Here is a 56,861-nt window from a genome sequence, read left to right on the forward strand (position 1 = left end):
GCCCGGTCCGACGGGGTGGCGAAGCCCCATCCGAACGTCTTGTCCAGGAACGCCCACAGGAAGATCCAGCCGATCGCGATCCGGGCGGCTGCCCAGACGTAGCCGACCGGACGGCGTCCCTCAGTGATGGTCGCGCCCGCCTGCCCGGCGGACCTGTCGATCGTGGCGGCCATGACGGCCCCTTTCCTCGGTGGTGTGTCTCGCGTTCTCATCACACTGGGAAGGGCCCGTCCGAGGCAGTGCCGTACGACCGTCGTACGAAGGACCTTGGTCCTAGGCCGGTCACGCAGGAAGCACGCCGGCCTTCGGCTGCAGGAGATGGGGCCGGTGGCGGCGAGGCGGATGGTGATCCTCCGCGTCAACGCCGAGCGGCGATGGTGTCCAGCTCGGCCAGGTCCTCGGGTGAGAGGGAGAGGGCGGCGCCGGTGATGTTCTCGCGCAGGTGGGTCACCGATGAGGTGCCGGGGATCAGGAGGATGTTCGGGGAGCGCTGGAGGAGCCAGGCCAGGGCCACGGACATCGGGGTCGATTCCAGGCGGGCGGCGACGGCCGAGAGGGCTGAGGACTGGAGCGGGGTGAAGCCGCCCAAGGGGAAGAAGGGAACGTACGCGATGCCTTCCGCGGCCAGGCGGTCGATGAGCTTGTCGTCGTGGCGGTGGGCGAGGTTGTACAGGTTCTGCACGCACACGATCGGCGCGATGCTCTGCGCCTCGGCGACCTGCTCCTCGGTGGCGTTGCTGACCCCGAGGTGGCGGATCAGGCCCTCCTGCTGGAGTTCGACGAGCGTTCCGTACGCCTCCGCGAGCGAGCCGGGCTGGGGGCCTTCGGCGTCGCCGAGCCGGAGGTTGACCAGGTCGAGGATGTCGAGCCCCAGGGACTTGAGGTTGTCGTGGACCTGGCGGCGCAGGTCCTCGGGGCGCCGGGCGGGAGGCCAGCCGCCCTGCTCGTCGCGGGTCGCGCCCACCTTGGTCGCGATGTGCAGCGACTCGGGGTAGGGGCGCAGGGCCTCGCGGATCAGCTCGTTGGTGATGCGCGGGCCGTACGCGTCGCTGGTGTCGATGTGAGTGATGCCGTTGTCGACCGCTTCCCGCAGGACGGCCAGGGCGCCCTCGCGGTCGGCGGGCGGTCCCATGACCCACGGGCCGGCCAGTTGCATGGCGCCGTACCCGAATCGGGTGACGGTCAGGTCTCCCAGGGTCCAGGTGCCGCCGGGAAGGGATGTGCTCATTTGGGTACCTTTCGCTGTTGCTCTGCATCAGTATTGGGAAGCAACTTCCTTCCGGGAAGTAGGCACTCCGAAGTGCGTAGCCCACCCACAGGTGAGAGGTGTGAGCGGTGGCGACGATGAAGGCGGCCCAGCAGCGGGCTCAGGCCAAGGTCGAGTACAACGCGTTCCTGGCGGGGTGTCCCAGCCGGCAACTGCTCGACCGCATCTCGGACAAGTGGGTCGTCCTGATTCTGTGCGCGCTGGGCGGCGGTGAGGAGGGGCCGAGAGCGATGCGGTACTCGGAGATCTCCCGGATGCTGGCCGGGGTCAGCCAGAAGATGCTGACCCAGACGCTGCGGTCGCTGGAGCGTGACGGGTTGCTGACCCGTACCGTGACACCGACCGTCCCCGTCACCGTCTCCTACGAGCTGACCGGCCTCGGCCTCTCCCTCCACGACCTGACGCGCGGGCTCAGGAGCTGGGCGCAGACGCACATGAGCGAGGTCCTCGCGAACCGCGAGGACTACGACTCCAGGTGAGGGCCGCGAGCGCCGCCAGGGTGGCGGCCAGGATGAGGGCGGCCGTGAGCGACCGGGTGGCGAGCGGGCCCGCGATCGCCGCGCCCAGGGCGAAGCCGGTGATCTTCAGGCTGGCTCCGGTGGTGAAGATCTGGCTGCGCAGCCGCTCCGGGGCCTCGCGGTGGCGGATCGCGAACAGGGCGGTGAGCTGGGAGCCCTGTCCGATGCCGACCAGCAGCATGGCGGCGACGAGCATGGCCGCGTGATCGACGGCGGCCAGGGCGAAGGCGGCGGCCTGCAGCAGGGCGCTCGCCCGGACGATGGCGTCGGGGGAACGCGGACGCCGGGCGAGTACGGCGTTGGCGGCCAGGCCGCCGGCGGCCGCGCACGACAGCAGCAGCGCCCCACGGTCGGCGTCGCCCAGCACCCGTAGGCCGAGCAGGGGAAGGCAGCCCACCAGCAGGCCTTCGGCCGTGCAGCAGATGACCGAGACCAGGGTCGCCCGGAACAGGGGCCGGTTCGCGATCATGACCCGCGCTCCGGCGAGCAGGGAGCCCGCCTCCCGTGACGGTGGGCGGGCGGGCAGCCTCCACGCGCTGGGCACCGCGAAAACGATGAGCGCCACGGCGACCGCCACGGCCGCCGGCGCTCCCAGCAGCTCGGCCACTCCCCCGGCCAGCGCGGGACCGGCCAGGCTCGCCACGCTGAAGGTCATCGCGTCGAACGCGTTGGCCCTGGGCAGCCCGGCGGGCGGCACCACGCGGGGCAGCTGGGCCGTCCAGCCGCCCGACAGCGCAGGACCCAGCAGCCCGGTGAACAGCGCGATCACCACGCTGATCGCGATCGGCAGATGGCCGAGCCCCATGAGGATCATGCCGAGGCCCGCCGCGTACAGCGCCAGCGCGCCTGCCAGCAGCCGGCCCGGCCGCGCCGCCCGGTCGAGCAGCGCCCCGAGCAGCGGGCCGCCGACCGCCGCTGCCGCCGTGATCCCCGCGAGCAGCGACGTGGCATCGGTGGCCGAGCCGGTGACGGCGAATCCCGCCAGCAGCAGGGCGGGCCCTGACATCTCGTCGCCTGCGCGGGCGGCCACCGCCCCGGCCAGGTATGACCTGATGGAGTACACCCGCGCGACCCTAGCGGCGTAACGCAAAACATAGCAATATGCGTTACATTGCCAGGATGCCGCACACCGACGACTGGTCCACCCGGCATTCCGTGCTGACCATGGCCCGGCGCACCGCCGCCCTCGTCAACGCCCTCACCGACGACGCCTCCCCAGAGGGCATCGGCGAGGTGCTGCGCGCGTACGGCGAGCTGGACCCCATCGAGGTGACCGAGCAGGACGTCGCCGCCATGCGAACGGCCGCCGCCCTGCTACGGGACGTCTTCGCCGCCACCGACGCCGACGCCGCCGCCACGGCGCTGAACCGCCTCCTGCGCGAGCACACCGGCCCGCTGCGCCTGACCTCGCACGGCGGCACCACGCCCTGGCATCCGCACCTCGACCGCGACGACGACGGCCCCCTGGGCGAATGGTTCCTCACCTCGTCCTGCATGGCGCTGACCGTGCTCGTCTGGGACCGCCAGCGACCGCCCGGCAAGGTCTGCGCCGCGACCGGCTGCCGGAACGTGTTCATCGCCCAGGGCAGCGGCCAGGAACGCCACTACTGCTCCCGCCGCTGCGCCACCCGCGAACGGGTCAGGGCCCATCGGGCCGGACGCTAGGAGCGCCGCAGGTCGCAGGCGGCCCTGGCGTGCTCAGCCGCGACCTCGCCGTCCTCCAGGATCTCGATGCAGAACGCGGTGACGAGCGAGTTGCAGGCGTCGATCCTGGCCTGGGTCGTCGGGTAGCCGTGACTGTTGAGGTAGGCGAGGCAGTCCTGCGGCGACTGCGCCGAGGCGACGGCCGGCAGGGCGAAGATGGTCATGGCGAACAGCCCCACGACGAAGACGGCTTTCTGCAGAGCACGCATCACGGATCGGGCCCCTTTCTGCGAACGGAGACTCGTCCGATTCTCAAACGGCGGCAGCGGCCGGACCAGGGCGCCGGCCGGACATTCACCGGGCACGCTCAGGCGGGCAGGGCGTCTCCGGGGAAGCCGTGGCAGGCGCCCTCCACGGCCTGCTTCTCCCAGTGCAGGAGCGTCAGGCGGTAGGGCTTGGCGGTGGCGGCGAGGGCCTGGATCCGTTCGTCGGTCACGGTCATCTCCGTTCTCCAGACGTTCGGCCAGCGAGACGGTGATTCCTTCGGGCCCGCGCACGTAGGCCATCCGCCACATGCCCTCGTACGAGACTCCGGCCCCAGCAGCTAAAGTTTCCTGAGGGAACTCCAAACGCTAGACTGCCGCCATGCAGCGAACGCGGTTCAGCGAGATGGCGTGCTCCATCGCCCGCACCATGGACGTGATCGGCGAGCCCTGGTCGCCCCTGATCCTGCGCGACGTGTGGGCAGGGGTGCGCCGCTTCGACCACATCCAGGCCGACCTCGGCATCTCCCGCAAAGTCCTCACCGAGCGCCTCCACCACCTGGTCGAGCAGGGCGTCCTCGAACGCCGCCCCTACGACGCCCGCCCCCGCTACGAGTACCACCTCACCGACAAGGGCGCCGACCTCGTCGAGATGCTCATGGTGATGGCGCGCTGGGGCGACCGCTGGCTCGCCGGCGAGGCAGGGCCGCCCGTCCTCTACCGCCACCATGCCTGCGGGCAGATCGCCCACGTCGAGCCGGCGTGCAGCCACTGCGGCGAGCCGATGCACGCCGGCGACGTCGACCTCCTGCCGGGCCCCGGCTCGGCGGCCGGGTGAGCGCCGCGACATCGGCCGCATCGTCGGAGCCGATGACACGCTCACGCTCCTGTGCGGCGTGTCGGTGGGCTTCGAGCGGGAAGGCGTGCCGCCGTTGCGTACCGATCGTGCGGACCTGCCGGAGACGGTGACCTTCGTCGGAGCGTGACTCAGGGTTCGCGCAGCGCCGCGTCGAGGAGGGAGTCCAGGGCGTTCCGCGAGCTTCGGAGCTGCTCGATGGTCTTGGCGATGCGGGTGCGTTCGCGGCGCAGGTCATCGATGAAGGTCGGGCAGTGGGACGGCGTGATGAGCCCGTCGGAGCCGTCCACGCAGTCCAGGACGCGGGCGATGACGGCGGTGGGGAGCCCGGCGGCCAGCAGGGCGCGGATGTGGCGGACGGCGGCGACGTCCGACTCGCGGTACTCGCGGTAGCCGTTGCTCAGCCTGATGGGCCTGAGCAGGCCCTGTTCCTCGTAGTAGCGCAGCAGCCGCCTGCTGACCCCGGTCCTGTCGGCCAGGTCCCCGATCCGCATGCCTTGACCTTCACATCGATGTGAGCCCTTACCGTCTCGAGTATCGCCGAAGCAAGGAGGAGATCAGATGGCGGGGGTTGTGATCATCGGGGCGGGTCCGGGGATCGGGCAGGCGGTGGCGCGCAGGTTCGCCAGGGAGGGGATGCCGGTCGGGCTGATCGCCCGCAGCGAGCGTACGCTGCGGGGCGCGGCCGACGCGGTCGCCGGCGAGGTCGTTACGTGCCGGGCCGACAGCACCGACCAGGCCGGGCTGAACGCGGCGCTCGACGAGGTGGCACGCGCGCACGGCGTCCCCGATGCGCTGGTCTACAACGCCGCGATCATCCAGGCGGACGCGCCGGGCGAGCTGTCCGTACGCGGCCACATGGAGGCCTGGGCGGTGAACGTCGTCGGCGCGCTCAACGCCGCCGCCCACGTGGCGCCCGCCATGGCGGCACGCGGCCACGGCACGATCCTCATCACCGGCGGCATGCCCGAGCCCAAACCCCAGTACGTGAGCCTCTCCCTGGGCAAGGCCGGCGTCCGCACCCTGGTCACGCTGCTCGACCAGGAGTACGGCCCCGCCGGCGTCCACGTCGCGAGCGTCACCGTGGCAGGACCGGTCGCCCCTGGCACCGACTTCGACCCCGACGACATCGCCGAGCACTACTGGCGCCTGCACACGCAGCCCCGCGGCCGGTGGACCCACGAAGCCCTGCACGCGGCGCCGTAAAAACCGGAAACCGCTCCTGCGCGCCCGGACTCCTGCCTACGCTGATCCTGACCATCGGATGTGGAGGAATCGCGTCCCCATGGGCAGAGCTCGCCGCAGCAAGCGCACATCGGCCGGTCGTGACGTCGCGCCCGAGCGGCAGCAGGACGGTGAGGGCCGGCCGAAGGGGCAGGTGGGGTGGCTGGCGGGCATCGTCAGCGCCGTGATCCTGGCCGCGTTCGGCGTCGTGTTCACCGAGTGGTACAACACGCACGGCTCCGACACGGTCGAACGCGTACGCGGCACCGCCGCCATCACCGTCGGCCACGTCAAGGTCGACTACTCCGAGCGCGACACCGTCCTGCGCGAGCCCGTCACCGAGCCCGACGACCGGGCGGTCATGATCGCCACCCACGCCGACGAGCAGCGGCGGCAGGACGTCCTCGCCCGCCACCGCAGGGCGCTCATCGACCACATGGACGTCACCGTCGCCCTGACCGGCAATCGCAGCAGCGCGCGCATCGTGGACATCGAGCCGCGCGTCCTCGCCCGCAAGCCGGTGTCCAGGGGCGCCCGCCTCATCGCGATCACCGGCGGCGGTGAGACCGACACCGTCCAGCTGGCCGCCGACCTCGACCGTCCCGCTCCCCGGTTCACGACCGCCAAGGGCGCGGCGTACTTCAAGGAGAAGCAGATTGACCTGAAGCGGGACGAGCCGGTCACCTTCACCCTGCGCTTCACGGGGAAGAAGGCGTACTACGAGTTCGAGCTGCGGGTGACGGTGCTCGCAGACGGCCGTACGGAACAGGTGACGGTCAAGGCCCCGGACGGCGGGCCGTTCCGGCTGACCGGCAAGGCGTCCCGCTACCAGGCGTACTACCGCGAGCTGCCGCACGGAGGGTGGCGGCCGTGCGACGGGCGCCGTCCATGCTGATCGGCCGCGGGCTGCGGGCGCTGGCGGCGCTCGCGGTGACCGCCGCGCTCGCGGTCGCCGCCGACGGTCGGCCGCCTCGGGACCTCATCGGGTGGAAGGCGGCGTGGTCGGTGCCCGCCGACGACGTGATCACACTCAACGCGCTGTACGGCGAGCACCTGCTCATGGCGAGGCGGGACGGCGCGGTGACCGTACGCGACGCCGGCACCGGCGCGGTCTTGCGCACCATCGCCACCGGCGTCACCTCCCCCACCGACATCTCCGCCGAAGCCGGGCTCCTCTTCCTCACCTCCTCGGCGAAAGGCGTGACGGAGTGGATCGTGCACGCCCACGACCTCGCCTCCGGCCGCCCCTTATGGCGGTACGCGCTGCCCGCACGGGACAACGGCGGCCTTCCCCAGGTCCAAGTGATGGGGCCCCTCGTCGTCCTCCACCAGAACGGCAGCGGGCTGGTCGCGCTCGATGCGCGATCCGGCGCCCTACGGACGCGCACCGGCGACCCGCCGGGTTGCGACGGGTGGACCACCGGAGCCGCCCGATCCGTGATGCTGCTGGCCCGTTGCGAGCGCGGCGTCCAGCTGGCCTCCTACGACCCGCGCACGCTGCACAGGAACTGGACGCGGACGCTGCCCGCCGCCGCGGACCCCGACGCGCTGCTCGTGTCCGAGCAGGCGCCGGAGGGTTTCGTGGTCGTGAGGATAGGCGACGAACGCTTCCTCTTCGACGAGGACGGCACGCGGCTGCCCCTCTCCCGGTTGCCCGCCGATGAGGTCCTGCCGCTGTCGGTCGGTGAACACCCCGACGCCGAAGGCCGCCCCGGGTTCGACGTCAACGGCGCGTGGCCGCTGCCCGGCTTCCTCCTCTCACGCGAGGGGGGCACCGGCCGCTTGGTCGGGTACCCGCTGGACAGACCGCTCGTCCACGCCGCCAACCTGGTGGGGGCGACCTCGCGTTTCGCTTTCGTCCACCATGACGACCGGGTCACGGCGTTCCGTCCGGTCTATGGACGGCCCGAAGGCCCGGTCGCGCTCGGCGGCGTCCCCTTGCGCGACTGGCCGGACGCGTGCTCCTTGCTCACCTCGAAGGACCTCGGCGAGGACGTCCGCCGCGTCCCGGCCACCAAATCTCTGGGGCGGCTCACCTTGCCCGCGGCCTGCGACTACGTGCCGGATGACGGCGACGTCATCTCGCTCGCCGTGAGCTGGGTTTCCCAGGACGCCGGCGCCGTCTTCGCCGCGACGACCGGGCAGGTCAAGGGGCGCGAGAGCTTCGACTACGACCCCACGTCCGAAGCCGAGGGCATCTTCTCGTACACCTTCCACGGGGCCGGCGGCACCGGCAGCGCGACGCTCGTCAACGTGGGGCCGGTCATCGTGCATCTGACCTCGCGGTCCCGGCTGCTGCAGCGCCTGGCGGCGGGCCGGGTCCGCGACAACCTGATGGCCCGATACCGGCCAGGCGCGCGCGTCCCGCCCCATGAGCGGACGGGCGGCTGGACCCACCTCGCGGAGGCGGGCGTCCGCGCCGATCCCGTGGTGGACGGCGACGTCGTGTACGCCGGCGCCGACGACGGACTGTACGCCCTGGACGCCGTCACCGGGCGCTTCATCTGGAGGTCCGTTCCCGCCACGCCCGAACTGGTGGACGGCGTGCTCTACGGCGTGGGCAACGGCGTCGCGGCCATCGACCCCGCGACAGGACGAACCCGATGGCTGCGCGAGTTCGACGCCAGGAACGTCGTCATCCAGGACGGCGGCGTGTACGCAGGCGTCGGCTTCTCCCACGTCCTCGCGCTGGACGCCGCCGGCGGTAAGCGGCGGTGGCACGTCCGTGTCCCCGGCTCTCTGGGCGATGTGGCCGTCACCGCCGGCACCGTCTACGCGACCAGCCGCAAGGGCCCGAACGGCGACGAGCGAGGCGTGCTGTCCGCTTACGACGCCGCGACGGGCGCGCTGCGCTGGCGTTCATCCACGGGCACCGCCAACGCCGTCCCGACCGGGCACCTCATCGCGGCCGGCAAGACCGTCTTCGCGGTCTCCGACGGGCGGCTGACCGCGTTCGACCCCGCGACGGGGAGGGCGCGATGGCGGAGGGAATTCGGCCACATCGCCCTGAAGCCCGTCGTGATCGGCGACACCGTCTACGTCGGTCACTTCGGCGGGCTCACGTACGCGCTGGACGCCGCAACCGGCAAGGAACGCTGGCGGCTCACTCCCGAAGCCACCACCGGCTCATGGAGCGTCACCGAGTCACGGGGAACGCTCTACGTCGGCGGCCAGAAGCTGCACGCCCTGGACCCCGCGACCGGACGCGAACGCTGGAGCAGGCCGATCACCGCCACGGCGTCGGTCCACGGCGACACCGTCTTCGCCCAGGACGACGGCGGCACCCTGCACGCCCTGGACGCGGCCACCGGGGCGTCCCGCTGGAGCTTCCAGACCGGCAGCCACTTCCAGACCCGGCCCGCCGTGGCCCATGGGCTGGTGTACGTGGGCGGCTCGAACGGCAACCTCTACGCGCTGCGCGCCGAGGACGGGCTCCCCGGGCCGTACGTGGCCGGTCCCTGATCGGCGCGCGAGAGCGACTTTTCCCGAGATGTCATCAAATTTCGTGATCTTTGTGATATCCACCACGTGAGATCCAGCACTCCCAGAAGGGAAGCACTACGTGCGACTGATCACTCACGCGATCGCGCTGGCCATGACCCTGACGGCGTTATGCGCGGCCCCCACCACGGCCCCCACCACGGCCGCCGCCACGGCCGCCGCCACGGCCGCCACCACGGCCGCCGCCCCCGAACTCATCGTCAACGGCACCTTCACCAGCGGCACCGCACCCTGGTGGAGCTCGGCCAACACCACGATGGGCACCGACGACGGCAGGCTGCGGGTCGGCGTGACCGGCGGCACCGCCAACCCGTGGGACGCGATGGTGGCCCAGAACGACATCCCGCTGGCCCAGGGCAAGACGTACACGCTGTCCTTCACCGCCTCCGCCGGCAGCGCCGTGAGCGCCGTCGCCACCGTGCAGCTCGGCGACGCCCCCTACACCAACACCCTCACCGCGCCGATCTCCCTCACCACCAGCGGCAAGCGCTTCAGCCTTCCCTTCACCTCGTCCCTGAGCACGGCCGCCGGCCAGGTGACCTTCCAGCTCGGTGGCGGCGCCGCCCACACCTTCTTCCTCGACGACGTCTCCCTGACCGAGAACGGCCAGTCCTCCGGCGGGCCGCTCGACCTGACGAACGGCTTCTACGTCGATCCCGAGTCCAACCCGGCCACGTGGGTACGCGACAACCCCGGCGACCCCCGCGCCCCGCGCATCCAGTCGGCGATCGCGTCCAAGCCGATGGCCTTCTGGGTCGGCGGCTGGTTCGGCGACGTCAGCGCCACCGTGTCCTCCTACGTCGCCGCGGCCGACGCCGCCGACAGGCTGCCGGTCCTGGTGGCGTACAACATCCCCGGCCGCGACGCCTGCGGCGGCCACTCGGGTGGCGGCGCCGGGAGCGAGAGCGCGTACCGGACGTGGATCTCCTCCTTCGCCTCCGCCATCGGTGACCGTCCCGCCGTCGTCGTCATCGAGCCCGACTCCCTGGGCGACTTCGCCTGCATGGACGACGCGGACATCGCGGCGCGCAACCGCATGCTGACGTACGCGACCGAGCAGTTCCGCGACCACGCCCCCAACACGTGGGCCTACCTCGACGCGGGCAACGCCGGCTGGGTCGCCGCCGGCACCATGGCCCAGCGGCTGCAGGACGCGGGCGTGGGCAACGTCCGCGGCTTCGCCGTCAACGTCTCGAACTACTACACGACGGCGCAGTCGGCGGCGTACGCGTCGGACGTCAACGCCGCCCTGGGCGGCGGCACGAAATGGGTGATCGACACCAGCCGCAACGGCAAGGGCTCCAACGGCGAGTGGTGCAACCCCGCCGGCCGCCGGCTCGGCACGCCGGCGCAGGTCGGCGGCGACCGCGGCACGGAGCTGCTGCTGTGGGTGAAGGTTCCCGGCGACTCGGACGGCAACTGCGGCATCGCGCCCGGCACGCCGGCCGGGACGTTCAGCCCTGAGCTGGCCATCCGCCTCATCGACGGCTCATAGCCGGAAGGGGTCCGCCTGCCAGGCGTGGCGGCGGGGCAGGCGGACCCCGCTCAGGGGGACCACGCGATCCGGCGTGCCCAGCCACTTCCGGCATTCGCTGGACGGCGGCCGATCCAGGACGAGCGTGCTGTAACCCTCTCTCCGCAGCTAGTAGCAGAGCGCCTCGCCCAGCCGGGCGAGCTGCCGGGGGCGACGGGGCCTGGCCATGCGGAGGTAGCGCAGCTCGCAGGCGTCAGGAGCGGGATGTCCGAGCACGGCGCCGACGACGCCGATCAGCTCACTGTGATGATCCAGGCCGAGGACCACCAGGAGGCGCCGCTCCCCCTCCCCGGCGTCCTGGAAGATCTCCCTCCGCAGCTCGTCCACGCTGCGCGCGCCGGTCAGCGCGGTCACCAGCGGTTCGTCGTACGGCTCGCGGACGCGGTCCGCATGGCCCAGCCGCAGGTCGAGGTACGCGTCGTGCGTGCAGGGCATCATGAACCCGTGCCGGCGCGTGCATGGACCGCCGGCAGCCGCTCGCGCCGCTCGGCGGCCCGCAGGCAGGCCATGGTGGCGATCCTGTGCAGCCAGTGGTGCAGCGGTGCCCGGCCCTCGTAGCCGGCCAGCCCGCGCCAGGCCCGCAGCAGCGTCTCCTGCGTCGCGTCGTCGGCCTGGTCGATCGAGCCGAGCATGCGGTAACAGTGCAGGTGCAGGGCGCGCCGGTGCGGCGCCACCAAGGCGTCGAAGGCCGCGCGATCGCCGCCGCGGGCGGCGGCCAGCAGGTGCGCCTGGCCGGCGCCGGTGTCCTCGACCGTGCTCACGGTCGCGAGCCTAGCGAGCGGGTCCGACACGGAAGCGATGAGTACGCCGCCGCCCGGGTCTTCCACGCAGGGTTCGCGATCCGCTAGACGGTCTCCTCGGAGAGGCAGAGGCTCCCGGTCTCCGTGGTGGGGGCGGGAGACAGCCGGACGCGGACGATGGCGAGGCCCTCGACGGCGAGGACCTGCAGGCGCCAGCCGCCGGTGACGACGCTTTCCCCCGGAGCCGTGGGCACGTGGCCGAGCAGGGTCAGGGCGAGGCCGGCGACGGTGGTGTAGTCGCCCTCCGGGCGTTCCTCCAGGTGCACGTCGATGTCGGGCAGGTCGTGCACGGGGAAGGCGCCGGGCACCACCACGCTGCCGTCGCTCTCGCGGACGGCTTCGAGGACGTCCCGGTCGGTCTCGTCGTAGATCTCGCCGACCACCTCCTCCAGGAGGTCTTCGAGCGTGACGATGCCGTCGATCGAGCCGCGCTCGTCCACGACGAGGCCGAACTGCTGGCGTTCGGCCTTGAAGCGGCGCAGCGCCTCGGCCACCGGCAGGCTGTCGGGCAGCAGGAGCGGCGGCCTGGCCACGTCCGCGGCGGTGACGGCGTTCTCTTCGGTGAGCAGGTCGCGCAGGTTCACGATGCCGGTGACGTCGTCGAAGCCGCGGGCGCCCAGGACGGGGGCGCGGGAGTGGCCGGAGCCGGCCAGCAGGCGGCGGGCCTGCTCGACGGGGGTTCCGGCGTCGAGGGTGAAGACCTGGCGGCGGGAGACGAGCACCTCGCGCAGCACGCGTTCGCTGATCTCGACGGCTCCGGAGATGATCAGGCGCTGTTCCGGGGTGAATCCGCGGTGGGTGGCGACCAGGTCGCGGATCTCTTCTGGGCTGATCTCCTCCCGGTGCCGGCGCGGGTCGGCGCCCATCAGCCGTACGGCGAGGTCGGTGGACTTGCCCAGCGCCCACACCACCGGCCTGGACACGGTGGAGATCGCGCTGAGCGGCCGGGCCGCCAGCATGGCCCAGCTCTCGGCGCGCTGCATGGCCACCCGCTTGGGCGCCAGCTCGCCGAAGACCAGGGTGAGGAACGTCAGCACGATCGTCACCAGCACGATGGCCACCGGGCCCGCGGCGTCGCCGAGGAAGCCCAGCAGCGGCACCAGCGGCTCCGACAGCGTGACCGCCGCCGTGGCGGAGGCGAGAAAGCCGGACAGGGTGATGACGAGCTGGATCGTGGCCATGAACCGGTTGGGGTCCCGAGCCAGCCGGACGAGGATCCTCCCGCCCTGGCCGCGCTGCTCCAGCCGGCGCAGCTGGCCATCGCGCAGCGAGATCAGCGCCAGCTCGCTACCGGCGAAGATCGCGTTGACGATGATCAGTACCACGACCAGGCCCAGTTGAACCCAATAGCCGTCCACGGCAGACATACTCCTCGACATGGGCACCCGGCGGCGCGCCGGTGATGGGGGAAGCCGGCGAGCCGACACTGCGGGGCCGGCGTATGAGGCTGCGGGACGTCTCGTTCACGGCGATCGGGACGACCGTGCCTGGGCACGGCCCGCCCGCCGGATGGGCGCATGGGTGACGGGACGCCGGGCGGCGGCCCGGCCTGCTCCTGCACTCTTCCACTGAAGAGCCGTCACTCCATTCGTTCATGATCCGTTCACACAGCTATGTGGATGAACGCGACATAGCTTCACGAAGTTCCCCATGGCCACCGGTGAAAGCCGTGCTCGTTTGCGGGCGCACGCCATCGGGAAGCAACGCAATGCCGACGTGTCTCTGCGACCTGCCGCATCAATGTCAAGCAACCACCAGAAGGGCGGCGCAGCATGGAAGTCACCGGTATCATTTCGGCGCTCATCATCGGCCTGGTCATCGGCGTTCTCGGGCGCCTGGTGGTGCCCGGGCGGCAGAACATCCCGATCTGGCTCACCATCGTGATCGGCATCGTCGCCGCCCTCATCGGCACGGCCATCGCCGCGGCGGTCGGCGTCGCCGACACCCGGGGGATCGACTGGATCGAGCTGATCATCCAGGTCGTGCTGGCCGGGGTGGGCGTGGCGCTCGCCGCCGCCCTCTACGGCAAGCGCGGCACCACGTAGAAGACGAGCCGGGCCAGGCTCACGGGCGAGGGCCTGGCCCGACGATCGTCACCTCGCCACGGGCGCGGCCTGGAGGACGGTGACGGAGAACGGCCGGTGGGTCTCGATCTCGACGTGGTGCAGGATCGGCGTCATGCCGCTGATGTAGGTGTAGAGGCGTTCGGCCTCGGGCCAGGGGTGGACGAGGGTCAGCAGGCCGCCGGGGGCGACGAGCTCGGTCAGCCGGGCCGAGGCGAGGCGCAGGCGTTCGCCACGGCCCAGGTAGTAGAGGGTCTCCGCGCAGAAGACGAGGTCGAAGGCGCCGGGCGGGGTGTAGGAGATCAGGTCGGCGCAGGTGAACGTCACGGGTTCGCGGGCGGGGCGTGCGCGGGCCCGGTCGAGTGCGCGCTCGGAGACGTCCACGCCGGTGACCTCGGCGTCGGGGTACCTCGAGGCCAGCATGTGCGTGAAGACGCCCTCGCTGCAGCCGACGTCGAGGATGCGGTGATAGGGGCGGGCGGGCAGGAGACGTAACGTCGTGGCGTATTTGTGCTGCTCGTAGTCGTCGGTACGGAGCCGCCAGGGGTCGGGTGAGCGGTGCCACCAGTTGAAGTAGCGCCGCAGCAGCACCGCCTGTGATCGGGGCGGGAGCAGGGACACCGCCTTGAAGAGGGCTCGGTGGAGGAGGTCGGGAAGGGGCTGCCGGTCAGCCTCGGGCGGGCGCGGAAGCATGCTTCGAATCTAGGTGGACGCCCGCTGATCGTCATGAGTCTCAGGTCGGAGTTGCGGTCTCGTGCTCAGGAGGGAGGACCCCTGAGTATCAGGTTACAAAATTTGAAATCTGTCACCGATGGGCGTAGGTTCCGCCACGTGGAGCAGAAGCGAACCCCGCTGGACGCGGACACGATCCTGGCGGCCACCGAGGAGATCCTGCGCCGCCACGGACCGGACAAGGCGACGGTCGTGGACGTCGCCAGGGCGCTCGGGGTCAGCCACGCCGCCGTCTACAAGCACTTCGCCTCGAAGCAGGCGCTGCGCGAGGCCGTGACCCGGCGCTGGCTCGACCACAACCGCGACGCGCTCGCCGCCATCGCCGCCGATCAAGGGATGCCGCCGGCGCGCCGGCTGCGTATGTGGCTGCACGCCGTCCTGGCACTGAAGCAGACCAAGATCCGCGAGGACCCCGAGCTGTTCGCCGCGTACGGGAGCCTCGCCGCCGCCCACAGCACCGTCGCCACCGACCACGTCGCCGACCTCCTGGGCCAGCTGACGGCCATCATCGCCGACGGCGCCCGTGACGGCGGCTTCCAGACCGGTGACGAGGAGGCCACCGCCCGCGCGGTCTTCCACGCCACCGCCAAGTTCCACCACCTCGCCCATGCCGCCGAATGGCGGGAGCCCGGCATCGACACCGAGCTCGACGAGGTGTGCACCCTGCTACTCGAAGGCCTCCAGCCGTAAGGAGTGACGCATCACCATGGTGTACGCAATCGGAGCAACCCAGCTGGGCGGACCCGACACGCTCGTCGAGCTCGACCTGCCGCCGCAGCCCCTCGGCCCCGGCCAGGTCAGGATCCGGGTCACCAGCGCGGCGGTGAACCCGGCCGACATCATGATCCGGTCACGTCCGCGCCAGAACGACAAGGACACGGTACGCGTGCCGGGCATGGACGTCGCCGGCACGATCACCGAGGTCGGCCCCGACGTGGACCGGCCGCTGACGGTCGGGGACGCCGTCATGGGCATCGTGGTGCCCTCGGGCGAGCACGGCGGCTACCGGGCGGACCTGGTCCTGTCGGCACGGTCGGTGACGAAGATCCCGGCCGGGCTCTCGGACGCCGAGGCCGCCACCCTCCCCATGAACGGCCTCACCGCGCGGCACGCACTCGACACGCTGGCGCTCCCCGCCGGCGCGACGGTCGCCGTCACGGGCGCGGCCGGCATCCTCGGCGGCTACTTCATCCAGCTCGCCAAGGAGGCCGGGCTGGTCGTCGTGGCCGACGCCGCCCCGCAGGACGAGGACTTCGTCCGCGCGTGCGGGGCCGACGAGGTGGCGCCGCGCGGGGACGCGTTCGTGGCGGAGGTCCGCCGCCTCCACCCCGACGGCGTGGACGGGCTGCTCGACACCGCCGTCCTGGACGCCGCCGTGCTGCCGGCCGTCAAGGACGGCGGCACGCTGGTCACCGTACGCGGCTGGCAGGGCAACGGGACGGACCGCGTCCGCGTCGCCCCCGTCTTCGTCCTCACCTACGCCGAGGAGGCGGAGAAGCTGGACCGGGTCGCCGAACTCGCCGGCCAGGGACGCCTCACCCTCCGTGTCGCCGCCCAGCTGCCCGCCGCCCAGGCCGCCGAGGCCCACCGCGCACTCGAACGGCCCGGCGTGCGCGGCCGCTACGTCCTGACGTTCGCCTGACCTGGGTCACCAGCACCCTGTACGGCAAGTGGATCAACGGAGTCGGCAAGCCGATGTAAGCCCGCCGTCCGCCCTCTCCCGCCGGCGTGAGCGGGAGAGTGCGGACGGTCGTTCAGGCGGTCGCCGGGGCGGGGGCCGGTTCTTCGTCGGTGGTGTGCCACAGGCGGGTCGCCATCCACGCGACCCCGACCGCCGCCACCACCAGGCCGGTCAGGTAGACCGGGAGCGGCACCGCGTTCCGTAACGAACCGGGGATCATTCCCGCCGCGTACAGCACGACGCCGATCACCGGCAGCATCCCCGAACGCAGGGCGGCCACGCTGAAGGTCAGTACGCCGGCGAGCAGGACGATCGCTGTGATCATGAAGGCTTGTCCCGTGCTTCCCGCCAGCAGGCCGGCCACTGCGCCGCCGCTGAGGTGAGGGAAGACGAAGTGCAGGATGTACTCGATGGCGAAGGCTCCGGCCAGGCCGGCGCTGTTGAGCACGTACCCGATCAGGCCCAGCGTGCCCGACGCCGGACGGATGAGCAGGTAGAGGCCGGTGATCGCGAGCAGCCCCGCCAGCGCCGCGAACGGTGCGATGGCGTGCGTGAACGCCGTCTCCGGCACGATCCCGCCCCGCCGGGCGGAGTGACCACGAGCAACACGGCGCAGAGGAACCCCGCCGCCGCGGTGACCCGGTAGACGCGCATTTCGTCGGCCTTTCTCTCGACGACTGTGATGCTCGTCATGATGCGCGCCGCACCGGGCCGTGCGGAGAGGGCGGCGGGAGCCGTAAGCAGCCCGAAATAGGTTGTCGTCCGGGGCCTACGCCATTCGGTGTAGCCGGAGCGTCATCCACGGGCGGACGTCGTACGGGGGCGGAGTCGCGACGATGGGCGGTGAGTGCTGGAACCCTGAGATGAGGCGAGATGATGGCACCGCGCATGCGTAAGACCCTGTTGGTCGTTCACATCGTGGCCTCGGTGGCGCTGGTCGGTGAGGTGTGGGGGCTGGTGGCGCTGAACACGGCCGCCACTTTGACCGATGACCTCGCGCTGGCGCACGTGGCGTATCGGTTGATGCCGATCATGGTGTTCGCGGGCGGCATTCCGCTGAGCCTCATCGCCTTGGTCAGCGGCATCGCGCTCGGTCTCGGCACCCATTGGGGGCTGATCCGCTACTACTGGGTGGCGATCAAGCTGGGGCTGCTCGTGGCCGTCGTGTGCGTGGGGATGTTCCTGTTCGACCCTGAGGGCATGGCGGCCGCCACGGAGGGCGCCAGGCAGGCGGTGACGTCCCGTCAGTGGGCCCAGGTCTGGGTGCTGGGCGCCCAGATCGTCATGCTGCTGATCTCGACGGCGCTGTCGGTGTTCAAGCCTCGCTGGAGGCTCCGGTCGCGATAGGTCGGACGGGCGCGACGGCTGCCTCCCTGGTCGCGATTTTTCGGATATGTCGGGTGGCGAGGAGGGGGACCGAGACGCCGATCAGGTTGCAGTACGCCACCACGGTGTAGAAGCCGTCCGCGGTGCTCGTGGTCGTCGCACCCACCGCGACGATCAGGGCGAAGTAGATCGCGTTGAGGATGATCGCGCGGAAGCCGCCGCCGGTCTCCTCCATGACGGTGAGCGAGGCGAGCACGGGGCCCTGGACGGCGTACGTGAGGGCCACGGCGCCCAGGTAGGCGCCCGCCTCCGCGGCCACCCCCGGGTCGCCGCCCAGCAGGTCGGCCAAGACGTCGTGGAGCGACGACACCAGGACGGCGATGACCACGTAGACCATGACGGTGACCTCGATGCCGCCGCGCATCGACGTACGGATGCGCCGCCATTCCCCGGCGCCGCGTCGCTGGTTGATGATGATCGCCGTGGCGGTGCCCAGAGCCATGGCGGGCAGCAGCACGACGTTCTGCAGGGTCGAGACGACGGTGAAAGCGGCGACGGCGTTCTGTCCGTAGGCGCCCAGGACGGTGATGACGGCGAAGTTGTACGCGGAGATCACGAGGAAGGACAGGGCGATGGGCACGCCGATGCGGCGCAGGTCGGTGAGCACCTGGCCGCGCCAGATCCGTACGGCCCGCGGATGCCACAGCTCGGTGCGGCGCAGCAGGACCAGGCCCATGGCCAGGCCGGTCACGGCTGCCGCGGCCTCGGCGACGGGCACCGCCGCGATGCCGAGGCCGGGTCCGAGGGCGGCGACCAGGGCCACCCGCACGCTCGCCGTGCACACGACCAGCGCGGTGGCTCGGCGCACGTACCCGTAGCCGCGCAGGCTGGACGCGCACAGTTCCTCGCCGAGGATCAGCAGACCGGCGGCGCCGGTCCAGCGGAGGAACGAGGTGAGCGTGTCCCGCAGCCCGGCGTCCACGTGGAGGAGGCCGGGCAGGGAGGGCGCCGCGATCGTGAGGGCCAGGTAGAGGACCGCGCCGAGCCCGAGCCATACCCGGGCCAGGCCCGCGGCGTTCGCCATGACGTCCTGAGGACGCCCGGCTCCCCTGCTGATCGCGGCGGCGACCTGGTTGCAGACGGCGAAGCCCACGCTCAGGGCGAGGATGATGAGGCTGACGGGCTGATACAGAGAACGCACATAAATGGCCTCGCCGCCCATTCGCCCGAGAATGGCGACGATGCCGAGCTGGGACGCGAGATTGAGCGATCCGGCCACGAAGAGCGGAATGGCGAGGCCGGAAATTTCTCGCCATACCTCCTTTCTTGCCAACATACGAACCCCCAGACGCTCATCGGCCTGTGGGACGTTAGCGAAATTTATTGAGAAATGTCCAGCACGGCGAGGGCGTCAATCTCGACGAGCAGGCCCGGAGGAAGCTGCACGCTGACGGTGGTGCGGGCGGGAAACGGGGCTTCGACGATCGACTCGTACGCCTCGTTCATCTCGGCCATGTGGGCGGGGGCGTTGCGGTGGTGATGATCATGTCCAGATCTCGCGTTCTTCGGGGCGGGGGTCGTCGTGCTGGGTCCACTCGGTGTCGATGCGCATGGTGGCGCGGCGGCCGGTGTCGTACGGGGTCCAGCCGGGGTCGCCGGTCCTGGCGAAGCGGATCCAGGTCTCGTGGACGCGGGTCGCCAGGTCGGCGGGGGCCTGGCCGGGGCCGAGGAGGGCGTTGGGGCCGTTCAGCTCGGGCCGGTGCGCGAGATCGAAGACGAAGGGCACCTCGACCGCGTGGGCGGCGCCGAGCTCTCCATCCAGGGCCTTGGAGCGCCAGGCGAACTCGTACGCGTACGTGCCGGAGCCCGGATGGGCGGCGTGCGCGGCGGCCAGCGCGCGGCTGCCGGCACCGAACAGGGCGTCGCCCATGATGGCGGAGCGCAGCTCGGCGTCCGACGCCCCGGGGCGGGACCTGCGGTAGGTCTCGACGAGGCGCTCGGGGGACGGGTGCGAGCGCGCCGCCGTCGCGTGGACGTCGGCGGCGGTCGAGCCGGCGTACGTGCCCACCGGCACCAGGTAGAGGTTGCCCTCCTCGGCGTTGGTGCCGACGAGCAGATCGACGCCGGCGCCCGGCCCGGCGGCGACGGCCTCGGCGGGCTGCGTGTCGAGGACGAGGCTGAACGGGCTGAGCCCGATGAGCGGGTCGGTGCGGGTCTCGGTGCGCAGGTCGATGCCGGCGAGCTGGGAGGCGGCCTCGACCAGGCGTTCGTCGGGGATGCCGGCGAAGGCGTCCGCGTGGGGTTCGACGCCCAGGACGTCGGCCGCGGCCTTGGTGACGCGGGCGGCCTGCTCGGTGCTGAACGCGCCCAGGCCGCTGCCGCTCTGCACGATCGCCCGGCGGAACAGCCCGGCGGCCGAAGGGGTGGCGAGGACGCCGCCGACGATGGTGGCGCCGGCCGACTGGCCGAAGAGGGTGACGTTGCCGGGGTCACCGCCGAAGGCGGCGATGTTCCGCTGCACCCAGCGCAGGGCGGCGACCACGTCGAGCAGGCCGCGGTTCGGGGGCGCGCCGGGCAGGTCGAGGAAGCCGGCGATGCCGAGCCGGTAGTTGAGCGTGACGAGGACGACGCCGTCGCGGGCGAACGCGGAGCCGTCGTACATCGGGGACCGCGTGGACCCGGCGACGAAGCCGCCGCCGTGGACGAACACCATCACCGGCAGCCCTTCACCGCCGTCGGCGGGCGCGTGGACGGTGACGGTGAGGTAGTCGTCCCCGCGGCTCCAACCGGCGCCGAAATAAGGCGACATGTCCACGTTCCCGAGTCGGCGTTCCGACTGCGGCGCGTTGGGGCCCGGCGTGGTGGCGTCGCGTACGCCGTCCCACGGGTCGTGCGGCTGCGGCGGCGCGAAGCGGCCCGCGCCTCGGGGCGGGGCGGCGTACGGGATGTTCATGAACGTGCGGGCGGCCCCCCGGAGCAGGCCGCGGACGGCTCCCTGCGCGGTGGTGACGACGAGGTTGCTCATGGTGGTGCCTTTCAGACCTGCTCGGTGTACGGGGCGAAGGGCGCCCAGCCCTTGACGGCGAACTTGTCCCCCTCGCGGACGACCTCGGCGGCGCCGTGTCCGCCCAGGTGGGCCGGGATGATCAGGGCGTTGGTGTCGGCCGCGCGGCCCAGCAGCTCGCGGCGGGTGGCGACGGCCGCCGCCGGGTCCTCGCAGAAGCAGCTGTTGACGTCGGGCTCGTGGATCTGGAACGGGTTGTGCAGCAGGTCGCCGACGAACAGGGCCCGGTCGGAGCCGGACTCCAGGGTCAGCACCGACGAGCCGGGCGTGTGGCCGGGGGCGAGGTCGAGGCGCAGGTTGCGGTCGATGCGGTGGCTGTCCTCCCACAGCCGGGTCTGGCCCGCCTCGTGCACGGGGGCGACGCTGTCCTCGAACACGTTCTGGTTGCCCCGGCCGAGCCGCGCCTTGTGGTCGTTGGCCGGGTTCCAGAAGTCGAAGTCCGTCTTGGGCATCAGGTAGGTGGCGTTGGGGAACGTGGGCACCCAGGTGCGGCCGTCGAGGTAGGTGTTCCAGCCGACGTGGTCGATGTGCAGGTGGGTGTTGATGACGATGTCGACGTCCTCGGGGCGGACTCCTGCGCGGGCGAGGTTGTCCAGGAAGCTCGTGTTGAGGCGGCTCCAGACGGGCGCGTACGGGCGGTCCTTGTGGTTGCCGACGCCGGTGTCGACCAGGATGATCTTGCCTTCGCTGCGCAGCACCCAGGTCTGGATGGCCGAGTTGACGATGCGGGTCCGTGCGTTGAGGAAGTCCGGCACCAGCCAGTCGCTGTGGGTCTGCCACGCCTCGGCCGGGCTCTCCGGGAAGAACACCTCGGGTGTCATGTCGACGGGGCCGAAGTACTCCTGGACGCGGGTCAGGGTGACGTCGCCCAGGGTGATCGTGTCCATTGATGCGTCTCCAGTCCGGTGAATGTCGAGGGGCTCAGCCATCGTGCGGCGGCCGGTCATGGTCGCGGTATCCGTCACGTGACTGCAGTCGCGCGGCGAGGACGCCGCAGCAGGCGCCGAGCGCGGTCTCGTGGACGCGCAGGACGAGCACGTCCGCCGAGAACGTGTCGAGCAGCGCGAGCAGCATGCAGAGCATGCCGGTGATGAAGAAGGTGACCGCCCAGTAGGCGTCCGGCGAGGTGAAGAACATGCCGAACATGCAGGCCAGCAGCAGGACGAGGAGCAGCGGGCGGTACGGCGCCGCGAGCGTGGCCAGGCCGTAGCCGGCCGCCGCCCCCAGGACGGTGCCCACCAGCCGGCGCACGCTCTGCCGCAGGACCTCGCCGGTGCTCTCGGTGTTGATGAACACGACCCAGGTGGTCACGACGGCCCAGTACCAGTGGTCCGGGGACACCAGGTGACCGCCGGCGATGGCCAGGGCGGAGGCGGCGGTCACCTGGAGGGGCTGCCGGCTCGCGGCGCGGGGCGGCTCCGCCGGGTTCGGGACGCGCACGCCCGTGCACAGGACGGCGCAGAAGGCGACCACCACCGCCACGCTCAATTGCGGCACGTCGGCCGCGCGCGCCTCGGTGAACTGCGCGAGGAAGAAGCCCATGAAGGCGAAGACGCCTGCGCCGTGCCCGACGGGGCCGTGAAGGCGGGCGTGCACGGCGGCGTAGATCAGCGGCAGGAACACCAGCGCGGCAGCGACCGGGTACGGCCCCGCCATCGCTCCGGCCGCCAGGGCGGCGAGGTAGAGCGGCGCTCCGAGCGCCAGGGTGCCGAGCCGGTCGACGGCCAGCGCGCTCGTCATCACGGTGAAGCCGCCGGCCAGCAGTGACGTGTCGGGCTGCCCCAGGGCGGCCAGGACGGTCAGGGTCGCGGCGGTGCCGAGGACGGCGCGCGTCGCGGCGGTCAGCCGAATCAGCGAATTGTTCGTACTGCCCATTCCGGTGCTCCGATGGTTGCTTTTCTGCTCACCATCGTGGTTATTTCGAGCGCCGGCCGGTATCCGTCATCCGACTGCACAGCGGAATAATCCCGGCGGCTTCTGTGTTGTAGCGCACAGTTTTCGAGATCGGCGCCCCCATTTCCTGGAGCATCAGTGCATCACCGCGGAGACCATTCGATAGTGGGCCGGGAAAACGAAATCGCGGAAATTCTGCGGCGTCTGGACTCCGGCCGGGTGCTGGTGCTCGCGGGCGATCCCGGCGCCGGGAAGAGCGCGCTGCTCGACGTCGCGGCCGGCCGCGCGGGCCGGGTGCTGCGCGTGGTCGGCAGTGAGTCCGAGGCGTGCCTGGGGTTCGCAGGGCTTCATCAGCTGCTCCGACCTGTGCTGGGCGAGCTGGACGGCCTGCCGCCACGGCAGCGCTCCGCGCTCAGGGCCGTCCTCGGCCTGGACGACGGAGCCCTTGATGGCATGCTCGTCGGCTCGGCCGTCCTGACCCTGGTCTCTGATCTGGCGCCGCTGCTCATCGTGGTCGACGACGCCCAGTGGATCGACCGCGCATCGCTGGACGTGCTGTCCTTCGTGGCCCGCCGCCTGGACGCCGAACCTGTCACGTTGCTGCTGGGCGTCCGCTCCGCAGCGCCGCTGCCCGGCTTCGGCGACGAACGCCTGGAGCTCGGCCCGCTGAGCGACGAGGCGGCGAACCGGCTGCTCGACCGCCAGCCGACCCCGCCCACCGGCCGGAGTCGGGTGCGCATCCTCCAGGAGGCGGCGGGCAACCCGCTGGCCCTGATCGAGCTTGCCCGCGCGACTCCGAACGGTGGCGGCGTCGAGGGCCCGCTGCCGGTCACGGAACGGCTGGAGCGGATTTATGCCGACCAGCTCCAGTTCCTCCCTGAGGCGACCCGCCGCTCGCTGCTGCTGCTCGCCGCCGCCGACACGACAGACGTACGGACGGCATCGAAAGGGCTCCCCGAGGCCGACGACAAGGCGTGGACGCCCGCCGAGCAGGCCGGCCTCGTCCGCCAGGACGGCGCCCGCATCACCTTCCGCCACCCGCTCGTCCGCTCGGCCGTCTACCACGCGGCCTCCTTCGATGAGCGCAGGCAGGCGCACCTCGCGCTGGCGCGGCTGAGCGAGGAGCCCGACCGCCGGGCGTGGCACCTCGCCGCCGCGACGATCCGTCCCGACGCGGAGGTGTCGGACGCCCTGCGTCAGACGGCCGGCCGGGCGCGCCGGCGGGGCGGCTACGCCGCCGCTGCCGCCGCCCTCGAACGCGCCGCCGAGCTGAGCCCGCACCCGGCGGACCGGGCCGGGCTGCTGGCCGAGGCCGCCGCCACGGCGGTGTTCACCGGCCAGCTCGGCTGGGTGGAACGCCTGGCCGCCGAAGTGGCCAGGCACAGCGACGACCCTGCGCTGATCGGCGACGCCTGCCTGGCCACCGGGCGGCTCATGGCCCTGCGCAGCAACCACGCGGCCGCGTTCGCGCTGCTGACCCGCGTCGCGGACGAGCACCCGTCCAGAGCCATGGACGCGCTCGCCGCGGCGGCGGTGGTCCGCTACTACTCGGGCGAGGAGTCACAGCGGCAGCGGATCGAGCGCCTGCTCTCCGCCTCGCCCGATGGCGCCCTGCCCGACGGCGCCTCGCCCGATGACGCCCAGCCCGACAGTGGCCTGCCCGACAGCGGGCTCCGTGTCTGGGTGGAGGCCGTCTCCGACCCCCATGGCGCGGGTGCCCGGTTCGTCCCTGCGCTGCCCGGGCTCATCGCCGAGGCCGCGGGCGACCCCGGCCGGCTGACCGCGCTCGCCATCGTGGCCTGGATCCTCGACCAGACCGCGCTGGCCGCCAGGACCTTCGACGAGGCGTACGACCGGTGGCAGGCCGACGGCGCGCTGCCGGCCGGGCTGGGCAGCGCCGTCGGGTGGGCGTACCTGGAGCAGGGCCGGTGGGCCGAGGCCCGTACGGTGGCCGCCGAGATCGCGGCGACGGCCACGACGGCCGGGCTCGACCACGCCGAGGCGTGCGTCCACGCGCTCGACGCGACGGTGCTCGCGCTGCGCGGCGACGCGGACGGCGCCCGGCACGGCGCCGAGCGGGCGCTTGCCCTGGTAGATCCGCTGGAGAGCCGGTCGATCGCCGTGTCCGCGCGCCGGGCCCTGGGGTTCGCGGCGGTGGCCGAGGGCGACTACGAGGCCGCGTACGCCCAGTTCCGCGCCGCCTTCACCGACGACGGCGAGCCCGTGCACTACCACGTCTCCTACACGGTCCTGGCCGAACTCGCCGCGGCCGCCGTCCGCAGGGGGCGGCGGGAGGAAGCCGCCCACCTGCTGGAACGCGCGGCTTCCCGTCCCGGCCTGTCGGTACGCATCCGCGCGCTGCTCGACCGCGGCCGGGCCCTGCTGGCCGAGCCGGACCGCGCGGAGCCGTACTTCCTGGCCGCGCTGGCGGACGACGCGGGCGAGCAGTGGCCGTTCGAGCGGGCGCAGACCCGGCTCGACTACGGCGAGTGGCTCAGGAGGCGGCGGCGCATCGCCGAGGCCCGCCCCCTGCTGACCGCGGCGCTCGAGACGTTCCGGCGGCTCGGCGCGCGGCCCTGGGCCGGGCGGGCGGAGGCGGAGCTGCGCGCCGCCGGCATCGAGGCCACCGGCGCCGTGGCGCCCACCGCTCTCACCGAGCTGAGCCCGCAGCAACAGCAGATCGTCCGGCTCGCCGCCCGCGGGCTGACGAACCGGGAGATCGGCGACAAGCTCTACCTCTCGCCGCGCACGGTCGGCTCCCACCTCTACCGCGTGTTCCCCAAGCTGGGCATCACGGCCCGCTCCCAGCTCCGCGACGTCCTCGAGAGCACTTAGACGGTGATCACGATCTTGCCGCGCACGTGGCCGCGCTCGGCGTAGGTGTGCGCGTCCGCGATCTCGTCGATCGGGTACGTCCGCTCGATGCGCGGGGTGTAACGGCCCTGCCGGCCGAGGTCGCTCGCTTCGGCGAGGAGCGCCGGGTCGTTGGCCGCGTTGGCCAGGTGCACGCCGAGGCGCTGGGCGTTGGCGTAGTCGGCGACCGTCGAGACGCGCTCGGGGTCGCCCGCGATCGCGATGAGGTCGGGCAGGGAGCCGGAGGCGGCGGTGTCGAGCACGACGTCCACCCCGTTCGGGGCCAGGGTGGCGAGGCGGCCCGCGAGGCCGGCGCCGTAGGTGGTGGGGACGGCTCCGAGCGAGGTGAGGAACGCGTGGTTGCGCTCGCTGGCGGTCCCGATCACGGTGGCGCCCCACGCCACCGCGATCTCGACCGCCGCGCTGCCCACGCCTCCTGCCGCGCCCTCGATGAGCAGGGTGCGGCCCTTCATGGGGCCGAGCGCGTTCAGGCCGTTCATCGCGGTCACGGCCGCCAGCGCGGCGCCGCCGGCCTGCTCGTCGGTCCACGTCCCGGGCGCGTGGGCCCAGGCCGACAGCACGGCCAGCTCCGCCGTCGCGCCGGTCACGCCGCCCAGCCCGAAGACGCGGTCGCCGACGCTCACCCCCTCCACACCCTCGCCGATCTCGTCCACCACGCCGGCGGCGTCACGCCCGGGAATGGCGGGCAGGTCCACGGGGAGCACCTCGCGCACCGCCCCGGAACGCACCTTCCAGTCCACGGGGTTGACGCCGGCCACCGCGACCCGGATGCGGACCTCGCCAGGCCCGGGGCGCGGGTCCGGCGCCTGCTCGACCACCAGGGTCTCCACACCGCCGTACTGGTGATAACGAACTGCGCGCATGAGGTACTGCCTTTCACTGTGATCAGTGGGTCGATGCCCGCTTTACGCTAAAACCTGACGTCAACGTCAGCTGCAAATCGAGCCCGGAAGGCCCCCCATGCGCACCCTGCATTTCGAGCGGAAGAGGCGGTTTCCTCGTTCTGCATGACTACGGCATGGGCGCGATGTGGTGGTGGATTCGTGCGCGGTCGGCCAGGGAGATCGTGGAGACGTTCGCGGAGGTCGAGGTCGCCCGCGATGCACAGTCGCCGTGATGGAGGTCGGCTCCGACGGCCGGCGGCTCCGCCAGGTGGAGCAGCGTGACGACGGAGCCGCCTTCAAGAGCGATCAGGACGACTGGGCGTTCAACCCGCCGGTCGCCGATCTCTTCGATCCCGAGCTGGTGGAGATGGAGATCCGCCGGGAGGACTTCGAGGCGGCGTGGGCGTCAGCGAAGAACTATGACGACTCATCCCTCACCTGAGCACGTGCTGGGGCAGCCGCCGGATGACCAGGGCGGCGGCGATGAGCCCGATGACCGAGAGGCCGGCGGCGGTCACGAACGGGTTCGCCGAGTGCAGGGCCGGGGCGAAGCCGATGCCCACGTAGACCGTCACGCCGGCGGCGCCGCCGAGCTGGTCCACGCCTCGCTGGATCCCCGAGGCGATCCCGGCGTCCTCGTCGGTCGCGCCGCTGACCGCGAGGTACTGCAGCCCGATGAGCCCGAAGCCCATCCCGGCGGCGATCAGCACCATCGCCGCGATCAGCCACGGCGCCCCGGCGCCGAAGACGGCGACCAGGGCGATCACGGCCATCGCGCCCGTGGTGCAGCCGAGGCCCGCCAGGACGCACACGCGCGCTCCCCACCTGCTGAGCAGCCGCGGGACGAGCAGGGAGGCCACGACCATCGCGACCCCCATGGACAGCATCGTGAGCCCGGCCTCCAGCGGGCCGACGCCGCGGACGTCCTGCAGGTAGAACGTGAACAGCAGGAACGACGTGGACAATGCGCCGCTGAGCAGCGTCGTGGCGATGTTCGCGGTGACCCGGGCGCGGTGGGCGAAGAAGCTCAGCGGTACGAGCGGATGCGGGGAGCGGGCCTCGACCCGTACGAACGCGGCACCGGCCAGGGCCGCGCCGGCCAGCGCCACCACGCTCACCCACGGGCTCGCGCCGGGTTCACCGGCCTGCACCACGCCATAGACGAACAGCAACGGGCACGCCGTCAGCAGCAGCGCCCCCGGCAGGTCCAGGGGGCCGGGGCGGGTCACCGGCCGGTCGGCCTCAAGGAGGAGCAACGCCGCCACGATCACGACCACGATGACCGGCACCGAGATCAGGAACGTCCACCGCCACCCCAGGTGCGCGGTGATGACCCCCGACAGGACGAACCCGAGCACCAGGCCGCAGCTCGCGACCGCCGCCCACACGCTCAGCGCCCGCGACCTGCGCGGCCCCTCGGGGAACAGCAGGACGACGGTCGCCATCGCGGCCGGCAGCGCGACGGCCTCACCGGCGCCTTGCAGCAGCCGCGCCAGCACGAGGACGGGGAACGACGGGGCGAGCCCCGCCAGCAGGGAGGCCGCGCCGAACAGGACGGTGCCGGACAGCAGCACGCGGCGGCGGCCCAGCAGGTCGGCCAGCCGGCCGCCGAGCATCAGCAGCCCGCCGCCGGCGATCGTGTAGCCGACCACGACCCAGGTCAGGGCGTGCCCGCCGGCGCCGAGGTCCGCGCCGATCGACGGCAGGGCGATGTTGACCACGGTCACGTCGACCGCGAGGAGGAACTGCAGCATGGACATCGCGCACAACACCAGCCATGCGCGCGTGGAGGAAGAGGAAGCCGGGCCGTGCCCGGGTGCGGAAAGCATCAAGCGCTCCGGTGCTCGAAGGTGGATCCGGGCAGCACGAAGGTGCCGCTCGGGACGGATCACGGAGCGACCGGACGTTCTCGAAAGGTTTGCGTGACGTGAACGCCCCGCCGCTAGCGGGACGTCCTGGTCACTGCCGCGCAGGCGGCCGAGCACGAAGCGGCTGACATGCCCTGCACCTTACCAGCCTCCTTTACCGAGGCCGGGCGCCCGGCCTCGGTAGGGCGCGGGGACGTGTCAGGCGCCGTCGTCCTGCTGGTCGGCCTGGAGGCGCTTCTCCTCGCCGGCGAAGCGTTCCCAGGTCGACTGGCGGGTGACGCCGAGTGCCGCGCCGATCCTGGCCCAGCTCACGCCGCGATCCCGGAGCTCGGCGACGCGGCGGCGGAGGCTGACGTCGACCTGGGTGCCGACGCGGTCGATCCTGGGCAGGGCGCGCAGGATCTCCTCGTCGGACATGTTCGCCCATTCCGGGAGCTCCGGCTGGGCGGGGCCCACGTCGGCGGCCAGGATCTCGTTGCAGGCGGCGACGCATTCGTCGCAGATGTAGATGCCGGGGCCGGCGATGATCTTCTTGACCTCGGCGGCCTCCTTCCCGCAGAAGGAGCAGGTGGGCAGGGGAACAGCGGGGCTCATAGGCCCTCCTTGTGTCAGGGTGACTCTGACACGGAGCCTAGCCCGTCAGGACTGCCCTGACAAGTCCGTCACCGGTTGATCGCCTGGCCGGGAAGAGTCAGTCGGGCGAGGTCGCCGTAGTCGGTCAGCAGGCGGGCCTTGCCGCTCGTGATGTCGAGCGCGTAGGTACGCCGGCCCTTGGCACCGTCCCTGACCAGGACCTCCGTGTCACTGAGCCAGACGGTGGCGGTGGGGTCGCCGGGCACGTCGGGCGTGGGCACCTTCCGTACGATCTCGCCGGTCGCGGCATCGAGCACGGTGAGTTCAGGAGCCTTCCGCTTGACCACAGCGGTCCCGTCGCCGGCCCCGGGAGACGCCTTCGTGGGCCGGTGCATCTCGAGCGCCACCACCGTGCGGCCGTCCGGCGCGACCTCGCTGAACGAGATGAACGTGCCGTCGAAGCGCACCGGCTCGCCGCCGCCGGTCACGGGCATCAGCCACAGATCGGTCTTGACGTGACGGACCAGCTCCAGCACCCCGTCCTTGATGGCGACCGGCTGGAAGCCGCGCGGCAGCATCGCCGGCTCGCCTGCCTGCATGTCGATGAGCACGCCGGCGTACTCGTCGAACTCCTCAGGGTCGTCGAAGGCCAGGTAGCGGCCGTCGTCCGACACCAGGAGCATGGCGCCGAGCGGGATCTTCTTCTCCGGCACCTTGACCGGCGAGACCGTCTCGGCTCCGGTCTCCAGGTCGCGCACCACGTGGGCCTGCGCGTCACGGCTGTAGTAGGCCAGCATGCGGCCGTTCCTGCTGATCGCGATGGGCGCGTGCGCCTTGCCGGTGGTGCGGGTAAGGGCTCGCGGCAGGCGGTAGGTGGCGCCGTCGGCCGTCACCACCCGCCACTCCTCGTCACCGCAAGGCGGCTGCTCGCACCTCGTCTCGTACGCGTGGCTGAGCGCTCCCACCGGCGCGTCGGGCAGGTCGGGCACCACCTCGGCCTGTTCCACGCCCGGCGAGACCTGCACGGCGGGCACGGCGGGCACGGCGTTCACCTGCCAGGGCGCCGTCATGACCACGCCGCCGGCGCCCACGATCGCGGCGACCGCGACCGCGGACAGCGAAGCCGTGACGAGCCGCCTGCGCCGGTGGCGGGCGATGGCCGCCTCGGCCAGGTCCACCAGGGGTGCCTCGGCGGCGATGTCGTCCAGCGCGCGATGCAGCCGCGTCATCGGATGACCTCCTCGATCTCGGGGTCGGACAGCAGGTGCGCCAGCGCGCGGTGGGTTTGGCTCTTGACGTTGCCGATCGAGCAGCCGAGCACCTCGGCCGCCTGCGCCTCCGTCATGTCCTCCCAGAAGCGCAGCACGATCACCGCGCGCTGCTTGGGCGCGAGCCTGGCCAGCGCCTGGCGCAGCACGATGCGGTCGAGCGTGGCGTCGTCGTGGGAGACCCCGCCCTGGGGCACCTCGGCGCTCGGCAGCTCACGACGCGGCCGGCGCCTCCAGGACGTGTACTGGTTGACCAGCGACTTGCGGATGTACGCCTCGGGATTGCCGTCCCTGGCCAGCTTGCCCCATTTGCCCACAACCTTGGCGAGGACGCTCTGCAGCAGGTCCTCGGCCAGGTGGGCGTCTCCCGTGAGCAGGTACGCGGTCCGCATCAGCGCCTGCTGACGGACGAGCACGAACTCACGGAAGCCGTCGTGACGGTCCAATGTGATCTCCTCTCGCCCGTTCAGAACGCCACCCACAGGACGAAAGGTTGCACCCGGCTCGGAGCTCGCTCAGCCGTCGCCCGCGCGCAGCACCTCGCTCAGCCGCCGACGGCGCCGCACCGCCGCCTCGACGGGCACCACGACGGCGACGGCCACCACGAACGCCACCGCCACCGCGCCGATGCCCCACCACGGGGGTGCCGGGGTCGGGCCGGCGCCCGTGAGGAGGTGCAGGGAGAGCGATCCGAACGTCAAGCGGGCCAGCAGCACCCCGAGCACCGGGCCTGCGACGGCGGCCAGCACCGCAGGGGGCAGCAGCTCCCCCGCCGCTACCCACCGGGTCTCCCGGGACCGCAACCCGAGGGTCCGCAGCCGGGTGAGCGTCTGCCACCGCTCCGGCGCACTGGCCGCCGCGCCCAGCGCGAGCCCCAGCAGCCCCAGGACCGGCAGCGTCACGGCCACCACCCAGGCCAGCCGCAACAGCCCGGCGGCCAGCGGCCCGGCCGCGATCCCGTGACCGAGGGCGGCTCCGAGGGTCAGTGCGTACGTCGTCAGAGTCGCCGAGGTCACGAGCGTTGTCAGGGGGAGCACGTGGCTTGAGGCCGCCATGGCTCGGGCGGCTCCGAACACCGCCAGTGGGCGGCGGGAGCGAAGCAGGCGCTTGAGCGCGAAGCGCGTCCCCAAGGGCAGGGCCCGGGCCAGCACGAGCGCGCCGACGCATGCGCACAATGCCGGGGCGCTGGCAGGTAGCACTCCCCCGCTGATCCCGCGCTGGTAGAGGGCGACGACGCTGCCGGTCGCGGCCAGCAGCACCCCGAGCTCCGCGGCGGCCCGCCGTAGCCGAGCGGTGTCGCGCATCCACCGCCGTGCGCTCCGGTTGGCCGGGACACGGCGGTCGCGGGTGGCGCGGGCGGCGGTGAGGGTGCCGAACGCCGGTCCTGCGACGACGGCGACGATCAGCACGGGTGTGATCCATCCCCAGGAGAATCCCAGCGCGCCGCTGAGGCCCGGTGTGACGAGCCAGGCCAGAGCGAGCCCCGAAGCCGCGGCCAGCAGCGCCGTCAGGGCCGACTCCAGCAGCAGTTCGCCGCCGATGGCCGGGAGGGACATTCCGCGCTGGCGGGCGGCGGCCAGGGGGCGGGCGCGGCGGCGTACCAGGAGGTCGGCGGCGAGGAGCAGGACCAGGGCGGCGACGGTGAGCAAGGTGACGAGCAGCAGGGACGCCTGCGCGAACGCGGCCTCGACCTGCGCGCTCACGTCCCGCAGCACCCCGTCGAGCCGGGTCTCCCACTGCAGTGAGCCGTCCCGCGCGCCGGAGGAGCCTGAGGCCGCCTTGAGCGCGACCACCTTGGCGGCGACCGGCGGCACGACGTCCCAGGAGAGGCGGGCCGGGTCGGGGGTGAACCAGGCGGTGCGCCGCAGCTCGTCCGGTCCGAAGGCGAGGCGGGCGTCGGGCAGGGACTCGCGGGACAGCAGCCCGGCGAAGCGAGTGCTTCCCCTGCCGTCCGCCCCGGCCACCGGCTTCAGCAGCGCGGGGGCCGGCCGCCAGGCGGGGTCGGCGCTGTCCGACGGCCGGAAGATGCCGCTGACCTGGACCTTCTTGACGTTCCCCTGGTCGTCGGCGAGCGGGATCTCGGCGCCGGGCCGGAGCTGGAGAGCGGCGGCGTCCGCCTCCGACAGGCCCACCTGCACCGGCCACGGCGGCGCGCCGTAGGGGACGGACGCCGTCTCGGAGCCGGTGGGTTCGGGCGGGCCGCCCGCGATCCACGTGACGGCGGGGCCGCCCTCGCGGGCGAGGTAGGCGAGCTGGAACGTGCGCAGCACGCTGCCGTCGGTGATCTTGAGGGTGGGGCTGATGACGGTGGCGACGGGCGGATGCAGGGCGGCGCGCAGGCCGGGCCCGAGCTCGTCGGTGGCCCTGGCGCGGAAGTCGTCCACGCTCTCGGCCAGGCGCGGGTGCCGGAGGCGGCTGGCGCGCGGCCCGCCGTCGTCCTCCATCCGGGCGTGCACCCGGAGGTCGCCGCCGTCCCTGCGGACGGCGTCCCGTACGGCGGCATCGGCGGTCGCACTCAGCAGTGGCGGGATCGCGGCGGCCAGCAACGTGACCACGGCCACCACAAGGGCGGCCAGCAGCAACGGCCCGGCATCCGCGCGTGCGCGGCCGGCGACGCTGGGCCAGTGGGGTGCCGGGAGCCTCATGACGCCACCCGCAGGTGGGCGGCGTCGGCGCGGCGGGCCTGGATGGCGACCACCATGCCGACCGTCAGGACGCAGGCGGCCAGCAGCCCGGCGAGCAGGGCGGACTCGGCCGCCCAGGGCCAGACGGGCAGGACTTCGGGTACGGGGGCCGCGCCGGTGTCGGAGCGGATCTGGAGGGGGGCGACGAGGTGGGTGGCGAGGGCGCCGACCGCCGCGCCCGCGGCGAGCAGGGGCAGCAGAATCCCGATGTGCTGGGCGAGCAGCACCCTGCGGATCTCGCGCCGCGTCAGCCCCAGCCCGCGCAGCCGCGCGACCTCGACCGCGCGGGCCCGCAGGTCGAACGTCACGTGCAGGAGGATCCCGGCGAGCATCAGCAGGACCGCGGCCGGGACGAGCAGCCGGAGCACGGCCGGCAGGCCCGCCCGGAGCGGGCCGCCGGTGAGCCGGGCGGTCTCGGACGCGCGGGTGGTGGCGCCGGGGGCGTCGGCGGTGGGGTGGCCGACCCACCAGGCGTCCACGGGCGCGTCGAAGTCGCCGCGCACGGCCAGGGCGCGGGTGAGGGCGTCGAAGTCGGCCAGCACGGCGGCGGCGCCCGGGGCGGACGGCACGGCGGGGAGCACGCCGGCCACGCGGACCGGTACGGGGGTGAGGCCGACGGTGAGGTCGAGCCGGGAGCCGGGACGGGCGCCCGCCTCACCGGCGAACCGGGCGGAGACGGCGACCGGCACCGGCCCTGGGGCGGGGAAGGCGGTGGCGACCAGGCTGGCCGCGTCGGGCGGGCCCTGGAGCGAGACGGTGGTGGTCATCCGCAGCTCGGAGCCCTTGGCGGTCACGGCAGGGTTGGCGAGCTGGCGGGGGATCGGGCCGGCCGAGGTGGCGGCCCACGGTCCTTGCGAGGCGTCGGAGCCCGCCACGGTGAGGGTCACGGCGACGCGGCTGTCGGCCGCGGAGGTTCCGTAGAGGGTGTGGCCGGTGCCGACGTTCCCGGTCGCGATCGCGAATGGCAGCGACACCGCGACCAGCCGGAGCCCTTCGCCGCTCGCGCAGTCCGGCAGCGGGTGCGGCTTGCCGTCGAGCGGGATGGGCGGTCCCGTGCAGGGGGTGCGCAGGCCGGTCGGATCCTGGAGCAGCAGCCGGGGCGTCGTGGTGAGCGGGGTCGTGCCGGTGGCGTTCCCGGTCAGGGAGAGCGCGGCTCCGGCCGGGACGGCGATGCCCGCCACCCGTGACGGCGGTGCGAGGGCGGCGCCCACGGTGCTCCAGGTGCGGCCGTCGTTCAGCCGGCCGCGCAGCAGCGCATCGGCGCGGGTGGCGTCCACGGCGACCAGCCTGGGCGGGTCGCCGGCGCCGCCGAGCCACTGGCCGACGGCGATGCCGCGGTCGGTGGCCGGGCTCACCTCTCCCCCGGTGGCCGTGGCGACCGCCGGGCCCTGGCCGACGGCGGGCGGGGCGGTGAGCGCGAGCGCGAGGTCGGTGCCGACGGCCAGGTCGGCCTGGTCCTGCTGGGAGCGCTGCCAGGTGGCGTCGAACCCGATCCCGTACGTGGCCGCCGCGCACCCCAGCCCGACCAGCAACCCGGCAGCGACCGCCTGCGGCCTGCGGGCGGCCTCGAACGCGGCCAGCGGCACCAGCAGCCCGCGAGCCCGGCGGGCCAGCCGTTCCACGACGCGCAGGGCGGGCCACACCAGGCGCAACGCCAGCGCGGATCCGGCGATGAGCAGCAGCGCGGGGGCGAGCACCCGTACGGCGTCGATGGGCGAGCCCGAACCGGCCGGCTGGTCGCGCAGCTGCCACCAGCCGACGGCGGCGAGCGCCACGAGCAGCACGTCGGCGCCTGACCTGGCGAGCAGTTCCCGCCGCCGGCGCAGCGCCGTCGCGGGAGTGCGCAGGGACGGCACGACGAGCACCGCCGCCAGCGCCAGCGCGCCACCGGCGACGGACAGCACCTGGGCGGCGTTCACCCCGAACGGCGTGGCGAGCCCGGCCCCTGACATGGGGGCCAGCCGGGTCAGCATGGCGTGCAGGGCGGAGGAGGCCGGGATCGCGACCGCGACGGCGAGCACGGCGAGCGCGCCCGCCTCGGCGACCGCCACCCCGGCGAGTTGCCCGCGGCCGACGCCGAGCGCGGACAGCAGCGTGGTCTCCTCGCCGCGCACGCCCGCGCTGAGCCGGCCGGCGAGGGCGAGGGCGGTCGCGGTCAGGACGAGCCCGATGGCGGCGACCGCGAGCACGGCGGCCGTGGTGACCCGCTGCTGGTCGTGGGCGGACAGCAGGGTCGCCGGCAGCTGGGAGGCGACGCGCTGGATGCGTACGCGGTCGCCGAGCGTCTGCCCCAGCCTGCGGTCGGCGGCGAGCACGGTCTGGATGACGGTGTCGAGGTCGCGGACGTCGGGGGCGGACAGGTCGGGGTGGGCGGTGATCTCCAGCCGGTCGAGGGTGGAGCCGCCGGCGAGCAGGTCGTGGAGGTCGGCCAGGAACGGCCCGTACGCGTGCACCGGCTGCGCCGAGCGGCCGTCGCGGTAGGCGAGGTCGTACCCGGCGGCGGCGAGCGGATCGCGCTCCCAGCCGGCGCCGGGCAGCGGGCGTACGACGCCGACCACGCTCACCTCGATCCCCTCGTCGGGGTCGTCGGCCAGCTCCCTGCCGAGGCTGACCCGGCTGCCGACGGTCAGGCCGAGCCGCCGCGCGGTGCTCTCCAGGACGACGGCCTCCACCGGCGTGGCGCCCGCGCGCGGCAGGCGTCCCGTCACCGGCTGGGCGCGGGACCGCAGGTCCTCCACCGCCGACAGGTACGCGACCGCCTGCGTCCCCGTGCCGGGCAGCCATCGCATCACCGACGACGTGCGGACGGCCGTCGTCGCCTGGAAGGGGGTGAGGGCCGAGGTCAGCGCGGCGCGGGTGTCGTCGGCGACGGATCTCGCGTGCTCGCCGCGTACGGTGACGGTGTAGGCGGTGACGTCGATCTTGTCGGCGGTGGCGCGCGCTGCGGCGGTCTCCCGCGCCTGCTCGGCGGTACGGGTGAGCAGGAGCGCGCACACGCCGAGCAGCGTCGTGCCGACCACGGCCACGGCCAGGAGCGCGGCCAGCATCGGCCACTGCGCGCGGGCCCGCCGCGCGACCAGCCTCAGCACGAGCGGCCCTCACCGCTCACGAATCGCCCCGCCCATCGGAGGACGCCCGCCGATTCCCGTCAGGCGAGGAGCGCGCGTCGGAGGGCCCGTAGGGCTCATCGAGGTGTCCGGCGGAGTGCGGGTCGGGATGCTGGTCGAGGTGGCCGTCGTTGATGCGGATCACCCGGTCGGCGAGGGCGAGCATCGTCGGGTCGTGGGTGGAGACCAGGGCGGTCACGCCCTCCGACTCCACCACCCCGCGCAGCAACGCCATCACCGACAGGCCGGTCTCGGCGTCGAGCTGGCCGGTCGGCTCGTCGGCGATGAGCAGGCGAGGGGAGGCGGCCAGGGCGCGGGCGATCGCCACCCGCTGCTGCTGCCCGCCGGACAGCTCGCCGGGCAGCTGTTCCGCGTGATCGGCCAGCCCGACCAGGTCGAGCAGCAGCGCGACCCGCCGCTCGCGTTCCGCCGGGGAGACGCGGGCGAGCCGCAGCGGGGCGCCCACGTTCTCGGCGGCCGACAGCACCGGGATCAGGCCGAAGGTCTGGAAGACGTACGAGACCTTCTCCCGCCGCAGCAGGGCCAGGCCGTCCTCGTCGAGGGCGGTGACGTCGGTGCCGTCGACGTGGACCGTACCGGCGTCGGGGCGGTCCAGCCCGCCGATGACGTTCAGCAGTGTGGTCTTGCCGGAGCCCGACCGCCCGACCAGGGCGGTCATGGTGCCGGGCGCGAGGTCGAACGTCACGTCCCGCAGCGCCTGCACGGCGGTCGCCCCGCTGCCGAAGCGGCGGTGCACGCCGCGCACGCTGACCAGCGGCCCGCCGCTCATGCGGGCCCGCCGCCGTCGGGACGGATCGCCACGTGATCCGACTCGAGCACCAGCCGGACCCGCCGGGTCAGCGCCAGCGCCTCCCGGTAGTCGCGCGGCACCTGCACCCGTCCCGCCCTGTCCATCACCGCGTACTCCTCGGCGATCACCTGCTGGGCGCCGTCGTCGTCGGTGGCGGTACGCCGCAGGACCTCGCTGCTCGTCCGCCCGTCACGGATGGCCACCGTCCGCTCGACCTGCCCGCTGACCGCGGGGTCGTGGGTGACGATGACGACGGTGACGCCCAGCCGCCGGTTGACCTCCCGCAGCAGCCCGAACACGGCCGCCGACGTGGCGCTGTCCAGCTCCCCCGTCGGCTCGTCGGCCAGCAGCACCTTGGGCTCGTTGGCGAGGGCGACCGCGATGGCGACCCGCATCTGCTGCCCGCCGGACATCTGCGCGGGCCGCCGATCGGCGCAGTCGGCGACGCCGAGCAGGCCGAGCAGCTCGGCGGCGCGCTCGCGGCGGACGCGGGCGGGGGTGCGGGCGGCCGTCATCGGCAGGTCGACCATCTGGCGCGCGGTCAGGTACGGGATGAGGTTGGCGGCGGTCTGCTGGCGGACGAAACCCACGGTGTGCCGCCGGTAGCGGACGCGGTCGGCGCGCGACATGTCCAGGAGGTTCCACCGGTCGACCCGGACGCGCCCGGCGGTGGGCGCGTCCACCCCGGCCAGGATGGACAGCAGCGTCGACTTCCCCGACCCGGACGCGCCGACGACGGCCACCATCTCCCCGGCGTCCACGACCAGGTCGAGCCCCTGCAGGGCCTGCACCTCGACCGAGCCGGTCTGGTAGATGCGCACGAGGCTCTCGCAGGCGATCAGCGCGTCGCGTCCGAACTCGGGTGCCTTCGCGGGCGGCTCAGGCAGGGACAGGGGCGTGACGGCCATCGCCCTCCTCAGTCCCGGCAGTGATCTCGGGGCACGACTCTATCGGCCGGGCGAACCGTGCCCAACCCCTGTTTCGCCGGGTGATCGGGCGTATTCCCTGCGTATTCCAGGCTGCTGCCGGCGCGTGCGACGATCACGCCGACGAGCCTCGGCCAGGAGATCTCCGGCCGGCGAAGGAGAAGACATATGCATCTGCTGAAGAAGGTCACCGTCGGCGTCGCCGCCGCGGTCGCGAGCCTCGCCCTGGCCGCGCCGGCCCACGCGGAGAGCTTCAAGCGCGACGTCGGGGACGGGATCATCCGGTACGCCGACGCCACCAACGAGCTGTGCGTCCTCGCGGACAACGTCACCGGCACGGCCTGGGTGGAGGTGACGCTCACCCGTCCCGGCACGATCGGCCGGCCCATCGTCATCAGGGACGACAACGTCAAGCACCCTGGCGCGGTCTGCGGTCTGCTCACCGGCTTCGACGGGGTCACGTTCAAGGCGGCGTACGAGAGCTACTGGAGCGGGCGCGGCACCATCCTGCGCGGCTCGTTCGAGTTCCGGTCCTGACGCGGTCGCGACAGCGCGTGCTCGCGGGTCGCCGCGATCCCGGCGACGCCGCCGTCCCCGCTGCCCTGCTACACCGACGACGAGGCGCTCATCGCCTGGACCTGCGCTGATGAGCGCGCTCGTCGCCGCGCCGCTGATCACCCGTTGCGGGTCCAGCGCTGGTTGGCGCCGCCGTTGCAGGGCCAGATGGTGAGCCCGGTGCCGTTCGCGGTGGCGTGGCCTGGCACGTCCAGGCACTTGTTCGCGCCGACGGCGGTGATCGTGCCGTCGGTGTTCATGCGCCACTTCTGGTTGTCCTGGCCGTTGCAGGTCCAGGTGATGACCGCGGTGCCGTCGGCGGTGCCGCCGCCGTTGACGTCCAGGCAGCGGTCGCCGTGCACCCGCAGCTCGCCCGCCTCCGTCAGGGTCCACTGCTGGTCCGCCTGGCCGTCGCAGTCCCAGATCTGGACCTGCGAGGCGCCCGCGTCCAGGCAGCGGCCTGACTCGACGCCGCGCAGCGCGAACGTGTCCGCGGGGGTGCCGTCCCCCGTGCCGACGCCTCGGCCGTTGAAGGTGATGGAGTCGAGGTCGAACGCGTTCGCGGACGGAGCCTTGAACACGACGTGCAGGTTGCGCGTGCCGCCCGGGTCGGTGACGGACACCGCGGGCAGCGACACGTAGGTGTCCCAGCCCCCGGTCGCCGGCACGGTCCTGGTGGCGACGAGGGGTCCTGTCGGCGAGCCGGCGCGCAGCTCGATGGAGGCTCCGGTGGCGGACGGCGCCGAGACGCGGAAGGTCACCGTGTCGATGCCGGACAGGTTGACCGGGGTGAAGGAGATCCAGTCGCCGTTGGAGATGTCGCCGATGCGCCTGCTGCCCTCGGCTCCGGACTGCTCGACGACGCGGACCCCGGACGAGCCGGTGAAGTGCTCGGCCTGCTTGTGCTTCGGTTGCAGGGTGATGCCGGCGGTGCCCTTCAGGCCGCCGGAGTCGGTGTGGTCGGCGGACAGCGCGTAGTAGACGTTCGCGGTCTCGTCGTGGCCGGAGGCCGTGGTCGTGACCGTCCCCGTGCACCCGGTGTACTGGCCGGTGTCGTGGGCGTGCTGGTCGTGGCCGAGCGCGGTGGTCACGGTGACCTCGGCGCAGTCGGCGGCGCCGTCCTCGGCGTCGGTGGCGACGACCGTGTAGTCCACCTCGTCGCCGAAGTCGATGAACCCGCCGTCGGGCGGCGCCGAGAAGGCCACCTCGGGACGGGTGTTGCCGACGACGACGGGCACCGTGACGCTGCCGGTCCTGCCGCCCGTGTCGCGGACGGTGAGCCTGGCAGTGTAGGTGCCGTTGGCCGTGTAGGTGTGCGAAGGGTTGGCGGCGGCGGAGGTCGCGCCGTCACCGAAGTCCCAGGCGAAGGTGATCGCGTCGCCGTCGGGGTCGGACGAGCCGGCCGAGGAGAACGCGACGGTGAGCGGCGCGGTGCCCGAGTCGGGGCTGGCGCTCGCCTTGGCCAGGGGCGCGCGGTTTCCCGCCACGTAGTCGATGCGGTAGATGCTGTCGTCGGTGTTCGCGTGGCCGAAGCCGTTGCCCCAGTCGGCCATGTAGAGGGCGCCGTCGGGGCCGAACTTCATGTCGATCGGCGCGCGCGGCGCGATCTGCGCCACGAAGGGGCTGATCTTCAGGAGGTTCCCCGAGGAGTCGAGGCGGAGCTCCTTGACGAAGTTGCGGCTCCACTCGTAGAAGAACGGCGTCCCGTCGTAGTAGGCGGGGAACTTCCGCTCCGAGCCGGAGGCCGCGTCGTAGCGGTAGATGGGGCCGCCCATCGGGGCGGCGCCGCCGCAGCAGTCGATCTCGGGGAACTCCTCCGAGGCGTGGTAGTCGTACCACACGGTCGCGGGCTTGGCGGCCGGCAGGTTGGTCAGGCCGGTGTTGTTGGGCGAGTCGTTGACGGGCGCCGAGCAGTTGAACGCCGGGCCCGAGGCGCCGGTGGCGAAGTTGTAGTCGCGGTACGGCAGGTTGGGGCCGACGCAGTACGGCCAGCCGTAGAAGCCGGGCTCCTTGATCAGGTTCCACTCGACGGTGCCCTCGGGGCCGCGGGCGGAGTTCGCGGCGCCCGCGTCGGGGCCGTAGTCGCCCACCGAGATCCAGCCCGTCTCCTTGTCGACCGAGAAGCGGAACGGGTTGCGGAAGCCCATCGCGTAGATCTCCGGCCGGGTCCTCGCGGTGCCGGGCGGGAACAGGTTGCCGGACGGGATCGTGTAGGTGCCGTCGGGCTCGGGGTGGATGCGCAGGATCTTGCCGCGCAGGTCGTCGGTGTTGGCCGAGGAGCGCTGGGCGTCGTAGTGTTCCCTGCCCTGCCGCTCGTCGATCGGGGCGTAGCCGCTGGAGCCGTTGGGGTTGGTGTCGTCGCCGGGGCCGATGTAGAGGTCGCCGTCCGGTCCGAAGGCGAGGTAGCCGCCGGTGTGGCCGGGCTCGTCGACGTTCCGGTACGCCGGAATCTCGATGATCTTCTTCTCGCTGGCCAGGTCGAGGGCGGTGCCGTCGAAGGTGAAGCGCGACACCCGGTTCACCTCGCCGCCGCTCGCGGGCGAGTAGTTGAGGTAGATCCAGCCGTTGTCGGCGAAATCCGGGTCGAGCGCCAGCCCGATGCCGCCGTCCTCGCCGCCGTCGTAGACCGGCAGGGTGCCGATGACGCGCGTGCCGCCGCCGTTGGCGGGGATGAGGTTCACCTTGCCGGAGCGGGAGATGTAGAAGACGCTGCCGTCGGCGGCCACGTCCAGCTCCATGGGCTGGTCGGGCGCGCCGTCGAGGGTGACCTTCTGGTAGCGGGCCTCGACGGTGCCGCCGCAGTCGCCCGGCGCCGCGCCGGCCGCCCACTGTACGGCGCCGAGCAGGTGCCGCCGGAACAGCGGCTCGGTGTAGGAGGACGCCTGGTGGCCCATCGCGGTGGCGAACACCCGGCCGCCCTCCGGCCGGTGGCACCAGGAGATCGGGTGGTCGGCGCCCATCCTGCTCGGTCCCGCGTCATAGGTGGTCTCGTCGGCGGTCACCAGCACGTGGACCGAGCCGCGCATGTTGGTGTCGAAGTTGTACCACTCCTCGGTGCGGGTCCACCGGTCGGGTAACCCCTGGGTGGCGGGGTGGACCTGGTCGGCCACCTTGGCGGTGCCCTGCACGATCGACGAGTGCGCGGTCATGTGGGCGCCGGCCATGACGACCTCGTCCCACCAGGGGAACTGCGCCTCGATGTTCATGTCGGTGGCGTTGTGGATCGCCACGACGCCGTGCCCGCCGCGTACGTACGACTGGAAGGCCTGGCGCTGGGCGTCGTTGTCCCACACCATGCCGTTGGTCTGGAACATGATCACCGCGTCGTAGGTGCTCATCGCCGCGCTGGTGAAGACGGAGGAGTCCTCGCTGTGGTCGAGCTCGAAGTCGTTGTCGGCCGCCAGCTGCTGGAACATCGCGACGCCGGCGGAGATGGAGTCGTGCCGGTAGGCGCCGCCCGCCGTCTCGGTGAACAGCAGCACCTTGAACGGGTCCGCGAGCGCGTGCGCGACGGGCGGTGACGACGACAGCAGCAGTCCTGACAGGGCCGCGGCCAGGGCGGTGAGCAGGCGTGATCTTCGCATGGGAGAGCTCCTGAGAGGGTGGATGGTTCACAGCGCGCGCAGGTACGCCAGGCCGTCCACGGCCAGGGCGTCCTGGCTGCGCGCGAGCGGCCGCCAGATGGAGGCCGCAGTGGCGATGCTCCGGTTGTGCGCGGTGAACGACTCGATGACGAGCGGGCCCTGATACCCCACCTGGCGCAGGGCCTGCGTGAAGCCGGGCCAGTCGAACCGGTCGGCGCCCGGCGTGCCGCGGTCGGTGCCGCACACCTGGACGTGCGCGAGGCGGTCGGCCGCGGCCAGGACGGCCAGGGCGGGGTCCTTCTCCTCGATGTTCAGGTGGTAGACGTCGAGTGCGAGGTGGCAGTCCTCCGGCAACGTCTCGAGCGCCTGCTCGACGGTGTTGATGAGGCTGGTCTCGTACCGGTTGAGCGGCTCGACCGCGAGCTTCACGCCGCGCCCGGCGGCGTGGTCCAGGACGGGGCGCAGGTGCTCGCGCAGCTCGGCCCCGGCCTTCCCGCGCTCGTACGGCGACAGCCGCCACGTGCGGCCCACCGACGTGTACGCCGGCCCCGCGACCACCGGCGACCCGACGGTCACCGCCACGTCGACGCAGTGCCGCAGGTAGTCCTGGGTGTCGCGGACGGTCCGCGGGGAGGCGGCCACGAGCTCGCGTCCCGGCGGCATGACGAGCACCACGGACGCGGCCAGCCCGTGCTCGGCCAGGACCGCGGCGGCCTTGTCCGGGTCCCAGTCGCCGGGCCGCTCGACGGGCAGCTCGATGACGTCGAAGCCCCACCGGGCGATGCGGGGGGCGAGCCTGGCCAGGTCGTCGTCGGTCAGCGGGGAGACCCAGACCCAGGTGTTCACTCCGATGGAGAACATGGCGTCCCTCTTCGTCGTCGTTCGCGGGAGGGAGCGGTCAGCTTCGCTTCCCGCCCCAGTCCTCCGGGAAGCCGGGCAGGTCCTCGCAGCCGCACAGCGCGTAGTGCAGGGGCGGCATGCCGGGCTTGAGGTGGGCGTGCAGGGTGTCGGCGGTGACCTTCGGCTGCGGCAGGTTCCACGTCTCGGGCACCTCCTGGCCCTTGAGGATCCTCAGCGCGGCGATGACGGGGGTGCGCCACTGGTAGGTGGGGTACGTGGGCGCGACGGCGGTGAGGCCGGCGTCCTTCCACTTCTGCAGGAAGTCCTGCTGGTCCTCGCCGCTGATCGGCGGCACCGGCACGCCGGCGTCCTCGAACGCCTCGATCGCGGCCACGGCCGTGGCGCCCGCGTCCATCCAGACGCCGTCGATGGTGCCGTGCCGCTGGATGTAGTCGCCGACGATGCTCTTGGTCTTGGCGGCGTCGCCGTCGGTGAACTCCACGCCCACCACCTGGACGCGGCTGTCGTCGAAGACCACCTTCGCCGCCGACCAGCGGGTCTCCAGCACGTCCACGCCGGGCAGGATGCGCAGGGCCAGCACCTTCCCGCCGGCCGGCACCTTCTCGGCGAGGAACTCGGCGGCGTCGGCGCCGAAGGCGTAGCCGCCGATGGGCTTGATGAACGTCACCGGGCAGCCGGTCCGCACGCCCCGGTCGAACACGATGACGGGCACCTTCGCGCAGGCGGCCGTCACGGCGGGGGTGAGCGTGGCGGTGGTGTTCGGCGAGACGATCAGCGCGTCGCAGCCCTTGTCCTGCAGCTCGGCGATGTCGGAGATCTGCTTGTCGTCCTTGCCCTCGGCGTCCAGCACGGTGAACGTCTCGATCTCGTCGTGCAGCTCGACCTCGGCCTGCATGGTCTTCCAGCCGACCTGGCGCCAGGGGTTGTCGACCGCCGCGTTGGAGAAGCACAGGTGGTAGGGCCCGTCCTTCTTGTACCGGGTCGTGTCGACCATCTTCGGGGCGATGGCCTGCTCCCACGGCTTGTCCGCGGGGCCCTCCGGCTCCTGGGAGCGCATGGCCAGCTGAGCGTCGAAGTCGGCCTGGACGAAGAACGCCGACTGCGCGCCCGTGCCTGAGCCCTGGGTGCTTTCGGCGGACGCCTCCGGGGTGGTGGTGGCGGCCGGCTTGTCGACGGTGCAGGCGGCGACGAGGGCGCCGGCCGCCATGAGCGCGGCGGCTGCGGCCTTAGGGCGCGGCATGTGCGTCTCCTCTTGACGGGAAGGGTTTCCTGGGGAGCCGGACGGCTCCTGCCGCGACCGCGGCGATGATGATGACGCCCTGCACGGTGGACTCCAGCGCCCCCGAGATCCCGTACAGGTTGAGCAGGGTGAACAGCGCCTCCAGCGTGCAGGCCCCGGCCATGGCGGCGACCACGGAGCCGCGCCCGCCGCCCAGCGCCACGCCGCCGAGCACGACCGCGGTGATGGCGGAGAACTCCAGCCCCTGCCCCACCTGCGCCGATACCCCGGCGAACCCGCCGAGCAGGACGGCCGCGACCGCCGCCGACAGGCCGGAGAGCATGAACGCGTAGATCTTGACCCGGTCGACCCGGACGCCGGACAGCGCGGCGGCGCGCGCGTTGTCGCCGGTGGCCGCCAGCGTCCTGCCGAAGCGGGCGCGCGTGAGCGCGATCGCCGCCGCGCCCGCGGCCAGCAGGATCAGCACCGACCACGGCACCGGCCCGAGACCGCCGCGGCCGAACGCGCGGAAGCCCTCTGACAGCGCGCCACGCGGCGCGCCGCCGGTCCAGAGGAAGACCGCCCCGCTGAGGACGAGCAGCATGCCGAGCGTCACGATGAACGACGGCACCCGCAGCTTGGTGGTGAGCAGGCCGTTGACCAGCCCGACGAGCAGCCCGGCGACGATCAGCAGGGCGAGGACCGGCCAGGTGGCGGGCTCCTCGCCGTCGATGAGCCGGGCGGCGATCACCACCTCGGCCGTCACCAGCGAGCCGACCGACAGGTCGAACTCGCCGGAGACGATGACGAAGTACTGCCCCGCGGCGAGGATCACCAGCGGCGCGGCCCGCTTGAGCAACGCCAGGAACCCGGCGGGCTCCAGGAGGAGGGGGTTGGCGACCGCGATCGCGACCAGCAGGGCCGCGAGGACGGTGAGGATGGGCAGCGCTCGTCTCATGTCGCCCGCCTCGTGCCGCGCCGGGCGTAGACGGCCACCGCGACGACGATGACCGCGCCGCGGACCACGTCCTTCGCGAAGGAGTCGACCTCGAGCTGGTTGAACAGGGTGTCCAGGACGGCCAGCAGCAGCACCCCGCCGACCGTTCCCGCGACGCCGCCCCTGCCGCCGGCCAGCGCGGTCCCGCCGAGCACGACCGCGGCGATGGACTCCAGGTCGTACCCGCCGTCCGGGCCCACCGTGGGCGCTCCCGCCCCGAGCCTGGCGGCCAGCAGCAGGCCCGCGACGCCGGCGCAGAGCGAGCAGAGGACGTGAGTGATCACGATGACGCGGGACGTGCGGATCCCCGACAGCCGGGCGACGTCCTCGCTGCCGCCCACCGCGTAGATCCGGTGGCCCAGCCGGGTCCGCGCCAGCAGGACCCAGGCCGCCACCGCCACGCCCGCCCAGAGCATGGCCGAGACGGGGACGGGCCCGGCCCGCGCGTAGCCGAGAAGCTGGAACGACTCGGGCACCTCGCCCGCCGGGCCGTCGTACAGGTGGTCGACGACGCCCTTGATGATCAGGCCGACGCCGAGCGTGGCGATGAAGGCGTGCACCCGGAGCCGGGTGATGACAAGACCGTTGACGAGCCCCACCAGCGCGCTGACGGCCAGCACGGCGGCGCAGGCCGCGACGGCGTTGCCGTCCTGGCCCGCCATGACCTCCGCCGCGACCAGCGAGGTCAGGCTGATCAGGTACGCCACCGACAGGTCGAGCGAGCCGGCCAGGATCGCCAGCGTCTGCCCGATCGCCACGATGCCGAGGGCCGCGGAGCGCTGCTGGATGCCGACGACGCTCTCCAGGGTGAGGAACCGGCCGCCGTCGAGCGCGACGATGACCCAGCCGGCCGCGAGCAGGGCGAACAGGGCGAGGAACACCACGCGCGCGGGATCGCGCAGGTGCCCTGCCAGACCGCCGCCGGTGCGGCCGGTGCGGGCGAGCAGGTCCATTCAGGCCACCTCGCCCGCGGCCAGGCGCATGACGGCCTCCTCGGAGGAACCGGCCGGCAGCGTGCCCGCGACGCGGCCGTCGCGCAGCACGACGATGCGGTCGCTCATGCCGATGAGCTCGGGCAGCTCGGACGAGATCATCATGATGGCCGTGCCGTCGCCGGCCAGGTCGCGCATGAGGTCGTGGATCGCGGCCTTGGCCCCGACGTCCACGCCCCGCGTCGGTTCGTCGAACAGCAGCACCCGTGGTGCCATCGTCAGCCACTTGACGAGCACGACCTTCTGCTGGTTGCCGCCGGACAGGTAGCGGACCTCCCGGTGCGCGGGCGGCAGGCCCACCCGGTCGAGCCGGCCGCTCATCAGGGTGGGGTTCCCCGCGCCGGTCGCGCGGGCGGCGAGCAGGACGTTGTCGCGTACGGACTGGCGCAGCGCGAGCCCCTCGGCCTTGCGGTCCTCGGTCACGAGCCCGATGCCGTGGGCCATGGCCGCGCGGACCGAACGCGGGCGCGCGGGGGTCATCTCGCCCGTGGTGAACGGCTCCGCGCCGAAGATCGCCTTGGCCAGCTCCGTCCTGCCGGACCCCTGCAAGCCCGCGACGCCGACGATCTCCCCGGCGCGCAGCTCCAGATCGATGTCGCGCAGCTTGTGGTTGCCCGCCCCGCGCAGGCTGAGGCGTACCTCGCCGGCGCCGGCCGATCGGGGCGGGTAGTAGGTGCCGAGGTCGCGGCCCACCATGAGGCGGATCAGCTCGTCGCGGGTCACCTCGCCGGCGGGGACCGTGGTGACGCGGGCGCCGTCCTTGAGCACGGTGACCCGGTCGGCGAGGTCGAGCACCTCGCGTAATCGGTGGGAGATGTACATGACGGCGACGCCGCGCTCGCGCAGCCGCCGGATCAGCCGGTAGAGCAGCGCGACCTCGTGCTCGGCGAGCGCCGCGCTGGGCTCGTCCATGACGAGGAGCCGGGCGTGCACCGACAGCGCCTTGACGATCTCGACGATCTGCTGCTGGGCGACCGGCAGGCGCTTGACGGTGGCGCGCGGGCCGATCTGGGTCTCCCCCAGCTCGTCGAGGAGCGCGCCGGTGGCCCGCTCCATGGCGGCGCGGTCGACCAGGCCGCGTTTGACGGGCTCGCGGCCGAGGAACACGTTCTCGGCGACCGTGCGTTCTGGCAGCAGGTTGAACTCCTGGTGGATGATCGCGATGCCGGCGCGCTGCGCCTCCAGCGGGTGGGCGAAGGAGACGGGCCGGCCGTCGACCTCGATCACGCCCTCGTCCGGCGCGTGCACCCCGCAGATGATCTTCATGAGGGTGGACTTGCCCGCGCCGTTCTCGCCGACGACGGCGTGCACCTCGCCGGCCTTCGTCTCCAGGTCCACCCCGGACAGCACCCGCACGCCCAGGAAGCTCTTGCCGATGCCGCGCAGCCTCAGCACCGGGCCGCCTGCCTCGTCGTGCGGGTGGTGGATCGTGTCCTCATGCTCCTCCTGACGGGGACCCCGGATGGTGGCCTGGACCGCTTCAGGTGCGGGTCCAGCGCTGGTTGGTGCCGCCGTGGCAGGACCAGATGTGCACCTTGCTGCCGTTGGCGGTGCCGTAGCCGCTGACGTCCAGGCACTTGTTCGCGCCGACAGCGGTGATCGTGCCGTCCGCGTTCAGACGCCACTTCTGGTTGTTCTGGCCGTTGCAGCTCCAGGTGATGACCGCCGCGCCGTCGGCCGTGCCGCCGCCGTTGACGTCCAGGCACCGGTTGCCGTGCACCCGCAGCTCGCCCGCGGCCGTCGGGGTCCACTGCTGGTTCGCCTGGCCGTTGCAGTCCCAGATCTGCATCTGCGTGCCGCCGGCGTCCAGGCAGCGGCCGGAGCCCACGCCGCGCAGCGCGGTCGCGCCGCCCGGGGCGCCGGTCAGTTCCTTGACGCGGATGTTGCGGAAGGACACGACGTCGCCGGGGCCGTGGTTCTGGATGCCGATGTGGCCCTGCTGGAGCGAGCGGGCCGGGTCGGTGTTGGTGAAGTCGTTGATCTTGGTGCCGTTGAGGAAGACCTGCAGCCGCTCGCCCTCGACCAGCAGCTCGTAGGTGTTCCACTGGCCCGGCGGGTTGAGCGCGGCGTCGCGGGCGGCGAGGTCGGCGGCCTGGAAGCCGTAGACGGCCCCGGTCGTCCTGTCGGCGGCGTCGGTCGCGTCGATCTGCACCTCGTACCCGGTGTCGAGCGCCGTGGCCGGGTCGGTGGTCGCCGGGAATCCGACGATCACGCCGGAGTTGGAGTCGCCGGTCAGCTTCCAGTCGAGCTTGAGCGAGTAGGAGCCGAACTCCTTGGCGTCGTACCACAGCATGCCCATGCCGCCCTCGGAGGTCAGCGTGGCGTCGCCGCTGGTGAAGGAGCCGGGGCCGGCCTGCGTCCAGCCCGCGGTGGAGCCGTTGTAGAGGGCCGTGTAGCCGGTCTCGGGGCGGCAGTCGGCGTTGACGGCCCCGGCGGCGTACCGGATGCCGCCGAGCAGCAGCGCGCGGAAGGCCGGGTCGGCGTACGACTCCTGGGTGTGCCCGAGCCCCGTGTAGAACGCGCGGCCGGACGACTGCGTGCGGCACCACGTGATCGGGTGGTCGCCCATGCTGCCGCCGCTGTAGCTGCTCTCGTCGAGACTCTGCAGCACCCGGACGTTCTGGCGGGGGTTGGTGCGGTAGTTGTACCACTCGTCGGTGCGGGTCCAGGCCGGCCCGAGGTGCGCGGTCGCGGCGTGCGCCCGGTCCTCGTTGCGTACGGTGGCCTGCTGGATCGCCGGGTGGCTGCTGAACCACGCGCCCATCAGCTGCCCGTAGTAGGGCCAGTTGTACTCGGTGTCGGCCGCCGCGTGCACCCCGACGTAGCCGCCTCCGCCGTCCACGTACGCCTCGAAGGCGGCCTGCTGGCTGCTGTTGAGCACGTCGCCGGTGGTGCTGAGGAAGACGACCGCCTGGTACTGGGCCAGGTTGCCGGTGGTGAAGGCGGCGGAGTCCTCGGTGGCGTCCACGTCGAAGTCGCCCGCGCCGCCGAGGTCGCGGATGGCCTGGATGCCGGCGGGGATGGCGTCGTGCCGGAAGCCGGCCGTCTTGGAGAAGACGAGCACCTTGAAGGCGGCGGCCTCGGCCGGGACGGCGTGGACGGCCATCGCCGCCGCCGCGGTGATCGCCACCGCCGCGGCCGACAGGCGTTTCAGCAAGGGGGTCGGTTGACGCAGCATGGGGGGTCCTTTCAGACGCGGGTCCAGCGCTGGTTGTTTCCTCCGCCGCAGGTCCAGATGCGCGCCTTGGTGCCGCCCGCGGTGGCGGCGACGTCCAGGCACTTGTTCGCTCCTACGGCGGTGATCGTGCCGTCGGCGTTCAGACGCCACTTCTGGTTGTTCTGGCCGTTGCAGTCCCAGATGATCACCGCGGTGCCGTCGGCCGTGCCGGCGCCGGTCACGTCCAGGCACTTGCCGCCGTAGACCCGCAGCTCGCCGCTGGAGGTAGCGGTCCACTGCTGGTTCGCCTGGCCGTTGCAGTCCCAGATCTGCACCGGCGCGCCGTTGGCCTGCGAGGCGCCGTCCACGTCCAGGCAGCGGTTCGAGCCCACGCCGCGCAACGCGCTCGTGGCGCCGGAATCGCCGGTGGACAGGGTGAAGGCGTCCACGTCGAACAGGTAGCCCTGCCCTGTCGGGCCGCGGAAGACGAGGGAGAGCGTCGTGGTCCCGGCCGGCGCGCCGCTGAGTGCGGCCGAGACGTCGGTGAAGGTGTCCCAGCCGCCGGTGCTCGTCACGGTCGCGGTGCCGAGCAGGGTGCCCGTCGCCGAGCCGGCCCGCACCTCGATCCTGCCGCCTGCGCCCGCCGAGGACACGCGGGCGGCGAACCGCGTCGCGCCCGCGAGCTGGTACGGCTGGAAGGAGATCCAGTCGCCGTCGTCGATGAAGCCGGCCGTCACCCCGCCTTCCGCGGTGGCGTGCTCGGCCGTCTGGATGCCCTGCTGGGCGCCGAAGTGCTCCGCCTGGCGGTGCCGCGGCTGCAGGGTGCGGGCGCTGGTGGAGGTGAGGCCGCCGCCGTCGGTGTACGACGCCTCGAAGACCCCGTAGATGTTGGCCGCGGCGTCATGCTCGCCGTCCACGGGCACCGCGATGGAGCCCGTGCAGCCGGTCGTGGAGGTGATCTGGTGCCGGTGGCTGTCGTGGCCGAGGAAGTAGGCGACGGTGACCTCGTCGCAGTCGATCGTGCCGTCCTCGGGGTCGCTGACGGTGACCTGGAAGGGCACGGTGTCGCCGAAGGAGAACAGCCGCCCGTCGGCCGGCGTGGTGAGGGTGACGGTGGGCGCGGTGTTGCCGACGGTCACGATCACGCTCGCCGTGCCGGTCAGCCCCTGCGGGTCGCGGACCGTGAGCGTCACCGTGTAGGTGCCCTCCGTGGTGTAGGTCCTGGTCGGGTTGGCCGCCGTGGAGGTGGCGCCGTCGCCGAAGTCCCACGCGTACGTCAGCGCGCCGCCCTCCGGGTCGGAGCTGCCCGCGGAGGAGAAGGCCACCGTGAGCGGCGCCGGCCCTGACGTCTTGTCGGCGGACGCCTTGGCGATCGGGTTGCGGTCGGCGTCGCCGATGTACTCGATGCGGTAGAGGGCCTGGTTGTTGGCGCCGGTGCCGTAGTCGAGGACGTACAGGGCGCCGTCGGGGCCGAAGGCCATGTCCATGACCTGCGTCCCCGACCAGGGGAAGGCGGCGATCTCGCCGTACCCGCCGTCCTGCTCGACCTCGATCGCCTTGATCCAGCGGCGGCCGTACTCACCGGCGAAGAAGCGCCCGTCGAGCGACGAGGGGAACTTGACGGCCGAGTTCAGATCGGGGTCGTAGCGGTAGACCGGCCCGCCCATGGGCGACTCCGCGCCGGAGCCGAACTCCGGCGGGCTGCCGGCGTCGCCCGCGTACCGGATCCAGGCGGGTTGCGCCGGGGGCAGCGTGGTCAGGCCGGTGTTGCGGAAGGAGTCGTTCGTCGGCCCGCCCGCGCAGTTGTACTTCGGGCCGGTGCTGTTGGTGGCGAAGTTCCACGCGTTGTAGGTCTCGGTGGTGGTGTTCGTGCCCGTGCAGTACGGCCATCCGTAGTTGCCCGGGCCGGTGACGCGGTTGAACTCCACCTGCCCGCTGGGCCCGCGGCTGGAGTTGGTGACGCCGGCGTCGGGCCCGTAGTCGCCGAGGTAGACGACGCCGGTCGCCTTGTCCACGCTCATCCTGAACGGGTTGCGGAAGCCCATCGCGTAGATCTCCGGCCGGGTGTTCGCGGTGCCCGGCGGGAACATGTTGCCGCCGGGGATGGTGTAGCTCCCGTCGGGCTGCGGGGTGATGCGCAGCAGCTTGCCGCGCAGGTCGTTGGTGTTGGCGGCGGAGCGCTGGGCGTCGTACTGCGGGTTGCGGTTGGTGCGCTCGTCCAGCGGGGAGTAGCCGCCCGACTCGAACGGGTTGGTGTCGTCCCCGGTGGTGAGGTAGAGGTTGCCGGCGGCGTCGAAGTCGATGTCGCCGCCCACGTGGCAGCACTGGCCGCGGTCGTTCGGCACCCGCAGGACCACCTTCTCGCTGCTCATGTCGAGGGTGTCGTCCGCGTTGAGGGTGAAGCGGGACAGGTGCAGCTCGCCCTTCCACTGGTCGAACTGCGACTGCGTGCCCGTGCTCGGCGCGTCGCCGCCGGGGGTGTTGAGCCGCGGCGAGTAGTAGAGCCAGATGTGCCGGTTGGAGGCGAAGCCGGGGTCGGCCGCGACGCCCTGCAGGCCCTCCTCGTCATGGGTGTAGACGTTGAGCCGGCCGGCCACCTTCGTGGAGCCCGCGGCGTTGGTGACGCGTACCGTGCCGTCGCGTGCCGTGTGCACCACCGACCGGTTCGGCAGCACGGCCAGGGACATCGCCTCGCCCAGCTCGGAGCCGCCCGAGGCGAGGGACACCTGCTGGTAGTCGGAGGCCGGGATGTCGGCGGCGGCCGGGGTGGCGCCGAGCGTGAGCGCTGCGGGGATGATGAGCGCCAGCGTGGTCAGCAGCGTGAGCCACGGGTGTCGGGACATGGTGTTCTCTCCTGCGGCACTTCGGGGATGGTGTCAGGCTCGGGACCACTGCTGGTTGGTGCCGCCGTGGCAGGTCCAGATGTGCACCTTGCTGCCGTTGGCGGTGCCGTAGCCGCTGACGTCCAGGCACTTGTTCGCGCCGGCGGCGGTGATCGTGCCGTCCGCGTTCAGACGCCACTTCTGGTTGTTCTGGCCGTTGCAGTCCCAGATGATCACCGCGGTGCCGTCGGCCGTGCCGCCGCCGTTCACGTCCAGGCATTTCCCGCCGTAGACCCGCAGCTCGCCGCTGGAGGTAGCGGTCCACTGCTGGTTCGCCTGGCCGTTGCAGTCCCAGATCTGCACCGGCGCGCCGTTGGCCTGCGAGGCGCCGTCCACGTCCAGGCAGCGGTTCGAGCCCACGCCGCGCAACGCGCTCGCGTCGCCCGAGCCGTCCGAGCCTTCCGGACCGGCGGCGGCCATCACGGCCTGGGCTCCGGACGGCCAGGCGCCGTTGGTGACGGTGACGTTGGTGTTCACCACGTTGCCGCGGTCGCCGTTGGTGACGTTGGTGCTGCCGTTGGTCGACCAGTTGCCGGTGACGGTGAAGTTGCCCATGTTCTCGCCGTACCAGTAGTTGGCGGTGGCCCAGGTGCCGGTGTCGGCCAGGACGTTGTTCCTGACCGTGTAGTACCGGGAGCCCTCGTCGAAGTAGATGCCGAACCAGCCGTTCGTCCGCCGGCAGTGGTTGCCGCTGATCACCGCGCCCGGGTTCCACGACAGCGTGTAGATGCAGCCGCCGTCGGTCATCTGCCGCATGACGTCGTGCACGTAGTTGCCGACAAGCCGGTTGCCCGACGCGGTGGTGGGGGTGGTGTAGCGGGGCTGGAAGTCGTACAGGCCGCGCTGGGCGTAGTGGTCGCTGCCGCCCGGCTCGTTGGCGCCCCAGCCGTACCCGATCGACATGCCGGTGTAGGGCAGGTTGTAGACCTCGTTGTGGGAGACGTCGGTGCCGGTGACGTACGTGGTCAGGACCGAGACGATGCCCCGGTGGTCGAGGCCGAGGTCGTGGATGCGGTTGTGGCTGACGGTGATGTTCCTGTTGACCATCCGCTGGTCGCTCGGGTGGTGGGCGTCGGCCCGGACGCCGCCGGCCACGATGCCCCCGGCCGCGCTGTGGGCGATCTCCGACCGGGTGACCGTGATGTCGGAGGCGCCGAGGCCGACCCCGCTGGCGTGGGCGTTGGCGTCGTTGCCGATGCCGATGGCCGTCTGCCCCAGGTTGACGAAGCGCGAGCCGGTGAAGGTGATGGTGTTCGCGGCGGAGACCTGGACGGCGGCGGGCGACTGGAACCAGTGCGGCCGGGTCGCCTCGAACTCGCGGCAGCCCTGGTGGCAGGCGCTGAAGGCGGGCCGGTTCCAGTCTCCGGCGATGTAGGCGCCGGTCTGCTGGTCCACGAAGCCCTGGTCCCTGCCCGGTCCGAGCCAGCTCGTGCCGGTGAAGGTGATCCCGCTGAACGTGATGTGGTGCGCGGGCGCGCCGTAGGTGCCGCCGACGTGCACCAGCGACTGCAGCACCGGGAGCTCCACGCTCACCTCGGCCATGTCCTGCCCGGGGAGGGGGATGTAGGACAGGGCGCCGGTCGCGGGGTTCAGGTGCCACTCTCCCGGCGTGTCGAGGAACTCGTAGGCGTTGACCAGGTAGAGCGGGCCCGCCCGGTGCGGGCTGGTGAAGGTGTCGTAGCCGAAGTTGTTGTTGCTCCAGGCGGGCTGCCGCATCGTGATGAGGTTGCCGCTGATGCTCTGCACCGGCGCGTACCGGTCGGTGAAGGAGCCGACGCTCTCCATCTCGACCCTGCCCGGGTCGGCGAGGTTGTTCAGGTAGCCGAGCGCGCTGCTGGTGAACCTCATCCCGGCGCTGCTCGCGGTGAAGTCGGAGCGGTTGACGGCGGTGCGGGCCCGGGTGGCGAGCGCGCCGTCCACGTACAGCTGCCGGGTGTCGCTGCCGGTGGCGACGGCGGCGCGCCAGATGTTCCTGCCGGGGTCGGCCAGCGTCCAGCCGGTGACCGGGCGGGCTCCGCTGATGACCGGGACGGCGCCCTCGGCGGCCTGCCACCTGACGGTGTGGCCGTTGGCGCCGGAGTCGGCGGCGGTCAGCCGGAGCGGCGCGGACAGCCGGTACACGCCGCCGGCCAGCTCCACGACGATGTCGCCTGACATGCCGGCGGCCCGCTCCCTGACCGCCTCCTGGGCCGCGGCCAGCGAGCACGGCTGGGCGGAGGTGCAGGCGGTGCCGGTGCCGGCGGGTGCGGCGTACAGGGTCGTGGTGTCGGCGAGTGCCGGAGGGGCGGGGGCGATGAGGGCGAACGCCGCGATGAGGAGGCCGATCAGGGGGAGTCTCGGCGAGGGTAAGGGCACGGTTCGTTCCTTCGGGGGGTAGGGACGCCCACTCATTACCTGCGGATCTCGGCAACCCGTCAAGAAACTAAGCGGGCCTATTCATGTCGGTCGTTCTTCTACAGCGCGTTCACCTGCGCGAATTTCGCAGGCTCCTCGATGAACGTTTCATATGTGTCGTACTTATCCAGCATCGGTCATACTCAGGCAGGAGCGGCGAGGAAGGAGCACGGTGACCGACACCCCCCGCGAGAGCGGATACCGGCCGGGCTACGAGGTGGCGGCGGAGCAGGTGCTGGAGCTGATCGTCCGGCTCGGCCTGCGCCCGGGCGACCGCATGCCGACCGAGCACGAGCTGGCCGGGCAGCTGGGCACCAGCCGGACCGTGGTGCGCGAGGCGGTGAAGATCCTCTCCGCGCTCGGCCGCGTACGCGCCCAGAAGGGCCGCGGCCTGTACGTGGCCGACGACGAGGGCATGCTCGGCACCGGCCGCTGGGGCTCCTTCTTCCTGCCGACCGACCTCGACCACGTCTACAGCCTGTTCGAGTTCCGCCGGGCGCAGGAGATGGAGACCAGCCGGCTGGCCGCCCGCCGGGCCACCCCGGCCGAGCTGCGGGCCATCGAAGAGGCGGCCGGCCGCTGCCGCGAGGGCTTCGAGACGGGGCGCGAGGAGCTGTTCAACGAGGGCGACGACGCCTTCCACGCCGCCGTCGCCGCCGCGTCGCACAACATGTTCCTGCAGGTCGCCGTGCGCGAGGCGCGCCGGCTGCAGGCGCAGTCGAGCCTGATCGGCCTGCGCGGCTCGGTGGGCGGCCACGCCGCGAAGGCCGTCGAGGAGCACGACGCGATCTGCCAGGCCATCCGCGCCGGCGATCCCGAGGCGGCCGCGCAGGCGGCCGCCGCCCACATCGACAACACGCTCGACGACTACCGCAGGGAGATCCAGCAGCGCCTGTTCTCCTCCCGCTGAGGTCGCCCGGCCGGGGGTCACACCGGGGTGATGGTCCACTGGTTGTTGGTGCTGCCGTTCGGAGCCCACATCCCCACGGTGGAGCCGACGGTGGCGTTGCCCATGCCGTCGAGAGCGGTCCCCGTGCTCCGGTTGATGATCTGGTGACGGCCGCCGGACACCGCGTTGAGGCGCCACTGCTGGGCGGCGCCGCCGTTCCAGGGCGCCTGCCGCGCGTTCGCGCCGTTGGCGGCGTCGCCCCGGCTGTCGATGACCATGCCGTTGGTGCGGTTGACGATGCGGTACCAGCCGCCGCCCAGGTCGATGAGCCGCCACTGCAGGTTGGTGCTGCCGTCGTAGGACCACTGCTTGACCACCGAGCCGGAGGGGACGTTGCCGCCGCTGTCCAGGACGAGGCCGGTGGTGGCGTTGGCGATGCGGACGTAGGTGACGGGCGCGGCGGTCACCGTGACGCGGTAGGTGCGGCCGGCCTGGCCGGTCAGGGTGATGACGTCCTGCTCCGGCTTCGTGACGGTGAGGGTGCCGCCGGTCGTGGTGTCGGTCACCTGGAGGGTGCCGGCGAACGAGCGGTTGCGGACGTTCACCGTCGCGTCGCGGTCGAAGCCGACGAGGATCTCGGTGGCCGCGCCGGATCGCCAGGTCGCGCCCACGGTGTGGCCGCCGCGGCCCCGCAGGCCCTGCACGGCGCCGTTCTGCCAGGCCGATGGCAGGGCGGGCAGCACGTGCAGCTCGCCGGCGTGGCTCTGCAGCAGCATCTCGGCGATGCCGGACGTGGCGCCGAAGTTGCCGTCGATCTGGAACGGGGGATGCAGGTCGAACATGTTGGGCGCGAGCCGGTCCGTACGGACGAGGAGGCCGAGCAGCTGGTGGGCCCTGCCGCCCTCCTCCAGGCGCGCCCAGTAGTTGATCTTCCAGGCGAGCGACCAGCCGGTGCCGTCGTCGCCGCGCAGCTCCAGGGTCCGCCGGGCGGCGGTGTGCAGCGACGGGGTGCCGCGCTTGGTGATCTGGTTGCTGGGATGCAGGCCGTACAGGTGGGAGACGTGCCGGTGGGCCCGCTCGGGCTCGATCCAGTCGTACAGCCATTCCTGGATGTTGCCGCGCGAGCCGATCTTCATCGGCGGCAGCTGGTCGCGGGCGGCGAGGACCTGCGTCCTGAAGCCGGCGTCGGTGCCGAGCTCCTGCGCGGCCTTGGCGCAGCCGTCGAACAGGTCGCGCAGGATCTGGTTGTCCATCGTGGGGCCCGCGCAGACGCTGGCGTCGGCGTGGTGGGCGAGCTCCGGGGAGTTCGACGGGTTCGTGACGAGGTGGCCGAGGTTCGGCTCGCGGACGAGGGTGTCGAGGAAGAACTGCGCGGCGCCCTTCATGGCCGGGTAGTGCCGCTCCAGGAACTCCTTGTCGCCGGTGAAGGTGTAGTGGTCCCAGATGAGGGTGGCCAGCCAGGCGCCGCCGGTCTGCCACATGCCCCAGAACGCGCCGTCCACGACCGACGTCCCGCGCCAGGCGTCGGTGTTGTGGTGGGTCACCCAGCCGCCGGCGCCGTACTGGACCTGGGCCGTGCGGGCGCCGGTGACCGTGAGGTCGTCGATCATGTCGAAGACCGGTTCGTAACATTCGGCGAGGTTCGTGGTGTCGGCCGGCCAGTAGTTCATCGGCAGGTTGGCGTTGATGGTGTATTTGGAGTCCCACGCCGGGGTGAGCGAGTCGTTCCAGATGCCCTGCAGGTTGGCCGGTTGGGTGCCCGGCCTGGAGGAGGAGATCAGCAGGTAGCGGCCGTACTGGAAGAGCAGCGTGGCGAACTGCGGGTCATCGGTGCTCGCGTACTGCGCGATCCGCACGTCGGTCGGCTGGTCGGCGGCGGCGGTGCGGCCGAGGTCGAGGGTGGTGCGCCCGAACAGCCGCTGGTAGTCGGCGACGTGCCGGCTGCGCAGCTCGTCGTACGTCCGCCCGGC

The 56,861-nt window shown here is 72.5% G+C and carries 49 protein-coding genes and 1 pseudogene (2 of these 50 cut by a window edge); 15 read left to right on the plus strand and 35 right to left on the minus strand.

The window, feature by feature from the left end; translation table 11 throughout:
- Positions 1–173 carry the 5' portion of a hypothetical protein gene (locus AB0K12_RS38895; RefSeq protein ID WP_364572551.1) on the minus strand. 121 nt of this gene lie to the left of the window's left edge, so the window shows 173 of its 294 coding nt (coding positions 1–173); the start codon lies at positions 171–173; the stop codon falls past the left edge of the window.
- Between the two features lie 185 nt (positions 174–358).
- Positions 359–1,228 (minus strand): aldo/keto reductase family oxidoreductase, encoded by an 870-nt coding sequence (locus AB0K12_RS38900; RefSeq protein WP_364572553.1) that lies wholly within the window; start codon positions 1,226–1,228, stop codon positions 359–361.
- A gap of 107 nt (positions 1,229–1,335) precedes the next feature.
- Between AB0K12_RS38900 and AB0K12_RS38905 the strand changes: the two genes are divergently transcribed.
- A complete protein-coding gene (locus AB0K12_RS38905) occupies positions 1,336–1,746 on the plus strand; it encodes a helix-turn-helix domain-containing protein (protein ID WP_355415836.1) in 411 nt (136 codons plus the stop codon).
- Here the strand turns inward: AB0K12_RS38905 and AB0K12_RS38910 are convergent.
- The gene (locus AB0K12_RS38910) at positions 1,679–2,848 is read right to left on the minus strand and encodes an MFS transporter (protein ID WP_364572554.1); all 1,170 of its coding nucleotides are present in this window, start codon (positions 2,846–2,848) and stop codon (positions 1,679–1,681) included. The genes AB0K12_RS38905 and AB0K12_RS38910 overlap by 68 nt on opposite strands.
- Positions 2,849–2,904: 56 nt before the next feature.
- Here AB0K12_RS38910 and AB0K12_RS38915 point away from each other — a divergent pair, with 56 nt between their 5' ends.
- The gene (locus tag AB0K12_RS38915; protein ID WP_364572555.1) at positions 2,905–3,450 is read left to right on the plus strand and encodes a CGNR zinc finger domain-containing protein; all 546 of its coding nucleotides are present in this window, start codon (positions 2,905–2,907) and stop codon (positions 3,448–3,450) included.
- On the opposite strand, the gene AB0K12_RS38920 is transcribed toward AB0K12_RS38915, so the two are convergent.
- Together AB0K12_RS38920 and AB0K12_RS38925 are read right to left on the minus strand one after the other, a co-directional pair.
- A complete protein-coding gene (locus AB0K12_RS38920; protein ID WP_364572557.1) occupies positions 3,447–3,698 on the minus strand; it encodes a hypothetical protein in 252 nt (83 codons plus the stop codon). The two genes, AB0K12_RS38915 and AB0K12_RS38920, sit on opposite strands and share 4 nt — an antisense overlap.
- 98 nt (positions 3,699–3,796) lie before the next feature.
- Positions 3,797–3,925, minus strand: a complete 129-nt coding sequence (locus AB0K12_RS38925) for a hypothetical protein (protein ID WP_364572559.1) — start codon at positions 3,923–3,925, stop codon at positions 3,797–3,799.
- A gap of 149 nt (positions 3,926–4,074) precedes the next feature.
- Between AB0K12_RS38925 and AB0K12_RS38930 the strand changes: the two genes are divergently transcribed.
- Positions 4,075–4,530 (plus strand): helix-turn-helix domain-containing protein, encoded by a 456-nt coding sequence (locus AB0K12_RS38930; RefSeq protein WP_364572561.1) that lies wholly within the window; start codon positions 4,075–4,077, stop codon positions 4,528–4,530.
- Between the two features lie 149 nt (positions 4,531–4,679).
- Here AB0K12_RS38930 and AB0K12_RS38935 read toward each other — a convergent pair whose 3' ends face one another.
- On the minus strand, positions 4,680–5,042 hold the full coding sequence (locus AB0K12_RS38935) for a MerR family transcriptional regulator (protein ID WP_364572563.1): 363 nt from the start codon (positions 5,040–5,042) through the stop codon (positions 4,680–4,682).
- A gap of 67 nt (positions 5,043–5,109) precedes the next feature.
- Between AB0K12_RS38935 and AB0K12_RS38940 the strand changes: the two genes are divergently transcribed.
- The 4 genes from AB0K12_RS38940 (at position 5,110) to AB0K12_RS38955 (ending at position 10,768) form a co-directional block, all read left to right on the plus strand.
- A complete protein-coding gene (locus AB0K12_RS38940) occupies positions 5,110–5,754 on the plus strand; it encodes an SDR family NAD(P)-dependent oxidoreductase (RefSeq protein ID WP_364572565.1) in 645 nt (214 codons plus the stop codon).
- A 79-nt stretch (positions 5,755–5,833) separates the two neighbouring features.
- Positions 5,834–6,667: a hypothetical protein gene (locus AB0K12_RS38945; RefSeq protein ID WP_364572567.1), complete on the plus strand. Its 834-nt coding sequence runs from the start codon at positions 5,834–5,836 to the stop codon at positions 6,665–6,667.
- Entirely contained in the window at positions 6,643–9,234 is a 2,592-nt protein-coding gene (locus tag AB0K12_RS38950) for a PQQ-binding-like beta-propeller repeat protein (protein ID WP_364572569.1), read from the plus strand. Before AB0K12_RS38945 ends, AB0K12_RS38950 begins: the two co-directional genes overlap by 25 nt.
- Before the next feature lie 100 nt (positions 9,235–9,334).
- Entirely contained in the window at positions 9,335–10,768 is a 1,434-nt protein-coding gene (locus AB0K12_RS38955; protein WP_364572571.1) for a glycoside hydrolase family 6 protein, read from the plus strand.
- A 147-nt stretch (positions 10,769–10,915) separates the two neighbouring features.
- Here AB0K12_RS38955 and AB0K12_RS38960 read toward each other — a convergent pair whose 3' ends face one another.
- From AB0K12_RS38960 to AB0K12_RS38970, 3 genes are all read right to left on the minus strand, one after another.
- Complete coding sequence (locus tag AB0K12_RS38960) at positions 10,916–11,245, minus strand: hypothetical protein (protein ID WP_364572573.1); 330 nt, start codon at positions 11,243–11,245, stop codon at positions 10,916–10,918.
- Complete coding sequence (locus AB0K12_RS38965) at positions 11,242–11,568, minus strand: sigma factor (protein ID WP_364572575.1); 327 nt, start codon at positions 11,566–11,568, stop codon at positions 11,242–11,244. Before AB0K12_RS38965 ends, AB0K12_RS38960 begins: the two co-directional genes overlap by 4 nt.
- A gap of 83 nt (positions 11,569–11,651) precedes the next feature.
- A complete protein-coding gene (locus tag AB0K12_RS38970; RefSeq protein WP_364572577.1) occupies positions 11,652–12,965 on the minus strand; it encodes a hemolysin family protein in 1,314 nt (437 codons plus the stop codon).
- 414 nt (positions 12,966–13,379) lie between these two features.
- Between AB0K12_RS38970 and AB0K12_RS38975 the strand changes: the two genes are divergently transcribed.
- Positions 13,380–13,652 (plus strand): GlsB/YeaQ/YmgE family stress response membrane protein, encoded by a 273-nt coding sequence (locus AB0K12_RS38975; protein WP_364572579.1) that lies wholly within the window; start codon positions 13,380–13,382, stop codon positions 13,650–13,652.
- A 48-nt stretch (positions 13,653–13,700) separates the two neighbouring features.
- Here the strand turns inward: AB0K12_RS38975 and AB0K12_RS38980 are convergent, their stop codons facing one another.
- Positions 13,701–14,363 (minus strand): class I SAM-dependent methyltransferase, encoded by a 663-nt coding sequence (locus tag AB0K12_RS38980; protein WP_364572581.1) that lies wholly within the window; start codon positions 14,361–14,363, stop codon positions 13,701–13,703.
- 138 nt (positions 14,364–14,501) lie between these two features.
- Here AB0K12_RS38980 and AB0K12_RS38985 point away from each other — a divergent pair, with 138 nt between their 5' ends.
- Entirely contained in the window at positions 14,502–15,092 is a 591-nt protein-coding gene (locus AB0K12_RS38985; protein ID WP_364572583.1) for a TetR family transcriptional regulator, read from the plus strand.
- Positions 15,093–15,108: 16 nt separating this feature from the next.
- Positions 15,109–16,044, plus strand: coding sequence for an NADP-dependent oxidoreductase (locus AB0K12_RS38990; protein WP_364572585.1), 936 nt, complete (start codon positions 15,109–15,111; stop codon positions 16,042–16,044).
- A 112-nt stretch (positions 16,045–16,156) separates the two neighbouring features.
- Here the strand turns inward: AB0K12_RS38990 and AB0K12_RS38995 are convergent, their stop codons facing one another.
- Positions 16,157–16,654 (minus strand): hypothetical protein, encoded by a 498-nt coding sequence (locus AB0K12_RS38995; protein ID WP_364572587.1) that lies wholly within the window; start codon positions 16,652–16,654, stop codon positions 16,157–16,159.
- A 317-nt stretch (positions 16,655–16,971) separates the two neighbouring features.
- On the opposite strand from AB0K12_RS38995, the gene AB0K12_RS39000 reads away from it, so the two are divergent.
- Positions 16,972–17,430, plus strand: coding sequence for a hypothetical protein (locus tag AB0K12_RS39000; RefSeq protein WP_364572589.1), 459 nt, complete (start codon positions 16,972–16,974; stop codon positions 17,428–17,430).
- Here the strand turns inward: AB0K12_RS39000 and AB0K12_RS39005 are convergent.
- Genes AB0K12_RS39005 through AB0K12_RS39025 form a run of 5 tightly spaced genes read right to left on the minus strand, consistent with a single transcriptional unit; the run spans position 17,399 to position 22,348 of the window.
- Positions 17,399–18,745 (minus strand): MATE family efflux transporter, encoded by a 1,347-nt coding sequence (locus AB0K12_RS39005; protein ID WP_364572591.1) that lies wholly within the window; start codon positions 18,743–18,745, stop codon positions 17,399–17,401. The two genes, AB0K12_RS39000 and AB0K12_RS39005, sit on opposite strands and share 32 nt — an antisense overlap.
- 44 nt (positions 18,746–18,789) lie before the next feature.
- Positions 18,790–18,924, minus strand: coding sequence for a RidA family protein (locus AB0K12_RS39010; protein WP_364572593.1), 135 nt, complete (start codon positions 18,922–18,924; stop codon positions 18,790–18,792).
- A gap of 28 nt (positions 18,925–18,952) precedes the next feature.
- Positions 18,953–20,434: a carboxylesterase family protein gene (locus AB0K12_RS39015; protein ID WP_364572595.1), complete on the minus strand. Its 1,482-nt coding sequence runs from the start codon at positions 20,432–20,434 to the stop codon at positions 18,953–18,955.
- An 11-nt stretch (positions 20,435–20,445) separates the two neighbouring features.
- On the minus strand, positions 20,446–21,360 hold the full coding sequence (locus AB0K12_RS39020) for an MBL fold metallo-hydrolase (RefSeq protein ID WP_364572597.1): 915 nt from the start codon (positions 21,358–21,360) through the stop codon (positions 20,446–20,448).
- 34 nt (positions 21,361–21,394) lie between these two features.
- Positions 21,395–22,348, minus strand: a complete 954-nt coding sequence (locus AB0K12_RS39025; protein ID WP_364572599.1) for an FUSC family protein — start codon at positions 22,346–22,348, stop codon at positions 21,395–21,397.
- A gap of 183 nt (positions 22,349–22,531) precedes the next feature.
- Here AB0K12_RS39025 and AB0K12_RS39030 point away from each other — a divergent pair, with 183 nt between their 5' ends.
- Positions 22,532–25,201, plus strand: coding sequence for an AAA family ATPase (locus AB0K12_RS39030; protein ID WP_364572601.1), 2,670 nt, complete (start codon positions 22,532–22,534; stop codon positions 25,199–25,201).
- Here AB0K12_RS39030 and AB0K12_RS39035 read toward each other — a convergent pair.
- A complete protein-coding gene (locus AB0K12_RS39035; RefSeq protein ID WP_364572603.1) occupies positions 25,198–26,103 on the minus strand; it encodes an NADP-dependent oxidoreductase in 906 nt (301 codons plus the stop codon). The genes AB0K12_RS39030 and AB0K12_RS39035 overlap by 4 nt on opposite strands.
- Before the next feature lie 253 nt (positions 26,104–26,356).
- On the opposite strand from AB0K12_RS39035, the gene AB0K12_RS39040 reads away from it, so the two are divergent.
- Positions 26,357–26,566, plus strand: a complete 210-nt coding sequence (locus tag AB0K12_RS39040) for a hypothetical protein (RefSeq protein ID WP_364572605.1) — start codon at positions 26,357–26,359, stop codon at positions 26,564–26,566.
- Here the strand turns inward: AB0K12_RS39040 and AB0K12_RS39045 are convergent.
- The 8 genes and pseudogenes from AB0K12_RS39045 to AB0K12_RS39080 form a co-directional block, all read right to left on the minus strand.
- Complete coding sequence (locus tag AB0K12_RS39045; protein ID WP_364572607.1) at positions 26,559–27,884, minus strand: MFS transporter; 1,326 nt, start codon at positions 27,882–27,884, stop codon at positions 26,559–26,561. The genes AB0K12_RS39040 and AB0K12_RS39045 overlap by 8 nt on opposite strands.
- Positions 27,885–28,445: 561 nt before the next feature.
- Positions 28,446–28,586, minus strand: a pseudogene (locus AB0K12_RS39050) (ClpX C4-type zinc finger protein); the annotation flags it as partial.
- 68 nt (positions 28,587–28,654) lie between these two features.
- A complete protein-coding gene (locus AB0K12_RS39055; RefSeq protein ID WP_364572609.1) occupies positions 28,655–29,794 on the minus strand; it encodes a hypothetical protein in 1,140 nt (379 codons plus the stop codon).
- Positions 29,791–30,279, minus strand: a complete 489-nt coding sequence (locus AB0K12_RS39060) for a SigE family RNA polymerase sigma factor (protein WP_364572611.1) — start codon at positions 30,277–30,279, stop codon at positions 29,791–29,793. Before AB0K12_RS39060 ends, AB0K12_RS39055 begins: the two co-directional genes overlap by 4 nt.
- A 69-nt stretch (positions 30,280–30,348) precedes the next feature.
- Positions 30,349–32,478, minus strand: a complete 2,130-nt coding sequence (locus AB0K12_RS39065; protein ID WP_364572613.1) for an ABC transporter permease — start codon at positions 32,476–32,478, stop codon at positions 30,349–30,351.
- Positions 32,475–35,606 carry an FtsX-like permease family protein gene (locus tag AB0K12_RS39070; protein WP_364572615.1) on the minus strand — a complete coding sequence of 1,044 codons (3,132 nt, stop codon included), beginning with the start codon at positions 35,604–35,606 and terminating at the stop codon, positions 32,475–32,477. Before AB0K12_RS39070 ends, AB0K12_RS39065 begins: the two co-directional genes overlap by 4 nt.
- A gap of 16 nt (positions 35,607–35,622) precedes the next feature.
- A complete protein-coding gene (locus AB0K12_RS39075; RefSeq protein WP_364572617.1) occupies positions 35,623–36,414 on the minus strand; it encodes an ABC transporter ATP-binding protein in 792 nt (263 codons plus the stop codon).
- Positions 36,411–37,343, minus strand: coding sequence for an ABC transporter ATP-binding protein (locus AB0K12_RS39080; protein WP_364572619.1), 933 nt, complete (start codon positions 37,341–37,343; stop codon positions 36,411–36,413). Before AB0K12_RS39080 ends, AB0K12_RS39075 begins: the two co-directional genes overlap by 4 nt.
- A gap of 186 nt (positions 37,344–37,529) precedes the next feature.
- On the opposite strand from AB0K12_RS39080, the gene AB0K12_RS39085 reads away from it, so the two are divergent.
- Complete coding sequence (locus AB0K12_RS39085; protein ID WP_364572621.1) at positions 37,530–37,898, plus strand: hypothetical protein; 369 nt, start codon at positions 37,530–37,532, stop codon at positions 37,896–37,898.
- A 137-nt stretch (positions 37,899–38,035) separates the two neighbouring features.
- Here the strand turns inward: AB0K12_RS39085 and AB0K12_RS39090 are convergent, their stop codons facing one another.
- From AB0K12_RS39090 to AB0K12_RS39130, 9 genes are all read right to left on the minus strand, one after another.
- Complete coding sequence (locus tag AB0K12_RS39090; protein ID WP_364572623.1) at positions 38,036–41,500, minus strand: ThuA domain-containing protein; 3,465 nt, start codon at positions 41,498–41,500, stop codon at positions 38,036–38,038.
- 27 nt (positions 41,501–41,527) lie between these two features.
- Entirely contained in the window at positions 41,528–42,361 is an 834-nt protein-coding gene (locus tag AB0K12_RS39095; RefSeq protein WP_364572625.1) for a sugar phosphate isomerase/epimerase family protein, read from the minus strand.
- 37 nt (positions 42,362–42,398) lie between these two features.
- Positions 42,399–43,601, minus strand: a complete 1,203-nt coding sequence (locus AB0K12_RS39100) for a substrate-binding domain-containing protein (RefSeq protein ID WP_364572627.1) — start codon at positions 43,599–43,601, stop codon at positions 42,399–42,401.
- A complete protein-coding gene (locus AB0K12_RS39105; RefSeq protein ID WP_364572629.1) occupies positions 43,588–44,538 on the minus strand; it encodes an ABC transporter permease in 951 nt (316 codons plus the stop codon). Before AB0K12_RS39105 ends, AB0K12_RS39100 begins: the two co-directional genes overlap by 14 nt.
- Positions 44,535–45,530 carry an ABC transporter permease gene (locus AB0K12_RS39110; RefSeq protein ID WP_364572631.1) on the minus strand — a complete coding sequence of 332 codons (996 nt, stop codon included), beginning with the start codon at positions 45,528–45,530 and terminating at the stop codon, positions 44,535–44,537. Before AB0K12_RS39110 ends, AB0K12_RS39105 begins: the two co-directional genes overlap by 4 nt.
- Positions 45,531–46,964 carry a sugar ABC transporter ATP-binding protein gene (locus AB0K12_RS39115; protein WP_364572633.1) on the minus strand — a complete coding sequence of 478 codons (1,434 nt, stop codon included), beginning with the start codon at positions 46,962–46,964 and terminating at the stop codon, positions 45,531–45,533.
- 85 nt (positions 46,965–47,049) lie between these two features.
- A complete protein-coding gene (locus AB0K12_RS39120; protein ID WP_364572635.1) occupies positions 47,050–48,747 on the minus strand; it encodes a ThuA domain-containing protein in 1,698 nt (565 codons plus the stop codon).
- 11 nt (positions 48,748–48,758) lie between these two features.
- Entirely contained in the window at positions 48,759–51,569 is a 2,811-nt protein-coding gene (locus tag AB0K12_RS39125; protein WP_364572637.1) for a PQQ-dependent sugar dehydrogenase, read from the minus strand.
- A gap of 33 nt (positions 51,570–51,602) precedes the next feature.
- Positions 51,603–53,963, minus strand: coding sequence for a ricin-type beta-trefoil lectin domain protein (locus AB0K12_RS39130; protein WP_364572639.1), 2,361 nt, complete (start codon positions 53,961–53,963; stop codon positions 51,603–51,605).
- A 211-nt stretch (positions 53,964–54,174) separates the two neighbouring features.
- Between AB0K12_RS39130 and AB0K12_RS39135 the strand changes: the two genes are divergently transcribed.
- Entirely contained in the window at positions 54,175–54,912 is a 738-nt protein-coding gene (locus AB0K12_RS39135) for an FCD domain-containing protein (protein WP_364572641.1), read from the plus strand.
- Positions 54,913–54,929: 17 nt separating this feature from the next.
- Here AB0K12_RS39135 and AB0K12_RS39140 read toward each other — a convergent pair whose 3' ends face one another.
- Positions 54,930–56,861: the 3' portion of a glycoside hydrolase N-terminal domain-containing protein gene (locus AB0K12_RS39140; protein WP_364572643.1), read on the minus strand. 882 nt of this gene lie beyond the right edge of the window; 1,932 of the gene's 2,814 nt are visible here — the last part of the coding sequence; its start codon lies beyond the right edge, outside the window — the gene reads right to left on this strand; the stop codon is at positions 54,930–54,932.

The sequence above is a fragment of the Nonomuraea sp. NPDC049419 genome, from assembly GCF_040676995.1.
GTDB lineage: Bacteria > Actinomycetota > Actinomycetes > Streptosporangiales > Streptosporangiaceae > Nonomuraea > Nonomuraea salmonea.

Excerpts from the sequence above, each read along its gene's own strand:
- AB0K12_RS38940 (WP_364572565.1), top strand. The coding sequence starts at position 5,110 with ATGGCGGGGGTTGTGATCATCGGGGCGGGTCCGGGGATCGGGCAGGCG.
- AB0K12_RS38980 (WP_364572581.1), bottom strand. The coding sequence starts at position 14,363 with ATGCTTCCGCGCCCGCCCGAGGCTGACCGGCAGCCCCTTCCCGACCTC.
- AB0K12_RS38990 (WP_364572585.1), top strand. The coding sequence starts at position 15,109 with ATGGTGTACGCAATCGGAGCAACCCAGCTGGGCGGACCCGACACGCTC.
- AB0K12_RS39080 (WP_364572619.1), bottom strand. The coding sequence starts at position 37,343 with ATGGCCGTCACGCCCCTGTCCCTGCCTGAGCCGCCCGCGAAGGCACCC.
- AB0K12_RS39000 (WP_364572589.1), top strand. The coding sequence starts at position 16,972 with ATGCGTAAGACCCTGTTGGTCGTTCACATCGTGGCCTCGGTGGCGCTG.
- AB0K12_RS39010 (WP_364572593.1), bottom strand. The coding sequence starts at position 18,924 with ATGGCCGAGATGAACGAGGCGTACGAGTCGATCGTCGAAGCCCCGTTT.
- AB0K12_RS38920 (WP_364572557.1), bottom strand. The coding sequence starts at position 3,698 with ATGCGTGCTCTGCAGAAAGCCGTCTTCGTCGTGGGGCTGTTCGCCATG.
- AB0K12_RS39005 (WP_364572591.1), bottom strand. The coding sequence starts at position 18,745 with ATGTTGGCAAGAAAGGAGGTATGGCGAGAAATTTCCGGCCTCGCCATT.
- AB0K12_RS38915 (WP_364572555.1), top strand. The coding sequence starts at position 2,905 with ATGCCGCACACCGACGACTGGTCCACCCGGCATTCCGTGCTGACCATG.
- AB0K12_RS39105 (WP_364572629.1), bottom strand. The coding sequence starts at position 44,538 with ATGAGACGAGCGCTGCCCATCCTCACCGTCCTCGCGGCCCTGCTGGTC.
- AB0K12_RS39025 (WP_364572599.1), bottom strand. The coding sequence starts at position 22,348 with ATGGGCAGTACGAACAATTCGCTGATTCGGCTGACCGCCGCGACGCGC.
- AB0K12_RS39040 (WP_364572605.1), top strand. The coding sequence starts at position 26,357 with ATGGAGGTCGGCTCCGACGGCCGGCGGCTCCGCCAGGTGGAGCAGCGT.
- AB0K12_RS39045 (WP_364572607.1), bottom strand. The coding sequence starts at position 27,884 with ATGTCCATGCTGCAGTTCCTCCTCGCGGTCGACGTGACCGTGGTCAAC.
- AB0K12_RS38960 (WP_364572573.1), bottom strand. The coding sequence starts at position 11,245 with ATGATGCCCTGCACGCACGACGCGTACCTCGACCTGCGGCTGGGCCAT.
- AB0K12_RS38945 (WP_364572567.1), top strand. The coding sequence starts at position 5,834 with ATGGGCAGAGCTCGCCGCAGCAAGCGCACATCGGCCGGTCGTGACGTC.
- AB0K12_RS39095 (WP_364572625.1), bottom strand. The coding sequence starts at position 42,361 with ATGTTCTCCATCGGAGTGAACACCTGGGTCTGGGTCTCCCCGCTGACC.
- AB0K12_RS39090 (WP_364572623.1), bottom strand. The coding sequence starts at position 41,500 with ATGCGAAGATCACGCCTGCTCACCGCCCTGGCCGCGGCCCTGTCAGGA.
- AB0K12_RS39055 (WP_364572609.1), bottom strand. The coding sequence starts at position 29,794 with ATGACGCGGCTGCATCGCGCGCTGGACGACATCGCCGCCGAGGCACCC.
- AB0K12_RS39065 (WP_364572613.1), bottom strand. The coding sequence starts at position 32,478 with ATGAGGCTCCCGGCACCCCACTGGCCCAGCGTCGCCGGCCGCGCACGC.
- AB0K12_RS38975 (WP_364572579.1), top strand. The coding sequence starts at position 13,380 with ATGGAAGTCACCGGTATCATTTCGGCGCTCATCATCGGCCTGGTCATC.
- AB0K12_RS39020 (WP_364572597.1), bottom strand. The coding sequence starts at position 21,360 with ATGGACACGATCACCCTGGGCGACGTCACCCTGACCCGCGTCCAGGAG.
- AB0K12_RS38935 (WP_364572563.1), bottom strand. The coding sequence starts at position 5,042 with ATGCGGATCGGGGACCTGGCCGACAGGACCGGGGTCAGCAGGCGGCTG.
- AB0K12_RS39125 (WP_364572637.1), bottom strand. The coding sequence starts at position 51,569 with ATGTCCCGACACCCGTGGCTCACGCTGCTGACCACGCTGGCGCTCATC.
- AB0K12_RS39100 (WP_364572627.1), bottom strand. The coding sequence starts at position 43,601 with ATGCCGCGCCCTAAGGCCGCAGCCGCCGCGCTCATGGCGGCCGGCGCC.
- AB0K12_RS39085 (WP_364572621.1), top strand. The coding sequence starts at position 37,530 with ATGCATCTGCTGAAGAAGGTCACCGTCGGCGTCGCCGCCGCGGTCGCG.
- AB0K12_RS39120 (WP_364572635.1), bottom strand. The coding sequence starts at position 48,747 with ATGCTGCGTCAACCGACCCCCTTGCTGAAACGCCTGTCGGCCGCGGCG.
- AB0K12_RS38930 (WP_364572561.1), top strand. The coding sequence starts at position 4,075 with ATGCAGCGAACGCGGTTCAGCGAGATGGCGTGCTCCATCGCCCGCACC.
- AB0K12_RS39015 (WP_364572595.1), bottom strand. The coding sequence starts at position 20,434 with ATGAGCAACCTCGTCGTCACCACCGCGCAGGGAGCCGTCCGCGGCCTG.
- AB0K12_RS39075 (WP_364572617.1), bottom strand. The coding sequence starts at position 36,414 with ATGAGCGGCGGGCCGCTGGTCAGCGTGCGCGGCGTGCACCGCCGCTTC.
- AB0K12_RS39110 (WP_364572631.1), bottom strand. The coding sequence starts at position 45,530 with ATGGACCTGCTCGCCCGCACCGGCCGCACCGGCGGCGGTCTGGCAGGG.
- AB0K12_RS39035 (WP_364572603.1), bottom strand. The coding sequence starts at position 26,103 with ATGCGCGCAGTTCGTTATCACCAGTACGGCGGTGTGGAGACCCTGGTG.
- AB0K12_RS38900 (WP_364572553.1), bottom strand. The coding sequence starts at position 1,228 with ATGAGCACATCCCTTCCCGGCGGCACCTGGACCCTGGGAGACCTGACC.